General features: G+C 62.2%; 46 protein-coding genes (1 of these 46 only partly in view). 29 read left to right on the top strand and 17 right to left on the bottom strand.

Annotation, left to right across the window (positions count from 1 at the left end; genetic code table 11):
- The 7 genes from HMPREF0762_RS04980 to HMPREF0762_RS04950 form a co-directional block, all read left to right on the top strand.
- Nucleotides 1-757, top strand: the 3' end of a protein-coding gene (locus tag HMPREF0762_RS04980; protein ID WP_006362400.1) for a sensor histidine kinase. The gene continues 830 nt to the left of window position 1, outside the view; the window shows 757 of its 1,587 coding nt (coding positions 831-1,587); the start codon falls outside the window, past its left edge; its stop codon occupies nucleotides 755-757.
- A complete protein-coding gene (locus HMPREF0762_RS04975; protein WP_006362399.1) occupies nucleotides 754-1,626 on the top strand; it encodes a phosphoribosylaminoimidazolesuccinocarboxamide synthase in 873 nt (290 codons plus the stop codon). Before HMPREF0762_RS04980 ends, HMPREF0762_RS04975 begins: the two co-directional genes overlap by 4 nt.
- Nucleotides 1,627-1,746: 120 nt before the next feature.
- Nucleotides 1,747-2,328, top strand: a complete 582-nt coding sequence (locus HMPREF0762_RS04970) for a hypothetical protein (protein ID WP_009077099.1) — start codon at nucleotides 1,747-1,749, stop codon at nucleotides 2,326-2,328.
- A 128-nt stretch (nucleotides 2,329-2,456) separates the two neighbouring features.
- Nucleotides 2,457-3,842: a hypothetical protein gene (locus HMPREF0762_RS04965; protein WP_040619290.1), complete on the top strand. Its 1,386-nt coding sequence runs from the start codon at nucleotides 2,457-2,459 to the stop codon at nucleotides 3,840-3,842.
- 7 nt (nucleotides 3,843-3,849) lie between these two features.
- Complete coding sequence (locus HMPREF0762_RS04960) at nucleotides 3,850-4,743, top strand: sulfite exporter TauE/SafE family protein (RefSeq protein ID WP_006362396.1); 894 nt, start codon at nucleotides 3,850-3,852, stop codon at nucleotides 4,741-4,743.
- A gap of 10 nt (nucleotides 4,744-4,753) precedes the next feature.
- On the top strand, nucleotides 4,754-6,043 hold the full coding sequence (locus HMPREF0762_RS04955) for a histidine kinase (RefSeq protein ID WP_006362395.1): 1,290 nt from the start codon (nucleotides 4,754-4,756) through the stop codon (nucleotides 6,041-6,043).
- Nucleotides 6,044-6,223: 180 nt separating this feature from the next.
- Complete coding sequence (locus HMPREF0762_RS04950) at nucleotides 6,224-6,937, top strand: LytR/AlgR family response regulator transcription factor (protein WP_006362394.1); 714 nt, start codon at nucleotides 6,224-6,226, stop codon at nucleotides 6,935-6,937.
- 120 nt (nucleotides 6,938-7,057) lie between these two features.
- On the opposite strand, the gene HMPREF0762_RS04945 is transcribed toward HMPREF0762_RS04950, so the two are convergent.
- A complete protein-coding gene (locus HMPREF0762_RS04945) occupies nucleotides 7,058-7,633 on the bottom strand; it encodes a Fic family protein (RefSeq protein WP_245935506.1) in 576 nt (191 codons plus the stop codon).
- Nucleotides 7,634-7,943: 310 nt separating this feature from the next.
- Between HMPREF0762_RS04945 and HMPREF0762_RS04935 the strand changes: the two genes are divergently transcribed.
- From HMPREF0762_RS04935 to HMPREF0762_RS04920, 4 genes are all read left to right on the top strand, one after another.
- Nucleotides 7,944-8,546, top strand: a complete 603-nt coding sequence (locus HMPREF0762_RS04935) for a TetR/AcrR family transcriptional regulator (RefSeq protein WP_006362391.1) — start codon at nucleotides 7,944-7,946, stop codon at nucleotides 8,544-8,546.
- Between the two features lie 234 nt (nucleotides 8,547-8,780).
- Nucleotides 8,781-9,377: an MptD family putative ECF transporter S component gene (locus tag HMPREF0762_RS04930; RefSeq protein WP_006362390.1), complete on the top strand. Its 597-nt coding sequence runs from the start codon at nucleotides 8,781-8,783 to the stop codon at nucleotides 9,375-9,377.
- The gene (locus tag HMPREF0762_RS04925) at nucleotides 9,374-10,126 is read left to right on the top strand and encodes an energy-coupling factor transporter transmembrane component T (protein ID WP_115314221.1); all 753 of its coding nucleotides are present in this window, start codon (nucleotides 9,374-9,376) and stop codon (nucleotides 10,124-10,126) included. Before HMPREF0762_RS04930 ends, HMPREF0762_RS04925 begins: the two co-directional genes overlap by 4 nt.
- Before the next feature lie 5 nt (nucleotides 10,127-10,131).
- On the top strand, nucleotides 10,132-11,649 hold the full coding sequence (locus HMPREF0762_RS04920) for an ABC transporter ATP-binding protein (protein ID WP_006362388.1): 1,518 nt from the start codon (nucleotides 10,132-10,134) through the stop codon (nucleotides 11,647-11,649).
- Here HMPREF0762_RS04920 and HMPREF0762_RS04915 read toward each other — a convergent pair whose 3' ends face one another.
- The 5 genes from HMPREF0762_RS04915 to HMPREF0762_RS04895 form a co-directional block, all read right to left on the bottom strand.
- Nucleotides 11,650-13,371, bottom strand: a complete 1,722-nt coding sequence (locus tag HMPREF0762_RS04915; RefSeq protein WP_006362387.1) for an ABC transporter ATP-binding protein — start codon at nucleotides 13,369-13,371, stop codon at nucleotides 11,650-11,652.
- The gene (locus HMPREF0762_RS04910; protein WP_006362386.1) at nucleotides 13,361-15,136 is read right to left on the bottom strand and encodes an ABC transporter ATP-binding protein; all 1,776 of its coding nucleotides are present in this window, start codon (nucleotides 15,134-15,136) and stop codon (nucleotides 13,361-13,363) included. Before HMPREF0762_RS04910 ends, HMPREF0762_RS04915 begins: the two co-directional genes overlap by 11 nt.
- A gap of 11 nt (nucleotides 15,137-15,147) precedes the next feature.
- Nucleotides 15,148-16,644, bottom strand: coding sequence for an ABC transporter ATP-binding protein (locus HMPREF0762_RS04905; protein WP_006362385.1), 1,497 nt, complete (start codon nucleotides 16,642-16,644; stop codon nucleotides 15,148-15,150).
- The gene (locus HMPREF0762_RS04900; RefSeq protein WP_245935505.1) at nucleotides 16,641-17,333 is read right to left on the bottom strand and encodes an energy-coupling factor transporter transmembrane component T; all 693 of its coding nucleotides are present in this window, start codon (nucleotides 17,331-17,333) and stop codon (nucleotides 16,641-16,643) included. The genes HMPREF0762_RS04905 and HMPREF0762_RS04900 overlap by 4 nt, the downstream gene beginning before the upstream one ends.
- Nucleotides 17,334-17,406: 73 nt before the next feature.
- Nucleotides 17,407-18,024 carry an MptD family putative ECF transporter S component gene (locus HMPREF0762_RS04895; RefSeq protein WP_006362383.1) on the bottom strand — a complete coding sequence of 206 codons (618 nt, stop codon included), beginning with the start codon at nucleotides 18,022-18,024 and terminating at the stop codon, nucleotides 17,407-17,409.
- A 144-nt stretch (nucleotides 18,025-18,168) separates the two neighbouring features.
- Here HMPREF0762_RS04895 and HMPREF0762_RS04890 point away from each other — a divergent pair, with 144 nt between their 5' ends.
- A complete protein-coding gene (locus HMPREF0762_RS04890; RefSeq protein WP_006362382.1) occupies nucleotides 18,169-19,128 on the top strand; it encodes a helix-turn-helix transcriptional regulator in 960 nt (319 codons plus the stop codon).
- Between the two features lie 103 nt (nucleotides 19,129-19,231).
- On the opposite strand, the gene HMPREF0762_RS04885 is transcribed toward HMPREF0762_RS04890, so the two are convergent.
- The 9 genes from HMPREF0762_RS04885 to HMPREF0762_RS04845 all read right to left on the bottom strand — a co-directional run bounded on the left by HMPREF0762_RS04885 (nucleotide 19,232) and on the right by HMPREF0762_RS04845 (nucleotide 28,859).
- Complete coding sequence (locus HMPREF0762_RS04885) at nucleotides 19,232-19,723, bottom strand: hypothetical protein (RefSeq protein WP_006362381.1); 492 nt, start codon at nucleotides 19,721-19,723, stop codon at nucleotides 19,232-19,234.
- Nucleotides 19,724-19,839: 116 nt separating this feature from the next.
- Complete coding sequence (locus tag HMPREF0762_RS04880; RefSeq protein ID WP_006362380.1) at nucleotides 19,840-21,048, bottom strand: ATP-binding protein; 1,209 nt, start codon at nucleotides 21,046-21,048, stop codon at nucleotides 19,840-19,842.
- A gap of 161 nt (nucleotides 21,049-21,209) precedes the next feature.
- On the bottom strand, nucleotides 21,210-22,961 hold the full coding sequence (locus HMPREF0762_RS04875) for a glucose-6-phosphate isomerase (protein WP_006362379.1): 1,752 nt from the start codon (nucleotides 22,959-22,961) through the stop codon (nucleotides 21,210-21,212).
- Nucleotides 22,962-23,078: 117 nt separating this feature from the next.
- Nucleotides 23,079-24,104 carry a hydrogenase expression/formation protein HypE gene (gene hypE / locus HMPREF0762_RS04870; RefSeq protein ID WP_006362378.1) on the bottom strand — a complete coding sequence of 342 codons (1,026 nt, stop codon included), beginning with the start codon at nucleotides 24,102-24,104 and terminating at the stop codon, nucleotides 23,079-23,081.
- Nucleotides 24,105-24,142: 38 nt separating this feature from the next.
- Complete coding sequence (gene hypD, locus HMPREF0762_RS04865) at nucleotides 24,143-25,222, bottom strand: hydrogenase formation protein HypD (RefSeq protein WP_006362377.1); 1,080 nt, start codon at nucleotides 25,220-25,222, stop codon at nucleotides 24,143-24,145.
- A gap of 4 nt (nucleotides 25,223-25,226) precedes the next feature.
- A complete protein-coding gene (locus HMPREF0762_RS04860; RefSeq protein WP_006362376.1) occupies nucleotides 25,227-25,460 on the bottom strand; it encodes a HypC/HybG/HupF family hydrogenase formation chaperone in 234 nt (77 codons plus the stop codon).
- A 3-nt stretch (nucleotides 25,461-25,463) separates the two neighbouring features.
- On the bottom strand, nucleotides 25,464-27,926 hold the full coding sequence (gene hypF / locus HMPREF0762_RS04855) for a carbamoyltransferase HypF (protein ID WP_006362375.1): 2,463 nt from the start codon (nucleotides 27,924-27,926) through the stop codon (nucleotides 25,464-25,466).
- A gap of 40 nt (nucleotides 27,927-27,966) precedes the next feature.
- Complete coding sequence (nikR, locus tag HMPREF0762_RS04850) at nucleotides 27,967-28,587, bottom strand: nickel-responsive transcriptional regulator NikR (RefSeq protein ID WP_115314280.1); 621 nt, start codon at nucleotides 28,585-28,587, stop codon at nucleotides 27,967-27,969.
- Nucleotides 28,588-28,604: 17 nt separating this feature from the next.
- Nucleotides 28,605-28,859, bottom strand: a complete 255-nt coding sequence (locus HMPREF0762_RS04845; RefSeq protein WP_006362373.1) for a hypothetical protein — start codon at nucleotides 28,857-28,859, stop codon at nucleotides 28,605-28,607.
- 78 nt (nucleotides 28,860-28,937) lie between these two features.
- On the opposite strand from HMPREF0762_RS04845, the gene HMPREF0762_RS04840 reads away from it, so the two are divergent.
- From HMPREF0762_RS04840 to htpG, 4 genes are all read left to right on the top strand, one after another.
- Complete coding sequence (locus HMPREF0762_RS04840) at nucleotides 28,938-29,387, top strand: hypothetical protein (RefSeq protein WP_006362372.1); 450 nt, start codon at nucleotides 28,938-28,940, stop codon at nucleotides 29,385-29,387.
- Between the two features lie 151 nt (nucleotides 29,388-29,538).
- Nucleotides 29,539-29,727 carry a 4Fe-4S binding protein gene (locus HMPREF0762_RS04835; RefSeq protein ID WP_009077179.1) on the top strand — a complete coding sequence of 63 codons (189 nt, stop codon included), beginning with the start codon at nucleotides 29,539-29,541 and terminating at the stop codon, nucleotides 29,725-29,727.
- 18 nt (nucleotides 29,728-29,745) lie between these two features.
- Nucleotides 29,746-30,588 carry a nucleoside triphosphate pyrophosphohydrolase gene (gene mazG, locus HMPREF0762_RS04830; RefSeq protein WP_006362370.1) on the top strand — a complete coding sequence of 281 codons (843 nt, stop codon included), beginning with the start codon at nucleotides 29,746-29,748 and terminating at the stop codon, nucleotides 30,586-30,588.
- Nucleotides 30,589-30,880: 292 nt separating this feature from the next.
- Nucleotides 30,881-32,956, top strand: a complete 2,076-nt coding sequence (htpG, locus tag HMPREF0762_RS04825) for a molecular chaperone HtpG (protein WP_006362368.1) — start codon at nucleotides 30,881-30,883, stop codon at nucleotides 32,954-32,956.
- Nucleotides 32,957-33,030: 74 nt separating this feature from the next.
- Here the strand turns inward: htpG and HMPREF0762_RS04820 are convergent, their stop codons facing one another.
- Nucleotides 33,031-33,927 (bottom strand): acetamidase/formamidase family protein, encoded by an 897-nt coding sequence (locus HMPREF0762_RS04820; RefSeq protein ID WP_006362367.1) that lies wholly within the window; start codon nucleotides 33,925-33,927, stop codon nucleotides 33,031-33,033.
- Between the two features lie 342 nt (nucleotides 33,928-34,269).
- Here HMPREF0762_RS04820 and dnaK point away from each other — a divergent pair, with 342 nt between their 5' ends.
- From dnaK to clpB, 5 genes are all read left to right on the top strand, one after another.
- Complete coding sequence (gene dnaK, locus HMPREF0762_RS04815) at nucleotides 34,270-36,180, top strand: molecular chaperone DnaK (protein ID WP_009077434.1); 1,911 nt, start codon at nucleotides 34,270-34,272, stop codon at nucleotides 36,178-36,180.
- A 2-nt stretch (nucleotides 36,181-36,182) separates the two neighbouring features.
- Entirely contained in the window at nucleotides 36,183-36,890 is a 708-nt protein-coding gene (locus HMPREF0762_RS04810) for a nucleotide exchange factor GrpE (RefSeq protein WP_006362364.1), read from the top strand.
- 73 nt (nucleotides 36,891-36,963) lie between these two features.
- A complete protein-coding gene (locus tag HMPREF0762_RS04805; protein ID WP_006362363.1) occupies nucleotides 36,964-37,950 on the top strand; it encodes a DnaJ C-terminal domain-containing protein in 987 nt (328 codons plus the stop codon).
- A 13-nt stretch (nucleotides 37,951-37,963) separates the two neighbouring features.
- The gene (locus HMPREF0762_RS04800) at nucleotides 37,964-38,386 is read left to right on the top strand and encodes a heat shock protein transcriptional repressor HspR (protein WP_006362362.1); all 423 of its coding nucleotides are present in this window, start codon (nucleotides 37,964-37,966) and stop codon (nucleotides 38,384-38,386) included.
- A 157-nt stretch (nucleotides 38,387-38,543) separates the two neighbouring features.
- Nucleotides 38,544-41,219, top strand: a complete 2,676-nt coding sequence (gene clpB, locus HMPREF0762_RS04795) for an ATP-dependent chaperone ClpB (RefSeq protein ID WP_006362361.1) — start codon at nucleotides 38,544-38,546, stop codon at nucleotides 41,217-41,219.
- A 300-nt stretch (nucleotides 41,220-41,519) separates the two neighbouring features.
- Here the strand turns inward: clpB and HMPREF0762_RS04790 are convergent, their stop codons facing one another.
- Nucleotides 41,520-43,241, bottom strand: coding sequence for an FAD-binding protein (locus HMPREF0762_RS04790; RefSeq protein ID WP_040619046.1), 1,722 nt, complete (start codon nucleotides 43,239-43,241; stop codon nucleotides 41,520-41,522).
- Nucleotides 43,242-43,462: 221 nt separating this feature from the next.
- Here HMPREF0762_RS04790 and HMPREF0762_RS04785 point away from each other — a divergent pair, with 221 nt between their 5' ends.
- The 8 genes from HMPREF0762_RS04785 to HMPREF0762_RS04750 form a co-directional block, all read left to right on the top strand.
- The gene (locus tag HMPREF0762_RS04785; protein ID WP_040619044.1) at nucleotides 43,463-44,917 is read left to right on the top strand and encodes a response regulator transcription factor; all 1,455 of its coding nucleotides are present in this window, start codon (nucleotides 43,463-43,465) and stop codon (nucleotides 44,915-44,917) included.
- Nucleotides 44,918-45,970: 1,053 nt separating this feature from the next.
- On the top strand, nucleotides 45,971-47,767 hold the full coding sequence (locus HMPREF0762_RS04780) for a helix-turn-helix domain-containing protein (protein WP_006362356.1): 1,797 nt from the start codon (nucleotides 45,971-45,973) through the stop codon (nucleotides 47,765-47,767).
- Between the two features lie 177 nt (nucleotides 47,768-47,944).
- Nucleotides 47,945-48,628 (top strand): hypothetical protein, encoded by a 684-nt coding sequence (locus tag HMPREF0762_RS04775; protein WP_006362355.1) that lies wholly within the window; start codon nucleotides 47,945-47,947, stop codon nucleotides 48,626-48,628.
- The gene (gene lepB / locus HMPREF0762_RS04770; RefSeq protein ID WP_006362354.1) at nucleotides 48,615-49,181 is read left to right on the top strand and encodes a signal peptidase I; all 567 of its coding nucleotides are present in this window, start codon (nucleotides 48,615-48,617) and stop codon (nucleotides 49,179-49,181) included. Before HMPREF0762_RS04775 ends, lepB begins: the two co-directional genes overlap by 14 nt.
- Before the next feature lie 105 nt (nucleotides 49,182-49,286).
- A complete protein-coding gene (locus tag HMPREF0762_RS04765) occupies nucleotides 49,287-50,939 on the top strand; it encodes a SpaH/EbpB family LPXTG-anchored major pilin (RefSeq protein ID WP_006362352.1) in 1,653 nt (550 codons plus the stop codon).
- A gap of 111 nt (nucleotides 50,940-51,050) precedes the next feature.
- Complete coding sequence (locus HMPREF0762_RS04760; RefSeq protein WP_277071079.1) at nucleotides 51,051-51,914, top strand: class C sortase; 864 nt, start codon at nucleotides 51,051-51,053, stop codon at nucleotides 51,912-51,914.
- The gene (locus HMPREF0762_RS04755) at nucleotides 51,911-52,657 is read left to right on the top strand and encodes a class C sortase (RefSeq protein WP_006362350.1); all 747 of its coding nucleotides are present in this window, start codon (nucleotides 51,911-51,913) and stop codon (nucleotides 52,655-52,657) included. The genes HMPREF0762_RS04760 and HMPREF0762_RS04755 overlap by 4 nt, the downstream gene beginning before the upstream one ends.
- 153 nt (nucleotides 52,658-52,810) lie before the next feature.
- A partial coding sequence (locus HMPREF0762_RS04750; protein ID WP_040619042.1) for an ICP22 family protein occupies nucleotides 52,811-57,671 on the top strand: 4,861 nt, incomplete at its 3' end.

The following is a 57,671-nucleotide window of genomic DNA, read 5'->3' as shown; positions in this document are numbered from 1 at the left end:
CCTGACCACCGATGTCGCCCATGAGCTGCGCACGCCGCTCATGGCGATCCAATCTACCGTCGAGGCGATCGTCGACGGCGTGTTCGAGCCCGATGCCGAACGCCTCGGCACGATCGATGCCGAGGTCCAACGCCTCTCGCGCATGGTCGATGCCTTGCTGAAGCTTTCCCGTCTGGAGAACCGCACGACGCCCCTGAACGAAGAGGTCGTCAATGTCGGCGAGATGATCCGCCTGCTGGCGATGTCGCACGAGGCCTATATCAGCGAAGCCGGGCTGCAGCTGGTCTATGAAGCCGAAGACGACGTGGTCGTCTATGCCGATCGCGACCTCATCCGCCAGGCGACTGCGAACCTCATCTCCAATGCCGTGCGCTACACGCCTGCACCCGGCACCATCACGGTCAGCGTGAAGAAGAGCGACGACGAGGCCATGATCGCCGTGCAGGATACCGGCGTCGGCCTCACGCCCGAGGAGTGCACGATGGTCTTCGGGCGTTTCTGGCGCGCCGACAGCAGCCGCGAGCGCGCCAGCGGCGGGCTCGGCATCGGCCTGTCGGTGGTCAAGGAAATCGTCGATCGCCATCATGGCTGGGTGGACGTTCAGGGCGCGAAGGGCGAGGGCGCGTGCTTCACCCTGCATATCCCGCTCTATGATTACGAACGCATCAAATCGATGCGCGAGAAGGAATCCATCGGGGCCGAGACGCTGAAAGGCGCGTCCCGCTCCTCGGTCGAAAGGGAAGGACTGATCGGATGAATCCCATTACCATGGCGCCGACCGCACAGGGCAAGGTGCGCGACCTGTATGACCTGGGAGACAGGCTTCTGCTCGTGGCGACCGACCGCATTTCCGCGTTCGATTACGTCCTGAAAGACGAAATCCCCTACAAAGGCCAGGTCCTCACGCAGTTGAGCTGCTTTTGGTTCGAGCTGTTGGACGGCGTGGTGGAAAACCATCTCGTCTCATCCGACGTCGCCGACCTGCCCGAGGAATTCAAGCCCTGGTCGGAATACCTGCGCGGCCGTTTCATGCTGGTCAAGAAGGCGCAGATGTTCCCGATCGAGTGCATCGTGCGCGGATATCTGACGGGCAGCGGATTCAAGGATTATCTGAAGACCGGCACGGTCTGCGGCATCGAGCTTGCGGGCGGCCTGGAGAATTCCGCCAAGCTCCCGACGACGCTCTACACGCCTTCAACCAAGGCCGAGATCGGCGATCATGACGAGAACATCAGCTACGATCGCACGGTCGGCATCGTCGGCGAAGAGGCGGCCCAGACCCTGCGCGACCTTTCGCTGAAGGTGTACGAGACCGCCGCCGACCATGCCCGCGCATGCGGCATCATCATCGCCGACACGAAGTTCGAGTTCGGTACCGTCGATGGCACGGTCGTCCTGGGCGACGAGGTCCTGACGCCCGACAGTTCGCGCTTCTGGTCCGTCGACGACTACGAGGTCGGGCGCGAGCAGCCGAGCTTCGACAAGCAGTTCGTGCGCAACTGGCTGAACGCCAACTGGGACCGTACGGGCGAGCCTCCGCATCTTCCCCAGGACATCATCGAGAAGACGTCCGAGAAGTACATTCAGGCCTACGAGAAGCTGACGGGCCGCGCGTTCGAGCGGTAGGGCGCCGACGCGTTCGAGAAATAGCGGTTGCATGCGATATCCGCCTTTCGGGGCGGATATCCGCTATTATAGGCAGACGGCTTTCCGCCTTACGAACGCCAAGAGCGAAGGAAAACGATCGTGACGCAGCGCAATCCCATGAACGAGAGGTCCCAGTCCGAGATCAAGGGGCAGACGAAGAAATCCGCCGCCTCTTTGAAGCCTAAGACCAAGGCCGCCTCGAGCGTTCATGTCAAGTCGACGAAGAAGACGCCGAAGCAGAACCGCGAGAACCGCAAGGCCGAGCGTCAGCGCCAGGCCGAGCTCGAGCGTCTCTATTACAATCCTCCTACGAGGGAATACAAGCGCCTGCGCCGTATCTGGATCGCGCTCATCAGCGTCGGCCTGATCGCCACCGCCGTCGGCGGACTCCTGACGGCCAAGTTCGACAACGCGCAGCTTTCCTGGGCGTTCATCATTCCCGCATATGCGTGCATCATCGCTGCCGTCTGGCTCGATCTGGGCAAGATCCGCAAGCTGCGCCGCGCATACCAGGCGGACATGGTCCGCAAGCACGGCAAGAAGCCGGACGCCGCCATCGCGGCTGCCCAGGCTGCCGAGGCGCAAGCCAAGCAGGATAGGAAACCGCTGTTCGCCCGCCGCCGTGCGACGGAAGCCGACAAGCCGGATGCCGCTGCCGACGCGAAGGCGTCCGAGAAGTAACGCGGACGCTTGCCTCGCCGCCATGATGCGAGGGAAGGTCGCGGATGGTCGCGGCGTTTTCCTCGGCAAGAGGATTCCTGCGGCATGCCTGCGGGTTTTCCGCGTGTAGTAGATAAGGAGCCGTGTTCGTGAATCCGCTGGTCGTTATTCCGACATATATATCGGCCCGACGCGTCAAGGAGATGAGCACGGTCATCGCGACGTACGATCGCATGACGCCGCTCACCAAACAGGGAAGCCTTGCGCGCTGCCTCTCCTCGCTGCGCACCGTGCGCTCGCTCGGACGGGTGGCCGTGCTCGTGGTCGCCGAGGGCGCCGTGGAGAACCAGGCGTACGGCAAGGTCGCGCATATCCTCGAAGGATTTCCCGAGCTCGATATCGTCCTCGTGGGCGCTCCCGAGCTCGCCGCGCTGCGCCGCCGCATGGAGCAGCTCGGCATCGATGCCGCCCATGAAGTCGGGCTTTCGGGCTATTCGGCGATCCGCAACCTCGGGTTCGTGCTGGCGCATGCGCTCGGGCATGATGCCGTCGTCTTCATGGACGACAACGAGACCGCCGGCGGCGAGGAATTCCTCGAACGCGCCATGTACGGTCTCGGCAAGCTCACGCGCCGCCGCGTGCCCATTCTCGCGAAGTCGGGCTTCTACCTGAACGAAGAGGGAAGCTATCGCTCGTCGGCCTCCCGTCGCTGGTATAACGCGTTTTGGGATCAAGGCAACGCCTTCGATGCCTGGATCACCCAGGTCATGGCGGGGCCTCGCCTCACGCGGTCGAACCATGTCTGCGGCGGCTGCATGGCCGTTCATAAAGAGGCGTTCAAACGCGTGGCCTTCGACCCGTGGATCCCGCGCGGCGAAGACCTCGACTACATGCTGAGCCTGCGCATGTACGGCAGCGATATGTGGTTCGACAACACATGGAGCCTGACCCGGGAATCGACGCCCTCGAACGAAGAGGGACTGCGGTTCCGCCAGGACATCTATCGCTGGCTCTACGAATACCGCAAGGTGGAATACGCACGCACCCAGATCGACCTCATGCAGATCAAGCCTGCATCGCTCATGCCGTATCCGGGTTCGTTCCTCGAGCCCGGCATCACGAAGCGCGCGAAGCGCACCGCATGGCTGCGATCCATCGCGCGTCCTGATTCGAGCGGATATCGTCGGGCGGCGCGATCGGTTCCGATGGCATCGCGGTATGCCGAAGAGAACTGCATGAAGTACTTCGGATTCCAATACCGATGGCCTGCGCTCATCGCGCGCATGGAAAACGACGCCTACGTGCAGCGCATGTTCGCCTCCCAATCGGAGACCGCATCGTGGCGGCGTGGCGCCGACGCGGCTGCGTGCGAAGACGATGCGCATCGGGAAGGAAGCGCACGCGACCTCGCGCATCCGCGTTACGACGAGCCGCGCGACGACGGCGAAAGCCTTGAACGTCCGCACCTTTCGTCCACGAGCGTCGATCCGGGGCTGACAAGCGAGATTCGCTTGAACCTGCCGGAAGACGAGTAGGCGCGCCATGCTGTCGTTCGTGGCGGCCGCGATCGTCGGGGTTGCGATCGGCATCTTGTCGGGCATGCTCGGCATCGGCGGCGGCACGGTCATGGTGCCGCTGTTCAGATTGGCTTTCGGGCTGGACCCCCTCGCCGCCACGGCGACGTCCCTGTTCTCCATCATCCCGACGTCGCTCGCCGGTCTGTCGAAGCACCTGCGAAACGGGACGTGCATTCCTCGTATCGGTCTGATCTGCGGATGTGCGGGCGCCTGCGCATCGCCTCTCGGCGTGCTCGCGGCCACGCATTCCCCGAACTGGGCCGTCATGGGAGGCACGTCCCTCGTCATCGGGTATTCCTCCATCACCATGCTGCGTCGGGGCATCGCTGCCGTAAGGGCGGAGCGTGCAGCTGCGGCCGTATCTCCATCGAAGGCGGCCGGCGCGGGTGCGGACGCGACGGCATCGAAAGCGGTTGGCGCATGCGCAGGAGGCGTGAAGGACCCAGAAGGCGCATGTTCGTCGATAGAGGCCGCGCATGTCGCCATGACGACGCGCACCGTGGCGGCCATGATCGCGATCGGCCTGATCGCGGGCTTCATGGGCGGATACGTCGGCGTCGGAGGCGGCTTCATCATGGTGCCGCTGTTCATATCCGTGCTCGGCATCTCCATGCGCGAGGCGTCGGGCACGTCGCTCGTCGCCGTGTGCATCCTGGCCGTTCCGGGCGTCATCGAACAGGCGCTCCTCGGCAACGTGCATGTGTCCGTCGGCCTTGCGATCGCCGTCGGGTCCATGCCAGGGTCCATTCTGGGCGCAAGCCTCGTCAAACGCATCCCGGAAAGCGCCCTTCGCCTGCTTTTCGCATCGTTCTTGCTCGTCGTTGCCGTCATACTGGTGTTGAACGAAGTCGTCGGTTAGGGGTTTTCGCATGCCTCAGAAGGATACCTACGAGCGCGTGCTCGACGTCGTGCTGCTTGCGACGCTCCTGCTTTCAGGCGGAACGCTGGTCTATTCGATCTACAGTCCCGCGCAGGTCGGGTCGTTCACTCCCATCGCGGGCACTTCGTTCACGCTATGCCTGCTCATTCTCGTGTATATGCGCTCGAACCCCGACACTATCCGCGCGCAGCAGTCGGACACCATCCTGCGCATCGCGTCCCAGACGCTCGAGTGCCTGCAGAACGGCGTGACCATAGAATCGGCCCAAAGGATCTGCCGGTTGCTTTTGCCCGCCACCAGCGCGCGTGCCGTCGCCATCACCGATCGCGAGCACATCCTGGGATATTCGGGCGACCAGGAGATTTCCAATCCAGGCGGCAGCCCCATCAGGACCAAGGCGACGCATGCCACGCTCAAGGACGGTAAGACGCGGGTGCTTTCGACGCCCGAGGCCATCGGATTCCCGAGTTCCGTCAAGAACCTTCGCGCCGGCATCATCGTGCCGCTGCGCCGCGGCGAGGCGATCGTCGGCACCCTCAAGCTCTATTTCCGCCGCGCCCGCAACATCAACGAGACGCAGCTCGCGCTGGCCGAAGGCCTCGGAGAGCTTCTGTCCACGCAGATCGCGGCCGTGGAGCTGGATCAGCAGGTGAAGCTTGCGACCGCGATGGAGCTCCGTGCGCTCCAATCGCAGATCAATCCTCACTTCTTGTTCAACACCATCAATACCATCGCCTCGCTTACGCGCACCGATCCCGACCGCGCCCGCGTGCTTCTGCGCGAATTCGCCGTGTTCTATCGCCGTACGCTCGAAGATGCGCAGGACATGATCGAGCTCGACCGCGAGATGGACCAGACCCAGCGCTACTTCGCATTCGAGCTCGCCCGATTCGGAGGGGATCGTCTGAACCTCCAGGTCGAAGTCGAGCCGGGCCTGGAAGACTTCCTGGTGCCCGCATTCCTCATCCAGCCGCTCGTGGAGAACGCCGTGAAGCACGCGATGCCCGATCAAGGGATGCTGCATATCGTCGTGCGGGCGGAAAGCGACGGCGATGACGCGATCATCTCGGTGTCCGACGACGGCGTGGGCATGGAGCCCGAGCAGTCGCGCAAGCTCGAGCAGTCGCCGGAAAGCCGGGGCACGGGCATCGCCATGAAGAACATCACGGAGCGCCTGCGCGTCTTTTTCGGGACCGAATCGTACATGGAAGTCTCATCGCGCATCGGCGAAGGAACGGTCGTCCGCCTTGTGCTCAAAGGCATGCTGAACGACGGATAGCGGCCTTCGAGCGTTGATTGTACGCGCCTATGGGACGCGATTTTCTTCGAAGCGTGTGAGTTTGCGTGAATATCGGGCAGATTGGCTTCGACGACGGCTGAGCGAACTTTGAGACGTTTAGAATGTGCGCTATCATGAAGCCGCATATCCCCTTGGATTCAAACGAGTCAGGAGTCGACGTTGCTGAAGACCATAATCGTAGACGATGAGGCGCCAGCGCGTTCGGAGCTGCGCTTTTTACTCGATGAGATCGGCGATGTCGAAGTCGTGGCGGAAGCCGCCGGCGTGCGCGAAGCCATCGAGAAGATGCAATCCCACCCCGTCGACGTGCTTTTCCTCGACGTGAGCATGCCTGGCGTGACCGGCCTGCAGTTCGCCGAGGCCCTGCAGCGCCTGAAAAACCCGCCCGCGGTCGTGTTCGTGACCGCCTACGGCGAGCACGCGCTCGAGGGATTCAAGGTCAATGCTGTGGATTATCTGGTCAAACCCGTCGAGACCGATCGTCTGCGCCAAGCTGTCAAGCGCGCGACGGAATACGTCACGCTGCACGTGAAGGCGAGCCAGGCCGAGCGCATTCCGGTCGAAAAAGGCGGCAAGAAGATCCTCATCCCGATCGATACCATCCGCTTCGTCATGGCGCGCGACGACTACGCCTACCTGCAGACCGACGCCGACCGGTATTTCTCCACGGTCTCCCTCGCGCAGCTCGAGAAGCGCCTCGAGGGCCATGGGTTCTTCCGGGTGCATCGCGGCTACCTGGTCAATCTCGATATGGTCGAGGAAGTCGAGCCCGTGCAAGGCGGCACGCTCCTTTTGACGCTCAACGGCACCGAAGAGAAGATTCCCGTCTCCCGCCGCCGCGTCTCCGCGTTGAAGAAGGTTCTTGGGCTGTAGCTTCTCATCCAAGAGCGATCTCTACCAGACCGTCATGCAAGAATGCGCAAACCGCTACCTAGAGCGGATTTCGGGCTGCCCTCTGCCGGCGAGTGATGCATGATCTGGCGGAACGAGTCGTCAATTCTCGTGGACGATCCAAATTCCGGACCTGGCGCTTCCCCGCCTTGCCAGGGAGCCTTCTTCTTTCAATCCCGCGACTATGCGTTCGGCGCTTCGCTTCGAGCATCCGAGGTGTTCTGCGAGCCGGGAAATGCTTCCATCTCCGCGCTCTCTGAAGAAGTCGAGCGCCCTTGCTCGCGTCAGCTCTTTCTCGTTTGCAGGCTTGGAGAACGGCAGGATCGAATTCCTGATCACATCCAGCATGAACTCGACGAATCGTTCGCTCGATCCGATGGCGTCGGATTTCGCCAAAGCCTCGTAATAGCCCGCCTGTCGCTGCCTGATCGTGCTTTCTATGGGAAGCCATGCAAGCGCAGGTCTCCATTTCGATAGAAGCAGCGTGTGCCATAGCCTTCCTGTTCTTCCATTTCCGTCGGAGAAGGGGTGGCAGAATTCGAACTCGAAATGGAAGATGCAGGATGCGACCAGGGGATGCATGCTCGTCTTTTCCAGCCAGCCGAAGATATCGGCCATCACTTCGGGAACGTAGGCCGCAGGAGTGCCTGCGTGGATAAGAGCATCGCCGTCGAACACGCCGACATTGCCGCTGCGGAAACGGCCCGCGTCGGGGAGATCATGCCTACGAGCTCCGCGATCTCCATGCAGAGCGTATCTATTGCGTCATTGCGTTCGAATGGCGGTTCGTATGGCATGGCCTGTCCTTTCTTTACCGCCATTATTATACCGCCAATGGCGGTAATCAGGCGTTCGTCCGATCTTGCATCCATGCAGCATGCGCCGTCGTTGACAGCACTAGTTAGTCTAGGGTAATCTTAGACCGACGTTCGTTCTGTACTTTAATGCAAAGCTATCTGCATCGAGCGAAGAATCGGAAGGGTCGCACGTGAAGAGGAACAGCAAGAAACCGGCCGAACGGCGCAAGGAGCTTGTGGACGCGGCCGCGCATCTCTTCGCGGAGAAGGGTTATGAGAACACGTCGGTCCGCGACATCTTGGATGCCGTCGGGGGCGCTCCGGGCATGTTCTACTACTACTTCAAGTCGAAGCAGGATATCTACGTCGCCGTCATGGAAGATTTCATCTCCGAACGCATGAGCCGCAAGTGCGAGGTCATGGAGGATGACGAACGGTCGTTCGACGAGAGAATCTCCGCGCTGCGCAGCCTTGTCGAGGACGATGTCGACGAATATGTCAGGTCATTCAACCCTGAACCGGGGGAATCGGTTCCCGATGCCTCGTACAAGCTTTGGGACATGGTCCAAATGCTCGATCGCATGGCAGGCTCTTACGCCAAACTCATGCTCGAAGGCGTGCGAACCGAAAAGATAAAGAACCGTCTCGGCGTGAACGAGGATAGCGCCGAAGCGTGTGCGCTGTTCGTGCTCTATGGGCTTTGGGGCGTCATGTACAACGGGCGCTTCGCGCCGGAGTGCGGGCAGTATTCCCCCGAAGAGGCCTTCGGGATAGCGCAGGAGCTGTTTCATTGATGTAAGCGAGCAGAAAACAGACGTCGCGAGCGGCGAGAGAGACTGATCATTCCACGGCGGGAGCATTCGAGAGGATGCTCCCGCCGGCGCGTTTAACGGGAAATCGGAACGAATTCGTTCTGGATGGCAGGAAGGAGCTTACGAGCGACGCATATATGCGGTGCAGCGAGGGCGGATTCTACAGATCAACCGACTGCAACGTTCCAATTGACAGCCTAAAGAAAGGAAATCGACATGGATTCTCAGAAGAAGCGCAGCTCATCGAGGGGAGCTATATCGGCCGGCGTGTTCATTGCCCTCTACCTGGCGGTCTACGTCATCATCGGCGTCGCATGCATGCCGGTTCCGATCCTGTTCCTGCTCATGCCGGAGCTCGTCGCGCTGGTCGCGGCGCCCGTCTACCATACGATGCTCTCCAAGTCGCCTTCGGGCATGTCCATCTTCATCGCCGCCATCCTGCCGAGCCTCATCCTCATCGCCTCGGGCCACATCCCCATCGCACCCCTCGTCTCGGTTCCCGTCGGCATCGCGGCCGTGCTCATCGCCCGCAAGGGGCAATACAAGAGCTTCAAATGGAACGCTGCAAGCCATGCCGTCTTTTCGTGGAACCTGCTTGGCGGCTTCGTGCCCATCTGGTTCATGCGCGACTACTTCTTCCAGGATACGTTCGAGCGTGGCATGAGCGCCGATTTCTGCGATACCCTCTATGCGCTTACTCCCGATTGGGTGTTTCTTGCGATGATGCTCGCCATCGTCGGCTTCTCGCTGGCAGGGTCGCTGATCGCGCGCAAGCTGCTGGCGGGCAGGCTCGAGAGCGCCGGAATCCTGTGAGCGTTCTTGACAGGATGTACGGCGAGCGGCGCGAGCATCAAGGGCTCAGGTTCGACCCGCGAACGAAGCTGGCCCTGCTCGTGCTGCTCGATATAGCCGTGTTCCTCGGTCGATCGCTGCCGTACGAATGCGCGGTCTTTCTCATATGCGCCTTGCTCGTGGCCGTCGGCGGCATGGCCGGCGTCTCGCTTCGTTCCTGCGTGGCATTCGCCCTGCTCGTGGCCTTGCAACATGTGATAGGACCCGTAGTGGGCCAGAGCTTGGCGCTGTCCCTTGCGCAGTTTCTAGCGGTGGCGGTTCGCAAAGTCCTGCCGTGCGTCCTCGTTGCGTATTGGGTCATGGAGACGACCGGTGTCGGCGAGTTTTCAGCAGCGCTGTGGAAGAGCAAGGTGCCGCGGAACGCTATCGTCACGACATCGGTGATATTCCGTTGCTTTCCGACGATCGGCGAGGAGTGGCGTGCGATACGGTCGGCCATGAAGATGAGGGGTATCGGGACGGGGCCGTCCGCCTGGATCGTTCATCCCATCCGTACATTGGTTTGCCTCTACATGCCGCTCTTCGCCTCGGTGGCGACGATAAGCGACGAGCTTGCGGCCGCGGCCCTGTGTCGTGGCCTGGACGATCCGGGACCGCACACCAGCCTGTCCGAGATAGGCTTTCATGCCCAGGACCGGATCGTCCTTGCGCTCGTGGCCGCAGGCGTGCTGGTCGTGACGGCATTCGCCCTTGCCGGAAAGGGGTTTTGAGTCCGATGGAGAAGCCCGCGGTCTCGTTAGCCGATGTCACGTTCTCGTATAGAGGCGCCGGCGCTCCGAGCCTCTCGTCGCTGTCGCTCGATGTGGCGGCAGGCGAATGCGTTCTTCTGTGCGGCAAGAGCGGCTGCGGAAAATCCACTGTTCTTCGCCTGCTGAGCGGCATGATTCCCGAGTTCTACGATGGCGAGGCGAGCGGGAGGGTGGAAGTTGCCGGCATGGACCCCGCATCATGCCCGCAGTACGAGATCGCCCGCAGCGTGGGAACCGTTTTCCAGAACCCGCGCACGCAGTTCTATACCCTTAATACCACGAGCGAGGTGGCCTTCGGTTGCGAGAATCAAGGACTGAAGCGCGCAGAGATTGCCCGAAGAGTCGGCAACGCGGCAGAAGAGCTGGGAATAGAAAGCCTCATGAACCGCAGCATCTTTCAGCTCTCGGGCGGTGAGAAGCAGCGTCTTGCCGTCGCAAGCGTCTATGCCTCGGACCCTGAGGTGTTCCTTCTGGACGAGCCGTCGGCGAACCTCGATTTTCCTGCGATTCGTGAGTTGCAGCGCATTCTGAGCCTGTTGAAGGCGAAGGGCAAGACGATCCTTGTTGCCGAGCATCGCACCTGGTACCTCGAAGGTATCGCCGATCGCGCGGTCTACCTTGACGGCGGGAGGGTCGCCGGCATCTACGCCATGGAGGAACTTGCCGGCCTTACCCGCGAGCAGCGCCTTGAGACGGGCATACGGCCTGCGAGGCTGGATGCGTTCGACATCTCGAGGACAAGCGCGCCGACAGAGCTCTCTCGTTCTTGCGAGCTTCATCTTCGCGATATCGCGTTCTCGTATTCCCGGCGCTCCGAGCGCTCTCTTTTCGTCGGCGACGCGCGGTTCGGCGCGGGTCGCATCGAGATGATCGTGGGAGACAACGGGGCGGGAAAGTCGACTCTCGTCTCGGTGATATGCGGGCTTGCCAAGGAGAACCGCGGAACCATAGCGATTGACGGTGCATCGATCAAAGCGAGAAAGCGGCTGCCGATCAGCTACGAGGTGATGCAGGAAGTCAACCACCAGCTGTTCTGCGACAGCGTCGAGGACGAGGTCGTCCTCGGGGCGGCCCGGCTCGACGCTTCCGCTTTAGAGTCGGTGCTCGACCGGATGGATCTTCGGGACGTGAGGGACCGCCATCCTCTGACGTTGTCGGGCGGGCAGAAGCAGCGCTGCGCCATAGCAGCCGCCGTGTTCTGCGGAAAGAGGGTGATCGCGTTCGATGAGCCGACGAGCGGGCTTGATTACGCCCACATGGCGCAGACGGCGGAGTTGTTGAGGGAACTGGCCGGCACCGGGATATTCGTTCTCGTCGTGACGCACGACTACGAACTCGTGCGGATCGTCGGAGACCGGGTGACCGAGATGAGAGGGGGCGGGATGGCCGGCCAATACGATCTCGACGAGGAAGGTGTCTTGCGCCTGCGCACGTTCTTCGGGATCGGGTCGTCGTTTTCTTGCCGACGCGAGGGCGGCATCTAGCTACCCGTTGCTCGATGCCGCCCACATGCGGGCGTACTTGCCGCCGAGCGCCATCAGCTCGTCGTGGCATCCCAGTTCAGCGACTCGTCCGCCGTCGATGACGGCGATCTGGTCGGCCGTGCGCACAATGGGCAGCGTGTGAGCCACCATCACCACGGTCTTGCGGTGGGCGAGCAAGTTTGCGACGGCCTCGCGCACGGCGAGCTCGTTTTCTATGTCGAGGTTCGATGTGGCCTCGTCCAAAAGCACGATGGGCGCATCGCGCAGGATGGCGCGGGCAATCGAGAGCCGCTGGCGCTCGCCGCCGGAGAGCTTGCCGCCCCTCTCGCCGATCCGCGTGTTGTAGCCTTGCGGCAGCGCTTGCACGAACGCGTCGGCGTTTGCCAGGCGGCACGCCTCGCGCACGTCCTCGTCGCTTGCGGAGGGGCGGGCGTAGCGCACGTTGTCCATCACCGAATCGTCGAAGAGGAAGACGTCCTGGTCGACGAGCGCCACGTTGCGCAGCACGCTCTCGGGCGCAAAGCCGCTCGCATCCACGCCCCCGAAGCTCACTGTCCCGCTCTGGGGTCGGTACAGCTGGGCTACCAGGTTGAGTACCGTTGACTTGCCGCAGCCCGAATCGCCCACAAGCGCTGTCAGCCTTCCTTCGGGGATGGTCAGATCAAAATCCTCGAGCACGGCTGGTCCATCCCCATAGGAGAACCCCACGTGCGCAAGCTCGATGCCCGTACCTTGCATCGGCATATCGTCGAAACTGCCGGTCTCCTCAGGCTCTTCAAGCACGGACGCGATGTTGCGTTTGGCGATCTCGAGGTTGCGGTAGGCGGTCAGGTCGATGAACAGGGCGCTTCCGAGTTTGAGGGTGAACAGGGGCAACATGGCGATGAGCAAAAAGGACTCGACGGGCAACGCCCCTGCCGTCCATGCGCTATAGCACATCCACACGAGGAGGGGCTGGGCAAGGCCCGCAAAGATGGACCATACGGCCCCGACCGGGATAATCGCTCGTTCGTATACGTAGCTCACGTGCGAGAACGCACGCATGCTTTCCACGATGGAGCGGTTGTGCACGCCTGCGACCCCGTAGGCACGCAAGGTCTGCATGCCATCGACGTGTTCCATGATGGCGCTCGAACTGCTCGCGCGCACCTCGTCCTTGCGGGGTCCGAAGACCCTGACTTGGCGCCACGAGAGCGCGACAGCGGGGACGAGCGATAGGAACGAACATGCGATCACGATGCCGGCCGGCGCATAGAGCCAGAGTGTGAACGCGCAGACCGCCGTCGCCAGCACCGCTCCTCTCACGATGTCGCCCGTGCGGTGGGTGAGAATCTGCTCGTAATCGTTCACGTTGACTGTGAGCGCCTGCAGGTATTGCCCGCTCGAGCGCTTCGCGAAATGCGACAATGGGATGCGCTTGATGGCGTCGCCCAAGGCGATGCGCAGGTCGTGACTTACATGGGCGCCGCCCACCTGCCCGCGTACGTATCCGAAGCGGTAGATTGCAAGACGCGCGGCGAAGATGACGACGAGCATCCCGGTGATCTGCAGAAGGGCAGCGAGTTCGACGGCGCCTGCGAACACCTGGCGCATCACCATCCAGATGAGCACGAAGTTCGCACCGCCGAGCAGGCCCTCTGCGATTGTGCAGATGCACGAGAGGTAGAAATCCCGGTTCTTCGCGAATGGGTTGCGTGCAGCATCCCGAGCCTTATCGGACATGGCGCCCCTCCTTTTCGCCGATGCGGTAGCTCATGGAGCGCGAGCGCGTCCAAGCGGCCCATGCGCTGCGGTAATAGGAGCTTGTCTCGAGCACGGCGTCGTGCGGACCCATGCAGGCGATACGCCCGTCTTCCATCGCGGCGATGGCGTCGCAGCCGTCGACCGCGTCGAGTCGATGCGCCACGACGAGCACCGTTTTGCCTTCGCACAGGTTGTCGATCGCCCGGTCGATGAGCACCTGGTTTTCCGGGTCGGCGGCGCTCGTGGCCTCATCGAGGATCAGGATGGGGGCGTCTTTCAAGATGGCGCGGGCGATAGCGATGCGCTGGCGCTCTCCGCCGGAAAGGCGACCTCCCAACGTGCCCATGCGCGTGTCGTAGCCTTGCGGCAGCGCCTGGATGAAGTCGTCGGCCTGTGCGCGCCGCGCGGCCGCACGCACCTCGTCGAGCGAGGCGTCCGATCCCATGCGAATGTTTTCCAGGATGGTTCCGCTGGCAAGGAAGGTCTTCTGGAACACCGCCGACACGTGGGCCAGCAGGTCGTCGTAGTCGATGTGTCGCACGTCGATACCGCCGATGGAGACGCTGCCCGACGTCACGTCGTAGAAACGCCCTACCAGCTGGATGAGGGTCGACTTGCCCGAGCCGGACGCGCCCACGATGGCGATCCGCTTGCCCGCCGCCACGTCGAGCGAGACATCGTGCAGCACCTCGGGCGCGTCATCGGCATAGGAGAACGACACCCCGTCAAGGCGGATGGAGGCGTCGTCAGGAAACGGAACGCCTCCGCCGAACACGGGGATATCCAAAAGCTCCTGAACGCGCTCGGCGCTGGCGGAGACTTGGGAAAGTTTGTTGGCGAAGCTCTGCAGGAGCCTGATCTCGGTGAGGTAGAGCGACCCGACGAACGCGAACAGAAGATAGGTGGAGACATCGATGGCGCCGTTCGTCAACATGAGCGCCCCTGCCGGCACCATGATGAGCAGCCCGGCTTCGATGATGATGACGTAGGAGGCGAATCCCGGGCCGGTCTTACGCGATATCTCGCACCACACGGCGTTTTCCTCGTCCACCGCCTTCCTGAAACGCCCGAATGAACGCGTGCCCATATCGAGCGCCCTGACGGTGCGCATGCCGCTCACGTATTCCGCCATGACGGAGTTCATGTCCTCGAGCGACTTCGTCGCACGGCCCACGATCGAGCTCATGACCTTGAACAACGATACGAGCACCGCCAGCGCCGCGATGGCGGGGATGAGCGTGGCCAAGGCGAGCGGCACATTCGCGAAGAGCAGGAAGGCGAAGGTCGCGACGGGCCCTGCGCCGTACATCAAGGCCTCGGGCACGTTGTGCGCGAGCAGGAGCTCGAGGTTCTCCACGTCGTCGGAGAGCACCGTCTTGATCTTGCCCGTGCTGCGCTCGTCCATCTCGCCGAGCGGGGCCTTCGAGAGACGTTCGAGGATGCGGCAGCGCACGTCGAAGAGCGTCCCATAGGCGCCCTTGTGCGAGAGCGTGCCCGCGAAGGCGAAGAAGACGAAGCGCAGCACGATTCCCACGGCGAGGATGGCGACGTCTGCCGCTATCGTGTCGGCCGTGGCCGTGCCTCCGTAGACGGCGCTCATGACATCGAACACGGCGAAATAGGGCACTGCGACCAAGAGGCCCGACAGCGTGGCGCACACGACCGAGGCGACCAGGTACTTCCGATGCCGTCCCGCCCACGCGAACACGAGGGCGACGGGGTTTGCCCCCTTACTGATTTCCACGAAGATCCTCCTTACCGGGAAACGGCCGAATCCATCAGAGCTTTCACGGTATCGAACTGCTCAGCGGTCGCGAGAGGAGCGCGTAGCGCGCCGTCTTTCACGCACAGCACCCGGTCGCAGGCGCACGCGACGAGCTCCAGGTCGTGCGTTACCACCAGGAGCGCACGGCCCTGCTCCGCGAGCCGTCTGAGCAGCCGGGCTATACGTTGCATGCCGTCGAGGTCAAGGCCGCTCGTGGGCTCGTCGAACACGAGCACGCGCTTTTCTGCGGCGACGCATGCCGCGACGGCCAGACGCTGCTTCTGTCCGCCCGAGAGGGTAGCCGGATGCCGATCGCCCAAGGCCTCGAGGTCGAGTTCGGACAGGACACGCGCAACGTCTACGCTCTCGGCCTCGCGTCGAGGCAGGCCGAAGGTCACCTCTTCGGTCGCGCTTTCGGCGAACAGCTGGTAGTTGACGTCTTGAAACACCATCGACGAGACGCGCACGCGTTCCCTGCGCGTGGCGGTCGCGCTGTTGAGCAGGATCTTCCCCCGCGTCCGACGCTCGAACCCGCACAATGCCCGGCACAGCGTGGTCTTGCCCGCTCCGTTGCGGCCGACCAGCGCCGTGACTTCGCCCGCGTGCAGCTCAAGTGCCGCGCCACGCAGGACAGGGGCCGTGCCGAAGGAGACCGAGAGCGCCCGCGTCGCGAGCAGCGCGCCGCCCGCGCGAGGGGAATACGTGCTCACGGAAGGATTCGCGCGCGGGGCTATCTCGCCTATGCTGCGGGCGCGCAGTCCCATCCGTCCGACCTCCCAGGCGTCGAGCGATGCGAATTCCGCCGCCCCCATGACGCGCCCCACGCTCCCTTTCTCCAGGTACACGTATCTGTCGGCGATGCCGGCGAGCCAGGAGAGCCGGTGTTCGGCGACGAGAATCGCGCAGCCTCTTTCCTTGGCATGCCCCACGAATGCCGTCATGGCGTCTATCGAGGTCAGATCGAGGTTGCTCGTGGGCTCGTCCAAGAGCAGGTTCGCGGGATGTTGGGCCCAGATGCTCGCGAAGGCGATCTTCTGGCGTTCGCCGCCCGAAAGTTCGAAGATGCTGCGGTCTGCCAGCATGGAAAGGTCAAGCTCCTCGAAGGTCTCGCTCACGCGGGGGCGGATCTTCTCTTCAGGCCACCCCGCGCTCTCCAGTCCAAACGCGACTTCGCCCGTGGTCTCCACGTTGAAGAACTGGGTGCGCGGGTTCTGGAAGAGCGAGCCCGCTCGTTGCGCTATCTCCCAGGTGGCAAGGTCGTCCACGTCGGTGCCGTCGAGCATGACGTTGCCGGCCTTCTCTCCTGAAAAGAAGCGAGGGGCAAGGCCGTTTGCGAGTCTGAGCAGGGTCGACTTGCCGCAGCCCGACCGCCCGCAGAGCACGACGACCTCGCCGGGGGCAACGGACAGCGACACGTTCCTGACCCCCGCGTCATCGGCCGTGGGGGACGTGCCATAGGAGAAGGAGACATGCCTGAAGGAGATCATGCGACCACCCTGATCGCGAGCATGATCGCAATGACGGCGAGGGATGCCGCGAACGTCAGGAGATCCGCACGCCGTAGCTCTATATGCAGATAGCAGGTGCGCGCTACAGGGTTTTCGATGCCACGTGCCACGGCTGCCATGGAAAGCTCGTCGGCGGCGCGGCTTGCGCTCATGAGCAGAGGGACGTAGATGCAGTCGATGGTGCGCATCGGCGCCTGGATGAACCCCAGCGGGTTTGGCGATATGCCGCGCATGCGCATGGCGTCTTTGATGAACCCCCAGTCTTCGCGCACGGTCGGCGCGTAGCGAAGGGCGACGGCCAGAGGAATCGTCACCGCACGGGGCACTCTCATCCGCGTCAGCGCGCTCATGAATTCGTTTATGTGCGTGGTCTTCACCGTGGCGTACGCCATGAGCCCGCAGGCGAACACCTTGCGCATCAGGAGAAGAAACGAGGAGAACATGGTGCGCAGGCCTACGTCATCCAAGTATGGGACGAACTGCGCGAGCGTTATGAACAGCGCGTATAGAACGAGCATGGCCGCAGAGACTCGGAGCTGCCCCAGCATGCTTCCAAAGGCGAAGGCGACCCCCATGAGCGCGAAGTCGCACAGCATATTCGGTGCCAGCGCCACCGCGACGGCCATGGCGGCGATTGCCGCGAGCTTGGCGCGTGGATCGAGGCGCACGCCTCTCCCCGGCGTCCCATCTCTTTTCAGGGATGCTTCAGGAATCTTCTGCGTTTTGGGCATACGCGTGCGTCTAGGCCGTGATTCCGGCTTTTTCAAACTGGCGGTGCAGCAGGCGCATGCCCAGAAGCCCGCTTATGATGGCGCAGGCCACGGTGGCAAGCACCATCGCAGGCAGCATCCAGTCGGTCGCCGTGGACATCATCGTGTCCATATAGGCTTGCTCGGCTCCTTTGCCCACCAGGTATGAAGCATAGCCCGTCGGGTTGGCCCAGAGCATAAGATAGGATCCCATGGGGGAAAGCGAGTAGACGACGAACGCCGCGAAGTTGAGCGCCTTGCTCCTGAACCGGCCGATGCCGGCTATGATATCGGCGGCAATGCCCAAGACGACGCAGGCCACCGCCCAACCCCAGTACATGCCCGTCGCAAAAAGGAACAGCCCTTCGACGACGCCCACGACGATGAGCGGCCCGTGCTTGGGCACCTTGGCGATGAGCAGAAGGTAGATCGGTCCGGTGAGCAAGGCAACCGAAGCCGGCATCCAGAATGTGAGCACGGGGTTGGAGGCGAAGAACGCGCCGCCCACCATCATGAACACCAGGTAGAGCGCCGTGAATATGCCTACCGTGACAAGGTCCCGTGCCGCAAGCCTCCCTGTGCCCTTCCCCGCTGTTTCTTGCTGGTCCATCTCTGTCCTTTCAAAATATATTACCTTTGGCTATCTTTATCTTGCGAGTATATGTTTGAGCATGATCTATCGGGTATTTAGGCTGATTTTCTGTCTAATCGACGTGAAGTCCTGTCTCAACGCCACATGACGAAGGGACGAAAAATGGAGAAGACGTTCCAAGAGAAGATGTTGGGGGGCACCGATTTCTCGCCTGTGCCGTCGCCCGATGGTTTCGGAGAGCTGTGGAGATCGTACCGGTCTAGGCAGGGCGCATATTGGGGATGGTTTCATTTCCTGTCGCCTCAAGAAGCCGATTGGAGCATCAGCATCCACGACTTCGTCATGGACGACGATTTCGTCATGAGTTCCGAAACCTCTGACTATCTCACGGTCACATACTTCAAGTCGATTTCAGGGGAGGAGTTCAACCCCTACCGCAAGCTCAGGCCGAACAGCCTCTGGGGCCAGAGCTTCAAGGGAGAGCCATGGAAGGGCATTGCGCATGCCGGCATACCCGTTCAAAGCATCTCGATCGAGGTGTCGCATGAGTTTTCCAGGCGGTTTCTCGAAAAAGAGTATCCCGGCGGGTTCGCGAGCGTCGAGGAAGCGTTCGTCTCGCTCGGAAACGATGGGGAGCATCTGGAATTGAAGGCTCTCCTCGCCAAGCTCTGGCCTGTACCCGGTGGCCAAAGCCATAGCGCGCTGTACTACGAGGGCAAGGTCCTCGAGGCGATGGGGCTTATCGTGGAAGGCACGAGGCAGCCGCGCGCACGTACCTGCAAGCCTGTCAGCTCATCTGACTGGGCGAGGATCCAGGATGTCGTGCGCTATATCGACGACCACTGCTCGTCTGCCCTGCGTATTGCCGACCTGTCGGCCATAGCCTGCATGAGCCCTACCAAATTCAAGGAGACGTTCAAGAAGGCGAATGGCAAGACCGTGACGGGCTATGTCCAGGAACGGAGGATGTCGCAGGCCGAACTTCTGCTCAGACAGCCTGATCTCACCATCGAGCAGATCGCGCGCTCTGTGGGTTACACGTGCACAAGCCGTTTCTCGGAGCTGTTCAGGCGCGAGGTTGGCATGCTTCCCAGCGAGTATCGCAAAGCGCTCCGGCCCTGAGAGCCCACGTGATCATCGCTCGGCATAGTGCCGGGCGATATCGCCTGTATGTCTCGCCGTCTTCGTTTTACTGTCAATGGCGATAAAACCGAACTGCCTTCTGTTATTCAGACTTAGGAGGAATACTCAGATCAAGCTCTGTCTTCTGCTTTTGCTCCGTAAGAGTACCGTCCGACGCACTGTTGTAACCAATGGTCAAAGCAGCTTTCGGATCAGAAATTCCCTCAAGAGGTCCTGGAGTTTTTGAAACATTCGGTATGAATAGATAGAATTTCTCACCAGGCTCTAGGAACGCGTTGCCACTGGCATTCAGAGGACCGGTTATGTCGCCAAGCCAGAATTCCACATAGAGAGTATCAGAATGCTTATTGATGACCTCGAAAACATAACCCTCTTGAGAGCTTCCCGGAACCTGGGCGATAGCGTACAGATTCATGTACAGCTTCTCAGTATCGATAAGGGTCTTATCAACCTCTCGGGTTACTTCGAATTTCTTTTCTTTCAGGTCGTTGAAAGAAGAATCATGAGGAATCGTGCCTGTATTGGTCAGCTGGTTGAAAGGCTCGTAGGCAACGCTCGAGTCGAGCGAGAGCACGCATGAGAATGCTTAAGAAGCGGTTCAATTCGGTTTGACCGTTCCAAAGTCCGAACTCACCTAAAGCTCAGCACTGAGTCCCGCTTCAGGACGCAATAGCGAGAAATGAATAAGGATCAGATTTTCCAGATGGGGACTGCCTGGACGGTTCGCGTGATGAGATACGGATCCGGAGTCTGGCACACAACGTGTCCGAATCCTACCTCGTAGCCGGAAAGGTTTTCAAGGCAAGCGAAATTCTTCACGGCATCCCTTCTCACCGTGGCTGATGTTTTCACCTCGACGGGATGCAGGGTACGCCCATCTTGGATGATCAGGTCGATCTCCCTTTTCTTGGCGTCGCGGTAGAACCAGATGTCGTGCAAGCTTTTTCCTGAGTTCATGAAGCTCTTCAGGATCTCGGAAACGACGAACGTCTCGAATACGTGTCCCGCCGCTGCACCGTTTCGCAACTGGTCAGGCGTTGTCCACCTGGTTAGATGGCATACGAGACCGGTGTCCATAAAGAAGATCTTCGGAGTCTTCGTCAGGCGCTTGTCAATATTCGGCCAAAACGGCTCGATAACACGCACGATATTGGAAGCCTGAAGAACCGAGAGCCAGGCTTTGATCGTCTTATGGTCCACGTCGACGGTTTTTGCAATGTCGGAGGCATTCAGGAGCTGACCGGTCCTCGCCGCACATGCGATCATGAAGCTGTAGAACTTCGCCTCGTCCTTCACGTTGACGAGCGCGCGGACATCGCGCTCGAGGTAGGAAGCGACATAGTCGGCGTAGAAGAGATCCCAGTCAATGTCGGGGTCCTGCAGCTCCGGCATCGAGCCCCGATGGATTACATCCCAAACGTCTGCCGAGGATGGATTTGCAGAATCGTCCACCATCTTCGGAATGTAGGGATGGGGGTCGGAGGAATTGCTCGAGAGTTCCCTCAGGCTTAAACCGGGCATCTCCAGAATCCGTATTCTTCCCGCCAGAGACTCGCTCACGCCCTTCATGAGGTGGAATGTTTGCGAGCCGGTGAGGACGATGCGCCCCTTCTCCTCCGATTGATCAACAACCCATTTCACCGGAGAGAAGAGCTCTGGCACGCGCTGCACCTCATCGATGATAAGCGGGAGGGTTTTCGACTCGAAGAACAGGGCAGCATCCTCTTTGGCAAGGAGATAGTCCCTAGGGTTCTCCATCGAAACATAGCTGAAGGCGTCGTTGAGATGGTGCCTGAGCATGGTTGTCTTTCCGACCTGACGGGCGCCGGTCACAAGCACAACTTTTCCCTGCTTCAGCATTGCATCGATCGTTGATTCGATTTCGCGCTTTATGTACATAAGATGCCCTCCCGGCAACAGGAGGGCATTATCTCATCGATATCCAGTACCGTCAAATATGGGAATTAAATTCCCATATTTGACGGTACTCCCCGTTTGGTGACGGCAGGCGGTCTCGAACAGGCATGCGGAGAGTCGATGCCGTGGCCCACGGCGTCGACTCAGTCCTGCGAGGGTGCAGCCCGCTCGCGCAGAATGTCCTCGATGGCACCGCAGACGGCATCTTTGAGGGCGCGCAGCGATGTGCCCGAATTATTCGGGAGGTGCAGCAGCAGACATCGGCGTCCGCGCTGCGCGAGCACATCGAAATCGGCGTTGGCCTGAGCTTTCGCGAGCGTGCCGAGGGTGGGGGCCGGCAGGTTCTCGAGCGGGATGTCTCCCCATTCGTCGGATGACACGATGAGGAGCACGCCGTTGTTCGCGCCGCCCTTCTGCAGCTGTCCGGTCGAATGCAGGTAGCGCGGGCCGATTTCCAGGCACGAAGGCACGCAGAGCTTGTCGGCCACGTGGTGACGGATGCCCTCGAGCGCTTCGCGCCGCCCTTCTCCGTCGAAAGGCAGGAAGGCATCGATGGCGAAGTAGTCGCCGGGTCCTACGGAGGCGAAAAGCGTCCGCAGCGCGCATGCCAGGGTCTTCTCTTCCAGATCGAGCGCGTCGCTCGCGTTGATGAGCACCTTTCCCATATCGATGCGTTCGATATAGCGGTCCTCGAACGACGTCGACGACGCCGTCGTCCCCTCGCTTCCATCGAGCATCGCGAGCGTCGCGGTCTTGGCTGCCGCCACGTCGGGCTGGTCGAAGGGGCAGACCTTCATCAGGTAGCCGACCATGGCGATGGCATATTCCCACATCACAAAGTGTTCTGCTAGGTCGGAGACGTTTTCGATGCGATACGCCCGCGTCGGGATGGCTTCGTCGATGTAGGAGAGCGCCGTTGCGAAGTTCATGCGCTCGTCCCAGAGATCGGTTTTGGTGGTGTACGAGATGACGGTTCGGTCGTGATGGTCGTGGGCAAGCACGAGGGCATCGAGCTCGATATTGGGCAGGATGCCCACGCCGCGCTTCCCGAGGCTCTCGGCGACAAGCTGTTCGATCCAAAGGCCGAAGACGCGGCCGCGTTTAGGCGTGAGCAGGCTGAACTTGTCGCGTCCCTGCCGGTACCCGTCATAGAGGAACGCGGCAAGGGCGATAGCCGGGTTGGCGGGCCGGTTCATGCGGCAGACCCGCTCGGCTTCCTTCGCATGGCTCACGAAGGTCTCCAGATCGATGCCGACGAGCGCGGCGGGCACCAGGCCGAAGACCGACAGGGCGCTGAAACGTCCGCCCACGCTCGTCTCGCCGAGGAAGCATGCGCGCCAGGAATGCTCGTGCGCCATGCGCTCGAGCGGAGAGCCGGGGTCGGTGATGGCGACGAAATGGCTGCCCAGATTCTCTTCGGGGATATAGGTGCGGAACGCGTCGAGGACGACGTCGAGGTTGCTCAGCATCTCGATCGTGGTGCCGGATTTGCTGGATACCAGCACGAGCGTGCGTTCGATGTCGATCGCGGCCAACGTTGCGCGCACGCGCACCGGGGAGATGCTGTCGAGCACCTTGAAATCGAGCGCGTTGTAGTCGGGCTTGTTGTACTTGGTGATGGTCATCGGCGCCTGCGTCGAGCCGCCTTCGCCGATGAGGACGACGTGACGGAAACCGCCTGCAATCGCTTGATCGGCGAATTCCTGGATCTTGGCGATAGGAAACGGCGGACGGGTGCCGAGGTCGGTCCATCCCATGAAATGCCCGGCGCTCTCGCAGGCGTCCTCGTCGAAAGCGTACAGCGAGGCGTCTTTCGCGAAGAGCCGTCCTGCGACCTTGTTTCTGACGAGCGTTCGCGCCGAAGGGTAGGTCGTTTCATCCTGGCACGTGAGCATTCTTCCTCGATTCCGTCGCAGGCGCATGCGGGTCGCCTGGCCGCCCCTGCGACGAGGCGCCTGACGGTGCGCTTCGGGTCGCATGGCGTTAAGGGTAGCAGATGAGGGCGAACGCCTCTAGCAAATGCGCGGAAGCTGCTCTCCGACGAGCATATCAAGAATGCGTCGGCTGCCGAAGCCCGTTTCGAGGAGAACCTTATGCCCGCGTTCGGGACGGCTCTCCTCGATCGTGCCGATGACGGCGGCATCTTCGCCGTAACGGCCGGCGCGCATGGCGTCGATAACGGCCTGCGCCTGGTCGGCTGGCGCGACGCATACCATCTTGCCCTCGTTGGCGACCTGGAACGGGTCGTATCCGAGCATGTCGCAGGCACCGCGGACGGCATCCTTGATGGGTACGTCGTCTTCCGATATCACGATATCCACGCCGCTCTGCTCGGCGAACTCGTTCAACGTCGATGCAAGGCCGCCGCGGGTTGGATCGCGGAAGCAGCGTACGTCGGGCGCAGCATCCAGCACGCGTGCGATCAAGTGGTTCAGGGGTGCGGCATCGCTTTTGAGCGCAGTGGAGAACGAAAGGTCCTCGCGCTGGCTCATGATCGTGATGCCGTGGTCGCCGATGGTGCCCGACACGATGACCGCATCGCCCGGCTTGCACGAGGCGCCTGAGAGGTCGCGGCCTTCGGGAATGAGGCCGATGCCCGCGGTGTTGATGTAGATGCCGTCGCCGTGCCCGCGATTGACGACTTTCGTATCGCCCGTGACCACGTGTACGCCGGCTTCTTCGGCCGTGCGTGCGATGGTGGCGCAGATACGTTCCAGATCGGACATCGGAAAGCCCTCTTCGAGCACCATGCCGATCGAGAGATACTTAGGCACGGCGCCGCTCGTGGCCACGTCGTTGACAGTGCCGCAGACGGCAAGGCGCCCGATGTCGCCGCCGGGGAAGAAATGCGGCGTCACGACGAAGGTGTCGGTCGAGAACGCCAGGCGTTCTCCCGGCGCCGGCGCGGGAAGCGTCGCGGCGTCGTCGCCCTGGGCGAGTTCCTCGGACCCGTACGCCTTCGCGAAGACGTCGTCGATGATGCGTTTCATCATCGAACCGCCCGACCCGTGGCCGAGCAGGACCGTTTCGTCTTTCATCTTCCGTCCTTTCCGACTGCGCGCATGCGCAGGCAGGCTCAGTAATACCGATAGTAGGCCGCGCAGGACCCTTCGGAGCTGACCATGCAGGGACCGATCGGATTCTCGGGGCTGCAGGCCTTGCGGAACAGCGGGCATTCGGCGGGGGTCATGATGCCGCGCAGCACGTCGCCGCACCGGCAGCCCTTGTGCTCGCGCGTCTCTTCGACGGTGGGGGCGAAGCGGCGCATCGCGTCGTACGCGGCGAATTCCTCGCGGATGCGATAGCCGCTCCCCTCGATCGGACCCAATCCGCGCCACGAGACCGTGCAGGTCTCGAACACCTCATCGATCGCGGCGAGCGCGACTTCGTTGCCGTGCGGCATGACGCCGCGCGCATAGGCGTTCTCGATGTCCGCGCGGCCTTCGGACAGCTGGCGAAAGATCATGAGCAGCGCATCGAGGATGTCGAGCGGCTCGAAGCCGGCGATGACTCCGGGGATACGGTATTTCTCCGCGAGGAAGCGGTAGGGTTCCATGCCGATGATCGTGCTTACGTGCCCGGGCAGGATGAGCGCGTCGACCTTGAGCTCGGGATCGCCCATCAGGACATCGAGCGCGTTGGGCATGTTCTTGCACGCTGCGTAGACCGAGAAGTTGGCCAGCCCCTCGGCTTTCGCGCGCTTGATGGCGATCGCGACGAGCGGCGTGGTGGTTTCGAATCCGACGCCGAGGAAGATGACCTGGCGCTCGGGATTGGCCTTCGCGACGGCGAGCGCGTCGAGGGGCGAATAGACGACGCGGATGTCGCGGCCCTGGGCCTTTTCCTTATTGAGCGACGAGGTGCTGCCGGGCACGCGCGTCATGTCGCCGAACGTGGTGATGATGGCGTCGGGCGTGCGCGCGAGCGCGATGGCGACGTCGATGTCCTCGTTCGCGGTGACGCAGACCGGGCAGCCGGGGCCCGACGCCAGGCGCGTGCCTGCGGGCATGACGTTGCGGATGCCGAAACGCGCGATGGATACCGTATGGGTGCCGCAGACCTCCATGAGCGTGGCGTGCTCGGGCGCGACGGCCTCGATGGCGCCGATGAGCTTGCGCGCACGCTTCGGGTCCTTGAACGTGTTCAAGTCGAACATGGCGTCACTCCATGTCATCCACGAGTTCGGGAATCTGGTCGATCAGATCGAGCGTGGCCTGGGCATCCTCCTGGCTCACGACTTCGATCGCGAAGCCGGCATGCACGAGGACGTAGTCATCGAGCATGGCCTGGGGGGTCAGGTCGACGGAGATCTGACGGGTCACGCCGAGGATGTCGACCGTCGCGATATTGCCTTCTTTGAATTCGGTGATGCGTGCGGGAATCGCTAGGCACATGTCTTACTCGCTTCCTAGGCGTGCGGATGCGACCGCCGCCTGTCCGTAGGAGAGGCCTCCGTCGTTGGGAGGGAGCTCGCGATTGATCACGACGGTGAATCCTGCTTCCATCAGGGATTCGGTCGTGTGTTCGATGAGATATCGGTTCATGAAGACGCCGCCGGAGAGCACGATCGTCCGTATATCGTAGGCGGCCTGGGCGAGCAGGCACGTCTGGACGATCGCCTGGACGAAGGCGTTATGGGCCTTCGCAGCTATGACGTGTACGGGCGTGCCGGCCGTCAGGTCGTCGAGGACGCCGCGGAAGAGCGGCTCGGAGTCGAGCAGCACGACGCTCGTGTCGTGCGCGGTGCTTTCCGCGGTCGCGGCATTCTTGACGATGGCTATCTCGTAGGCGTCGCGCGTTTCGCATCCGTCGATGGCGGCTTCGAAGAGCACGGCGGCCTCGCCTTCGTACCGCGCGTGCGCGCAGATGCCGACGAGCGCCGAAAGCGCGTCGAAGATGCGCCCGACGCTCGAGGTCGAAGGCGCGTTCAAGCCGCGCTCCATCATGGACGCGCAGACGTTCGCCGCATCTCCGAGCCTGTCTTTCAGGGGGCGGGACCCAGGATGATCGATCAGGTCGAAGGCCCACAGGGCGCCGAACGCCATGCGTGCAGGGTGCTTCACTGCGGCCGCGCCGCCGGGCATCGGGATGTACGTGAGGTTCGCGAAGCGCTCGAAGTCGACGCGGTTCGCGATCAGGATTTCGCCGCCCCAGATGGCGCCGTCGAATCCGTATCCGGTCCCGTCGAACGCGACGCCGATGACCGCGTCGTCGATGTCGTGCTCCGCCATGGCGGACACGATGTGCGCATGGTGGTGCTGCACGTCCATGACGCGTATGCCGTGCGTGCGGCGCATCTCGTCCGCCCATTTGCTCGTCAGGTATTCGGGATGCATGTCGCGTGCGATGACGGTCGGCTTCGCGTCGAAGAGGCGCTCGAGGCGGTTCTTGGCCTCGAGCCAGGCATCGAAGGTCTCGGCGTTTTCCATGTCGCCGATATGCTGGCTTGCGAATGCATCGTCGCCGCGCAGGAGGCAGAGGACGTTCTTCTGCTCGGGCCCGACGGCGAGGATGGTCGGCGTATCGGCATGTTCCTGCCCTTGCCCTGTGCCGTTCGCGGGCCGCGCGAGCTTGATGGGCATCGGCGCGAAGCCGCGGGCGCGTCGTATGAGCTGCACGGCGGCATCGCCTCCCACGCGGATGATGCGTGCGACCGAGTCGTCGAAGCGGGTCTCGATGGCGCGGTCGTTGCCGACGAAGGCATCCGCGATGCCGGCAAGGGCCTTCCATGCGGCCTCGTCGTCGGTCTGGATGGGTTCGTCATGCACATTTCCCGAAGTCATTACCAGCATCGACCCGAATTCTGCAAGCATGAGGTGCTGCAGGGGCGTATAGGGGAGCATGACGCCGAGCTCGGAGAGATCGTCGGCGAGCCCCGCGGCGAAGACGGCGCCGGGCTTCTTCTTGAGCAGCACGATAGGATGCGCCGGGCTTACGAGCAGGCGTTCTTCTTCAGGGGACACGGCGCAGCATGCGCGGACGGCGTCCAACGAAGGCGCCATGACGGCGAAGGCCTTGCCTTCGCGGCGCTTGCGCGTCCGGAGCTCGGCAAGGGTTTCAGGATTTGCGGCATCGCAGACCAGGTGGAATCCGCCGAGCCCCTTGACGGCGAGGATACGCCCGTCGTGCAGCCAGGAGCAGGCTCGTTCGATGATGGCATCGCTTGCCGCCAGGTCGCTTCCCCATTCGAGTTCGGGATGCCGGTCGCGCAGCGTCCTGGTTCGTGCGTCCGTATCCGCGTTTTCATGCGCGTCTGCATCCGCGGGCGTCGCGGCGTCGGCCGCTTCTTTCCAATATATATGGGGACCGCAGTCGAAGCAGGCGTCGGGTTGGGCGTGAAAGCGCCGGTCGGCGGGATCGGCGTATTCGTGCGCGCAGGCCGGGCACATGGGGAACGCCGCCATGGACGTGGATGGACGGTCGTAGGGCAGCGCATCGATGATCGTGTAGCGAGGCCCGCAGTTCGTGCAGTTGATGAACGGGTAGCGATAGCGCCGGTCGTCAGGGTCGAAGAGCTCGCGGATGCAGTCGTCGCAGGTGGCAAGGTCGGGAGAGATGAGCGTCGTCGCATCGGAGGACGTTTCGTCCGAATGGCGGATCTCGAAGGAATCGAAGCCCTCGAGCGGGACTTCGTCGAGCAGGATCTCTTCGACGCGCGATGCGGCGGGAGCGTGCTCCGAAAGCTCCAGGACGAAATCGTCCAGATCGGAAGCTTCTCCTTCGGCGTGGATGCGCACGCCATCGATGCCGTTCAAGACCCATCCGTCGATAAGGTTATGCTTTGCGGCCCGATAGACGAACGGACGGAATCCGACGCCTTGGACGATGCCGTGGACGCGTATGTCAAGCGCCTCTCTCATAATCCCCCTTTGAAGGCCCGGTCGTGGCCCTCTCCATGCGTTACTTGCGTGCGGACCCGTGCACGCGGACGCGCGGGTGCGGGCGTTGCAGGTTCCCCGCGAATTCCTGTTCGGATGCGATTGCTCCGTAGCCTGCGGCATTGAAGTTCCCGCGCTCGAACCCGCGCGCGGGGAAGGCGTCTTCGTCGTGGTCGGCTGCATCGTCGTGCGCATGGACGTGATCGCGCCCATGCGTCGCGTCGCTGTCGAGGCCGAGGAGATTCCGGCCCGTGGCGGTGATGGCCAGGTTGCCGTGCAGGACGCCCTTCGTGCCGAGGATCAGGTTGGATATGGCCTGGATCACATCGGTTTCGCCGCGCAGGATCACGACCTCCATGCAGAGCTCATGGTCGATATGCACATGCACGCTCGTGATGATCTGGTCGAGGCAGTCGTGCTGGATGGAATCGAGCTTCTCGCGCACGTCGCTCGCGTGATGGTTGAAGACGATCGTCAGCGTGCCCATGACCTCTTCGCCGGGCTCGCCGCTCGCCTGGCCGGCAAGGGCTTCGCGCACGAGGTCGCGCACCACTTCGCTGCGGTTCTTCGCGAGCCCGCGCGTGGCGACGAGCTTATCGAATTCGACCAGAAGGTCCTCGGGCATCGCGACCGAGAACCTCATCAAGTCGCGCCCCATGCCTACACCAGTTCGACGGTCACGCCGGTTGCGGTGCTCGCGTCGTCTTCGAGGGCATCCTTCGCTTCGTCGAGGAGCGCGCGCACGTCGTCGATCATGGACATGGCTTCATGCAGCTTTTCGGATACGGTCGCAAAGCCGGCGTCGCCGGCGGTGTGGCCGAGGTTATGGGTCCAGCGGCGCTCAAGCTTCAGATGGTCGTCGATCTGCTCGATCATCTGCTCGAACTGGCCGGTGTTGACTCCGTTGGTGCACATGGCTGCCTCCTTTGGTTGTCGGATGGTGCTATTGTGCTCCTTGAACTAGCAGATGAACGTGATAAAAGGAAAAACGGAGTGAAAAAACCTCTCAAAAGTAATACGTTTTCCCGTGCGCGTGATCGCGACCTGGCGCCCTACGCGGCGGCCATCGAGGGCGACCCGGACGCCTACCTGTGTGCGCTTTCATGGGAAACGCCTTCCGATGCCGCGAAATCAGCGATCCGTGCGTCCGCTCCGCGGATCGGATACGACGCCGCATCGTTCGTTTCCGTAGGCGGATTTTCCGCGGCGGAGGCGTTCAGGCTCGTGGAAGCGCTCGATCCGGTGGCTCTCGTCGTGCTCGACGAGCAGGCGGCGCGCCTTTTGGAAGAGGCCTACCGCAGCCAGGTCAGGCTCGATGCGGAAGGATCGCTGCTCGGTCGGCCCGTCGCGGCCTTCGCTTCGTTTTCCGACGATCTGGCCTCGGATCGGCTGAAGCAGCGCGACTGGGCGCTGCTCAAGCGGCTCAGGTCGAGGCTCGGTTGACGGCCTTCTGACGCACGCATGCCGTTCGGGGTCAATTTCGCAACAGAGGTTGCAAATGCCGTGCCCCATGGTATCTTGCACTTGCCGTTTCGCCCCTTGCGTATCTGGGTGCGCGGCCTGCATGTTCTACCAAGGGGGTAAGGAGCTCATCATGTCTCATCCTGTATTTGAAATCGATGAATGCATCGGTTGCGGCATCTGCGTGGACGAATGCCCGCAGGACGTCCTCGCCATCGAAGGCGGCGTCGTCACGATCGAGAACGAAGAGGCGTGCATCGCGTGCGGCGACTGCGTCGAGGAATGCCCGATGGGCGTCATCACGGAGATCGTCGAGGACTGACGTTCGCCGAGGACTCCCATGACCGAATCTCATCCACACGCTTCGATCCATCCCGCGTTCGACACGCTCGTTGAAACCATCGCCGCGCTTCGCGATCCTGAAACGGGGTGCCCTTGGGACAGCGCGCAGACGCACGAGAGCATCGCGGCGAACATGGTCGAGGAAGCGTACGAGGCCGTCGACGCGATCGAAGCGGGCGACGTCGACCACATGCGCGAAGAGCTCGGCGACGTGCTGATGCAGATTCTCCTGCAGAGCCGCATGGCCGAGGAAGAGGGCTCCTTTTCCATCGATGACGTATGCAAAGACCTTGACGACAAGCTCGTTCGCCGCCATCCGCACGTATTCGGCGGCGCGCATGCCGGGACGGCGGCCGATGTCGAGGCGATCTGGGCGCAGGTGAAGCTTTCCGAACGTGCGGCCGCGCGGGCGTCCGACGGGCTGCTGGACGCGGTGCCCAAGAACCTTCCGGCGCTGCTGCAGACGCAGAAGATTTCGCGCAAGGCGGCGGCCGTCGGGTTCGAATGGTCCAATGAGCAGGGTGTATGGGATAAAGTCGCCGAAGAGGTCGCGGAATTCAAGGCGGCGGCGACTCCCGAGGAGGCCGCGCTCGAGTTCGGCGACATCCTGTTCGCGCTCGTGAACGTCGCGCGGTGGCGCGGCATCGATGCCGAAAGCGCGCTGCGCGCGTCGAACGCGAAGTTCCGCGCGCGATGGGCTCATATGGAAGCGGAAGCCGGCGGCTCCGATGCGCTGGAAGGGCGCGATGCCGCCGAGCTCGAAGAGCTGTGGCGATCGGCGAAGGCCGATGAATCGAAGGCCGGGAAGCCACGGACCGACGCGCAGGAGTCGGACGCGTAGAGAGATCCGGCGTCGCGCCCCTTGATTCGGAATGCAAGAATTGGGGGGGGTTGGAGGAATTGCCGGAAAGCTCCTTCAGGTTCAAACCAGGCATCTCCAGAACCGAAGCGCCGCGTCGCCTTCTGCCATGTCCTGCGGCATCCCTCTGCCGACTGGCGCCCGTTCCTTCCGATGCGGCAAGGTTGCGATTCGGCGACGTTTCTTGACGCGGGGAATCGCGGGGCTACAATCTGATTTGGCACTCAAGGGGTAAGAGTGCCAAACGGTATGTCACGCGAAAGGTCGTTTCTCCATGCGCAAATTCAAGACAGAGAGCAAGAAGCTCCTCGATCTGATGATCAACTCGATCTATACGAACCGCGAGATCTTCTTGCGCGAGCTCATCTCCAACGCCTCCGACGCGGTCGATAAGCTCTACTTCAGGAGCCTGACCGATTCCGATATTCAGTTGGCGGCCGATGAACTGGGCATTCTCGTGTCCTTCGACAAGGATGCCCGCACGATCACCGTCTCCGACTCGGGCATCGGCATGACGTCCGAAGAGCTCGATCGCAACCTGGGCACCATCGCGCATTCCGGGAGCCTTGAATTCAAGACCGAGAATCCCAAGTCGAAGGGCACAGGCGACGCTGCGGACGGCGCCGGAACCGCCGCTGACGACGAAACCGCCGCTGACGACGAAACCGTCGCCGACGGAGCCTCCGCGCCCGAGGCGTCTGAAGGCGCGACGGCGGAAGCTTCCGCGCCGGCCGACGCGATCGATATCATCGGGCAGTTCGGCGTCGGGTTCTACTCGGCCTTCATGGTGGCCGACCACGTGCGCGTCGTGTCGAAGGCGTACGGATCCGACGAGGCCTTCGCCTGGGAATCCAACGGCGTCGAGGGCTATACGGTATCCCCTGCCGAGCGCGCAGGCCATGGCACCGACGTCATCCTGACGCTCAAGCCCTCCACCGACGAGGCCGATTACGATTCCTTCCTAAGCCAGTACGCGCTCAAGGACCTCATCAAGAAATACAGCAACTACGTGCGCTATCCCATCCGCATGGAAGTCTCCAAGTCGCGCCCGCTGCCGAAGCCCGAAGATGCCGGCGACGACTACAAGACGGAATACGAGCAGTACACGGAGCTCGAGACCATGAATTCCATGGTGCCGATCTGGAAGCGCAAGCGCTCCGACGTGACCGACGAGGAATACGCCGAATTCTACAAGGCGGACTTCCACGACTTCGCCGATCCGCTGCGCACGGTTTCCCTGCATGCGGAAGGCGCGCTGACCTACGATGCGCTGCTGTTCGTTCCGAGCCGTCCGCCCTACGACCTCTATGCGCGCGATTTCAAGAAAGGCCTTGCGCTCTATAGTTCGAATGTCCTGATCATGGACAAGTGCGAAGAGCTTCTGCCCGATTATTTCGGCTTCGTGCGCGGCGTCGTGGCAAGCGACGACCTGACGCTCAACATCTCGCGCGAAACGCTGCAGCACGATCGCCAGCTCCATGCCATCGCCAAGCGCGTGGAGAAGAAGATCAAATCCGAGCTCGCCGGCATGCGCGATACGGATCGCGAAACCTACGAGGCGTTCTTCGCCGATTTCGGCCGCAGCATCAAGCTGGGAATCTACACCTCGTACGGCATGGCGAAGGGCCAGCTCGCCGATCTGCTCCTGTTCTATTCGGCCCGTCAGCAGAAAATGGTCACGCTGGATGAATACGTCGAGGGCATGCGTGCCGACCAGGGATCGATCTACTATGCCGCCGGCGACTCGATCGATCGCGTGGTCAAGACCCCGGTCGTGAAGTCGGTGCTTGCGAAAGGGTTCGATGTTCTGGTCTGCACCGACGAGGTCGACGAGTTCTGCATCCAAGCCATGCAGGACTATGCCGAGAAGCCGTTCGCGAACGTGGCGGGCGGGAATCTCGATCTGGCGAGCGACGAGCAGAAGGAAGCGGCCGAGCAGTCCGCGAAGGACAACGCCGGCCTCCTGTCCGCGATGAAAGACGCGCTCGGCGACGCCGTGTCGAAGGTGGTCGTTTCGTCGCGCCTGACCGATGCGCCCGCCTGCGTGACCGCCGAGGGCCCGATATCGCTCGAGATGGAGAAAGTGTTCGCGCAGAACCGGATGCCGGGCGAAGAGCCGATAAAGGCTTCGCGCGTGCTGGAGCTCAACGCCGATCACGCAGTGTTCGCGACGCTTGCGGCCGCCCAGGCAGCGGGCGATGCGGAAAAGGTGCGTCTGTATGCGAACGTGCTCTATGGCCAGGCGCTGCTGGTCGAGGGGCTGCCGATCGAAGATCCGGCGGCCTATGCGGAGGATGTCTGCGCATTGATGGTCGCCGACGCGGAACCGCCTGCGAAGGAAGCCGAATAACGCGATGCAGAACGGCCCGCCTCCCTTGCCGGGAGGCGGGCCGTTTCGATTCCGGCGGACGGGCGCCAGAGCTTCTAGAACGAGAATCCGATCTGGTCGAGCACGCTCTTGGGCACCATGAAGCGGATGGTCTTCTCGGGATCGACGAACTGGCAGACCTGCACGTCGGCGACAAGCGAGAACAGCATGACCAGGTCTGATTTCGACATGTCGGTACGCTCGGCGACGATTTCCACCATGTCGTGCACGGCGATTTCCGCGGCTTCGTCCATCGTGGCGGCCGAGGCGATGGTGCCGAAGTGCGTCGCGTTTTCGATCACCGGATTCTTCAGGGAAAGCTCGGGAAGGGCGGTCAGCGTGACGGTGGCGAAGCCGGCCACTTCCGCGCCCGATACGCTCACCTCGCCGTCGCCCATGGCCGCGTGCATGTCTCCGCATCCGAACAACGCGCCTTCGCAGGCGACGGGGAAATAGAGCGTCGCGCCCGTCGTGATGGCGGTGTTGTCCATGTTGCCGCCGTGGCTGCCGGGCGTGCCGCAGTTGACGGGAGCGCCCGCGGGTGCCACGCCGATGACGCCGATCATCGGATTGAGCGGGAAGGAGACCGCATCGTTCCAGACGAGCGAATCGCCGTCCACCTTGCAGAAATGCGTGCTCCAAGCATCGAACAGGTCGCCGCAGGCGCCCTCGCCCTTTCCCGTGCAGGAAGCGGTCTGCGCATCGAGCTCGATGTTCTCTATCGAGACCTTCAACGCGCCGCCCGCCTTGGCGCCCTTCACGAAGACGGGTCCGGTCGCGGGATTGATGGCATCCCAATCGATGGAGTCGAGCGTGTCGGCTTCGCTTCGAACCTGGTTGCCGAAGCAGTCCTTCGTGCGGATGCGGACGGTTTCGCCCGATTCGACGGTCAGGGCCGGGGCGAGTTCGGAAGAGAACGCGTAGAGGACCTTCTTGTCATCGAGTTCGATCATGGCAGCTCCTTTCGAGCAAGGGGAAGAGGCGCGCCTCATGTGCGTTTCAGGGTATCATGCCCGGCTCAGGTGCGCATTCCCGATAATCCCTTCTTCCGCATCCATGCTGCATACGCTCAGGAAATCATCTTTTCTGACAGTTAAGTAACATGTCAGATTACTTGTGAGAAAACTTGACAGTGACACACTTAGATAATATATTTGCATCGCGCCAAAGGGTTGGCCGACGGAATCCGTTCAGGCCGGCAGCCATGGCGTTTTATTTAGGTCAGAAACAGTCGGCGGACCGGAACCCCGCCAGCGTCCCGAATGCGGGATGCGGATATGAGAGGACTGATACGTATGGGAAAGATCCTGGGCATCGACCTTGGCACCACGAACTCCGCCATGGCCGTCATGGAAGGCAATGAGCCGACCATTCTCGTGAACGCCGAGGGCGACCGCACCACGCCGTCTGTCGAAGGCTTCCGCAAGGACGGCGAACGCGTCGTCGGCAAGGCCGCCAAGAACCAGGCGGTCACCAACCCCGAGAACACCGTCTCTTCGGTCAAGCGCTTCATCGGTCGCAGCTTCTCCGAAACCTCCGAAGAGCAGAAGACCGTCGCGTACAAGGTGGTGCGCGGCAAGGACGGCCGTGCGGTCATCGACATCGACGGCAAGACCTACACGCCCGAGGAAGTTTCCGCGATGGTGCTCCAGAAGCTGAAGGCCGACGCGGAAAAGCAGGTCGGCGGCACCATCACCGAAGCCGTCATCACCGTCCCTGCGTACTTCAACGACGCGCAGCGCCAGGCCACGAAGGACGCCGGCAAGATCGCCGGCCTCGATGTCAAGCGCATCATCAACGAGCCCACGGCCGCGGCTCTGGCCTACGGCCTCGACAAGGTGGATAAGGATCAGAAGATCCTGGTCTTCGACCTGGGCGGCGGCACGTTCGATGTGTCCGTGCTCGAGCTGGGCGACGGCGTCTTCGAGGTTCTCTCCACCGCGGGCGACAACCACCTGGGCGGCGACGACTGGGACCAGTGCGTCATCGACTGGCTGGCAACCAAGTTCAAGGCCGACCAGGGCGTCGATCTGCGTGCCGACAAGATGGCCCTCCAGCGTCTGAAGGAAGCGGCCGAGAAGGCCAAGATGGAGCTTTCCAACACCACCCAGGCCAATATCAACCTGCCGTTCATCACCGCCGTCGACGGCCAGCCGGTCCATCTGGACTACACGCTGACCCGCGCCGAATTCGAGCGCATCACGCGCAACCTGCTCGAGCGCTGCAAGGCGCCCGTCTCCCGCGCGCTGACCGACGCGGGCCTCGGTGCCGGTGAAGTCGACGAGGTCATCCTCGTCGGCGGTTCGACCCGTATGCCTGCCGTCCAGGAGCTGGTCAAGAACATGACCGGCAAGCAGCCGAACATGTCCGTCAACCCCGACGAGGTCGTCGCCATCGGCGCGGCCGTCCAGGGCGGCGTCCTGTCCGGCGATGTCGAAGGCATCCTGCTGCTCGACGTTACGCCGCTGTCCCTCGGCGTCGAGACGCTCGGCGGCGTCATGACCAAGATGATCGACCGCAACACCACGATTCCGACCCGCAAGACCGAGGTCTATTCCACGGCCGCCGACAACCAGACGTCCGTCGAGATCCACGTCCTGCAGGGCGAGCGCCAGATGGCCAACGACAACAAGACGCTCGGCCGCTTCCAGCTCACCGGCATCCCCGCGGCCCGTCGCGGCGTGCCGCAGATCGAAGTCACGTTCGACATCGACGCCAACGGCATCGTGAACGTCTCCGCCAAGGACCTGGGCACCGGCAAGCAGCAGCAGATCACGATCAGCGGCTCCACCGCGCTGTCCGATGACGAAGTCGACCGCATGGTCAAGGACGCCGAGGCCCATGCCGACGAAGACGCCAAGCGCAAGGAAGAGATCGAAGTCCGCAATAATACGGACTCCCTGGTCAACGCCACGCAGCAGACGCTCGACGAGCTGGGCGACAAGGTTTCCGCCGACAAGAAGTCGGAGGCGGAGTCTGCCATCGAAGACGCCAAGAGCGCGCTTTCCGGCTCCGACATCGAGGCCATCAAGGCCGCAAGCGAACGTTTGCAGCAGGTCGGATACTCGCTGGCCGAGGTCGTCTACTCCGCGCAGCAGGCCGAGGCCGGCGCTCCGGGCGCCGCAGGCGCGGCCCCTGCCCAGGACGACGGTCCGATCGAAGCCGATTACGAAGTCGTGGACGATAAGACCGACGAAGGGAAATAGCCATGACCGAAGACGGCAAGAGCTCCGATCCGCGCAAGATTCCCATCGACGGCACCGATGAACCCGTAGACGAGGCGGCCGAACAGGCCGCCCCTTCCGGGGACGAGGCTTCTCCCGCCGCCGAGCCGTCCTTCGCCGACGAGGTCGAAGCCTGGGTTCAGGATGGCGCCGAGGTCGAAGGCGACGAACCTGCCGAGGCGCCGGCTTCCGCGACGAGCGATCAGGAGGTTGCGCAGGCGCGCGCGGAGGCCTCGGCCATGCGCGACAAGTACCTGAGGCTTCAGGCCGACTGGGACAACTTCCGCAAACGCACCGCCGAAGAGAACGACCAGATTCGCAAGCGCGCGACCGAGCGCCTGATGGAAGACGTGCTTCCCGTTCTCGACGATTTCGAGCGCGCCGTCTCCCATGCCGAGCAGAACGGCGAGGCCGGCCTGCTCGACGGCGTGAAGGCCATCGGCGCCAAGCTTGCCGGCGTTCTGGAGAAGCACGGCCTCAAGGCGGTCGATCCTGTCGGAGAACCGTTCGACGCGCTTGCTCATCAGGCGGTCGCCACCGTGCCCGACCCGTCGGTTCCCGACGAGACCGTGGCGCAGGTGTATCAGAAGGGCTATCGCATGGGATCGAAGGTCATTCGTTCGGCGATGGTCGCCATCTCGAGCGGCGGACCGAAGAGAGAGTCCGAGCCGGACGCATCGGAGCACAAGTAGACGAAGGGGAAGCGGGCTGTTCGGGCCCGCTTTTCAATACATGTCCGAACACTGAGAAGGAGGTGGCGTTGTCATGGCTCAGACGCCTGATTACTACAAGACGCTCGGCGTTGCGCGCAGCGCCACGCAAGACGAGATCAAAAAGGCGTTTCGCAAGCTCGCACGCACGCATCATCCGGATGCGGGCGGCGATGAGACGCGGTTCAAGCAGATCAACGAAGCTTACGAGGTCCTGAGCGACGAGAAGAAGCGCAAGGTCTACGACCGCTACGGCACGGCCGATGCGCAGCGCATCCCCCACGGCGCAGGCGGGCAGAATCCGTTCGCCGGCATGGGCGGATGGGAAGACATCCTTGAAAGTATGCGCCGCGGCGAGGGGGCGTTCGGGACCGACTGGAACCTGGACGATATCTTCGGCGGGTTCGGCGGACGCGGGCGCTCGCCGTACGGCGGCGCGGGCTTCGGCGGCTTCGGGCAACCGGGAGCCGCGCGCCCGATACGCGGACGCGACATGAACCTCACGCTCAACGTGACGTTCGACGAGGCCTTTTCCGGCTGCATGAAGAAGGTGAGCGTAAAGGCTCCCGACGGTTCGTCCGAGACGCTCGACGTGCGCGTTCCTGCAGGAGCCGTGGACGGTGGCCGCATCCGCCTGCACGGCAAGGGCGCAGCGGGAAAAGCCGGCGGTGCCGCAGGGGATCTGCTGATTACCACGAAGATAGGCTCGCACCCGCTGTACGCGCGCGATGGCGCCGACGTGACGATGGACGTTCCTGTCACGGTCTCGGAAGCCGCGCTGGGCGCTTCGGTGGTCGTGCCTGCGCCCGACGGCACGAAGGTCCGCATCAAGGTTCCCGCCGGAACGCAGGATGGAGCCCAGCTCAAGTTGAGCGGCAAGGGCGCCCCGAACGTCAAGGGCGGTGCCCGCGGGTCTCTGCGCTGCACGATTCGCGTGACGGTTCCCCGCACGCTTTCCGCGGCCGAGCGCACGGCCTTCGAAGCATTGAAAGAAGCCGAGCAGGCATCGGGCGTTCAGGTCCGTGCCGCGTTCGGTGCCTAGACGGGAGACGGATATGGAAGATAGGAACAGGCCGCTGTACATGATCGGCGTGGCCGCCCAGCTTGCCGGGGTCCATCCCCAGACGCTGCGTATCTACGAACAGAAAGGGCTGGTCACACCCCAGCGTACGAGCGGGAACACCCGTATGTACTCGCAGGCCGACATCGATCGGCTCGAGCTCATCAACGAGCTGACGAGCGAGGGTATCAACCTCGCGGGCGTCATCCGCATCCTCGATCTGAAGGGGCGCCTCGACGAGCGCGACGACGAGATCGACGATCTGCATAAGAAGGTCCGTCGTCTCGCCGACCGCGTGCACGAGCTCGAGACGCGCGCCGACGTGACCGCGCTCATGCTGCCGCAGGCGCAGCTTCCCCAGACTGCATCTCCCGTGCGGCGGCTCGGAAGCGGTCGCATGGGCGGGTTGGATTATTGAACCCCATGGCCGCGCTTATGCGAAACGCCCAGGTTGCGCGGCGGGGCGATGACGATGCGGCCTGGTTGCGGACGTGGCCGTTCGCATATGCCGCATGGTCTGAGCATGCGCGGCATCGTTGCAGGTTAGAAGATATGTCAAAAGGAGGCGTTCGATCATGAGATTGGACAAGCTCGCTATTACCGCCCAGGAGGCGTTCCAGAGCGCGATGGGCATCGCAGGCGATGCCGATACGCAACAGGTCGATTCCATCCACCTGCTGAAGGCCCTGCTCGATTCCGGAGAAAACAACCTTTCCGCCATCGTCAAGCGCGTGGGGGCCGACCCTGAGCAGCTGAAGATCAACGTCAACACGGCGATCGAGAACGGCCCGAAAGTCACGGGCGGCGCCATGGGGATGCCCATACCCACCCAGAACCTCCTGAAGGTGCTGGACAATGCCGTGAAGATCGCGGAGAAGATGGGAGACAGCTACGCGACGAGCGAGCACCTGCTCATCGCGCTGGCCGACGACAAGGGCCAGGCCGGCAAGATCCTCAACATGGCGGGCATCACGCATAAGAGCGTGGAAGAGGCCTACGACGATCTGCGCGGCGACGCGCGCGTGACGGACCAGTCAAGCAAGCTCGAGCTCGATGCGCTCAACACCTACGGCCAGAACCTGACGCAGATGGCGCGCGAGGGCAAGCTCGACCCGGTCATCGGGCGCTCGGACGAGATCCGCCGCACGATCCAGGTGCTTTCCCGCCGCACCAAGAACAACCCCGTGCTCATCGGCGAGCCGGGCGTCGGCAAGACGGCCATCGTCGAAGGCCTTGCCCAGCGCATCGTCGCGGGCGACGTGCCCACGAGCTTGAAGGATCGCGACCTCATCGCGCTTGATCTTGGGCAGATGGTGGCGGGCGCGAAGTATCGCGGCGAGTTCGAAGACCGCTTGAAGGCCGTGCTCTCCGAGGTCAAGCAGTCGGCGGGGCGCATCATCCTGTTCATCGACGAGCTGCACACCATCGTCGGTGCGGGTTCCACGGGCGACAGCTCGATGGACGCGGGCAATATGCTCAAGCCGGCCCTCGCGCGCGGCGAGCTCCATGCCATCGGCGCCACGACGCTCGATGAGTACCGGAAGTACATCGAAAAGGACGCGGCCCTCGAGCGCCGCTTCCAGCAGGTGTTCATTGGCGAGCCGACGGTGGAGGACACTATCGCCATCCTGCGCGGGCTCAAAGAGAAGTACGAGATCCACCATGGCGTGCGCATCACCGACTCGGCGATCGTCGCGGCGGCCGAGCTTTCGAACCGCTATATCTCCGACAGATTCCTTCCCGACAAGGCGATCGATCTGATGGACGAGGCGGCAAGCCGTCTGCGTATCGAGATCGATTCCATGCCGCAGGAAATCGATCAGGCCGAGCGCAAGTACACGCAGATGCAGATCGAAGAGCAGGCCCTCATGAAGGAAGAGGACGCGGCATCTCAGGAGCGTCTGGAGGAGCTGCGCCGCCAGATGGCCACGTCGAAGGAGTGGCTGGATGCGCGCAAGGCCGAATGGCGCAACGAGAAGGATGTGATCGAAAGCGTCCAGCGCCTGAAGACCGAGATCGACCAGGCGCATACCGAAGAGGAGCAGGCGACGCGCGAGGGCGATCTGTCCAGGGCGTCCGAGATCCGCTATGCGCGCATTCCCGACCTGCAGCGCCGGCTCGCCGAGGCCGAAACCGCGGTGGCGGCGAAGCAGGGCGACGGCGCGATTCTTAAGGAAGAGGTCTCCGAAGAGGAGATCGCCGAGGTCGTGAGCGCATGGACCGGCATCCCCGTCACGAAGATGATGCAGGGCGAGATAGCCAAGTTGATTGATCTCGAAGACCGTCTGCATGAGCGCGTCATCGGCCAGGACGAGGCCGTGCACGCGGTCGCGGGCGCCATTCGCCGCAACCGTGCCGGGCTTTCCGATCCGAATCGCCCCATCGGCAGCTTCCTGTTCCTTGGCCCGACCGGCGTCGGCAAGACCGAGCTTGCCAAGGCGCTTGCGGAATACCTGTTCGATACCGAGAAGGCCATGGTGCGCATCGACATGTCCGAGTACATGGAGAAGTTCAGCGTCCAGCGCCTGATCGGGGCGCCTCCGGGATACGTGGGCTACGACGAGGGCGGGCAGCTGACCGAGGCGGTGCGCCGCAGGCCGTACACCGTGGTGCTGCTCGACGAGATCGAGAAGGCCCACCAGGATGTGTTCAACGTGCTGCTGCAGGTTCTGGACGACGGCCGGCTGACCGACGGCCAGGGCCGCGAGGTCAGCTTCAAGAACGCGATCATCATCATGACGTCGAACGTGGGCAGCCAATCGATCCGCGAGTACAGCGCGCGCGAGGCCGAGGAGTCCATGGGCAAGATGGTCGAAGACATGATGCAGGCCGACATGAGCACCGCCGCCCAGCGGCTGGCCGAGCTTCATCGCAAGATCAGCGAGTCGCTGAGCCAGACCTTCAGGCCCGAGTTCCTGAACCGTATCGACGACGTGATCACGTTCAACGGGCTGTCGTCGCAGGAAATGGAGCCTATCGTCAGGCTTCAGCTCAAGGCCGTGCGCGAGCGTCTTGAGGATCGCCGCATCACGCTCGACGTGACGCCTGCCGCCATCGAGCAGCTCGCGATCGATGGGTTCGATCCGGTGTACGGCGCCCGTCCGCTCAAGCGTTTGATCCAGCGCGAGGTGGTCGACCGCATCGCGAACATGATCATCGCAGGCGACGTGCTCGAGGGCGCGAAGGTGATCATAGACGCGGATATCGCCGAGGGCTACGTCTGCGAAGTAGAACCGCCTGCGGCGGATTAGAGGGCGCGGCGTTTCGCTCGGGAACCTTCGACCGGCATCGTTGGCGGTTGATGCCGTCGGAGGCTGATGTCGTCGTCCTTCGGATGCTTACAGCAGGAAACGGGCTGCGGCTTGAGCCGCAGCCCGTTTCTCACATAAGGTTCGATCTGTATGACGAGGGCGACATAAGGGACCCGGCCGCATCCCGTTTCGTCGAAGGGCTTGATCTGCGATCGAGGAAGGTTCCGAGAGGGTTCGAACGGCGCGGCCGCGCATGGGAGGGGTCGGCGCGGCCGCGCGCTCGAGATGCGTGGTCGATCGCTATGCGATATCGCCGGCGATATGGCGGACGGCGTGGCGCGCGAAGGTGAGCGTACGTCCGCATGCGCTGCCGACGATGTATTCGGGGTAGTTGTTGGCCCACATGCTGCCGGAGCAATCGCCTGCGGCATAGAGACCCTCGATCGGCTTCGCTTTGGCATCGAGCACCTGCATGTCCTCGTTGATGCGCAGGCCGTCGCCGGTGGTCAGCAACGCACCGCCGAACCAGGTGCCGTAGAAGGGAGCCGTGCGCAGCTCGGAGAGGCGGTAGGCTTCCTTGCCGAAGTCGCTGTCCTTCTGCGCATCGTAGAAACCGTTGTATGTATCGACCTCGGCCAGGAAGGCTTCCTTCGCCTCACCTGTGAAACCCAGCTTGTCGGCAAGCTCGTCGATCGTGTCGGCCTTGACCATCGTGCCCTTCTCGAGCTGGTCGGCGTAGATCTCGTCGAGCGGCTTGTCTTCGTTGGAGGCGAGCAGTATCTGGGTTTGACGCGAGCAGCCGATCGTGGAGAAGCGCTTGACGTCTTCCTTCAGATTGGAGTCGAAGATCTGGCAGAAGACGCCGCCCTCATGTTCGGCTGCCGCGAAGCAGCAGGAGTCGTACGGGGTGGATTCGTTGCAGAAGCGCCTGCCGTCGCGCGCGACCTTCATGAGCGGTTGGCTTCCGAGGTTGAACTGCTTGTCGGTGCCGATGAACTCGGCGCTCGCACCCGCTTCCGAGACGATGCCCGCATCCTGGCCGGGCAATACCGCGCCGCGGTCGAAGATCATCGGGACGCCGATCGTGTCTTTCTGGCCGCCGATCCACATGCCGGCCTTGATGCCGTCTCCGACATCGTTCGGGGAGCCGACCTGCAGGGTGACGCAGCGGTCGACCATCGGGTTGCAGGCGCGCAGCATCTCGGCATTGCCGGCGTAGCCGCCGGTGGCGAGCAAGACGCCCTTCTTCGCGTTCACCTGCACGTAGGTGCTGCCGGTTTTGAAGATCGCACCGGTCACGCGGCCGCTCTCGTTCTGGATGAGCTTGACGAGGCTGTGCTCGTAGGTGACGTCGTAGCCCTTCTCGTTGATATAGGCGAGCAGGACCTTATTGCGCTCGAGCCTATCGCCGTTGGCGTCCTTGCCGGCATAGTAGTGCTGCATCGGCGCGACATAGTAGCCGGTGCCGCCGGTCTCATGATCTATATCGGCATCGAATTCGCAGGTCATGCCAGCTGCGGTTAGGATAGGGTCGATCCATTCGACCATATCGGAGCTTTCTCTGATCCAAACGCGGATGACGCGCTGGTCGCACTGGCCGGAAGCGTAGCGGGCCCACTCGTTGAGCAGGCGCCCTTCGTCCACCTCGAGACCGGCATCCTTCGTGTAGCGGGTGTTGATGGCGCCGAACCAATGGCGCGTACGCTGAATACTCTTCATCTTTTCGCAGATCATGAATTCCATGCCGAGATCGGCCGCTACGGCGGCGGCCGCCAAGCCTGCATTGCCTGCGCCGACGATCAGGAGGTCGGTTTCCTTGGTTCCGCTGATGTCGCTCTCGGCGATTTCGGGGGCTGTTCCCAGCCAGTCGTCCGAAGCGTTCATCGCATCGGACGACGCTTCCTCGTTCGTGGCCGGGGCGGCCTTCGTCGCGCATCCGGCAAGGCCTATGGCTCCCACGGCTCCGATACCTGCCATGGCTCCGAGGAAGCCCCTGCGCGAGATGCCTTCGATTTCTTTCATGATTCCCTCCTTGAATCTATCGGCGAGCCGTTTTCTCATGGCTGTCGCCAATGCTTCCCTGCGATTCGAATCATGCGGCTTGGCGCCCGCTTCGTACTCACCCTATGAATGCCATTTCCTCCTTCATCGGCTCTCACCCCAGCGGTACTAGGATGCGTTTCTCCTTGTCGCACGGTCATCTCTGCGATACTCTCGTCATGTTCGACGGAGGAGGGGAACGCATGAAGGAAAAGCCGACCGTCAGATCGGTCGTCGGCGACAAGCCGGCTATCTGGCTGCGCTGCACGTTCGCGATGATGGTCGAGTTCTTCGGCGTGTGGCTTGTGAATGCCGTTCTGCTCCCCCATTATGCGGCCATACTTCCGATTGCACGTGAGGCGGCGTCCGTGGCGGGCGTGGCGACGCTCGCGCTCATAGCGTTCACGGCGTCGCGTCGGCCGATTCTCTTGGACGAGCAACGGATCTCAGTGGCATCGCTCGCGTCCTATTCCCTTGCCTTTGCGCTCATCGTGTTGGGCATTTTGAGATCAGATCCGCTTCTGCTGCTCATCGGCGCGATTCTGCGGGTCGTTTCTACGAGATGGGTGACGGTGCTTGCGGGCATATCGCTTTGCTGCCTGCGGGCGCGGGCGTGCATGCTCTCCATCGCGACCGCGTACTGCGCGAGCTATGCGTTGCGCATCCTGTTTTCCCATGCATCCTTTTCGGCATGCATGGTTGCGTTGCTCTTTCTGCCGTATCTTACGTATGCGGCTTGTCGGCCTGCGGCTCTCGAAATTCTCGGCGCCATGAGGGTGAGCGACCCCCAAGCGGTATCGCACATCACCGAGCCTTCGTCCTTTCTCCCGCTCACGCATGGTCTGTTCATCGCCATTCTGGTGTTCAGATTCGCCTATGGGTTCGCGCTGGCGTTCGGCGCGTCTGACGGGGTTCCCGTCCAGACGATGTTCTCCCTTGTTCCTCTTGCCATTGTCCTGGTGCTCGTCTTTCTTCCCGCTATGCCTAAGGCTGATGTCTTATACCAGGTTGCCGCGCTGTTCGTAGTAACGGGTTTCGCCATGGCGCTCATGCTGGCGCAAGGCGGGATTCCGTCTGGATCGGCCGTTCTCGCCGCCGGTCCCCTGTATGCGGGAAGCGAATGCTTCGAAGTGCTCATGTGGTACGTGCTCGCATCTCTCGGGGCTCGCAATCGTGTAGGCGCGGTCGAGCTTGTGGCCAGGGGGCGTGCCGTCGCATCGGCGGGATTGATCGTCGGCGCGCTCGCGGGCCACGCCATGAATACCGAGACGGAGCCGCTCTGGCTGTCATGCGGCATGGTTGCGGTGCTGGTGGCGTTCGTCGCCGTGAATCTGATCGTGCTGAAGGAGTTCAGCTTCCAAAAGACGATCGACGGCGTACGGCCCCTGAAGGAGCTGTCGACCCTTCCCGAAGGCGCGACCTTCGATATGGCGGGTTCGTGCGCCGCCCTTGCGTCGGATTGCGGACTCACGCCGCGCGAGCACGAGATCATGGGATACCTCGCGCGTGGGCGCAACGCGGCGTATGTCCAGGAGAAGCTGGTCTTGTCGCGCAATACGGTGAAGACCCATGTGGCGAACATCTATGCGAAGCTCGGCGTCCATTCCCAACAGGAGCTCATTGACATGGTCGAGAATGCGGCGCCCTTGAACGGATAGCGGGTCGTAACAGGTCGCTGCGAGCCTTAGTAACGAGCCATGGCGAGCTGCAGTGCGCAACGGGTCGCGGCGAGTTGCAGCAGGCTGTCGTACGAGCCATGGCGATCCGCAACGGGTTGTCGCGAATTGTGCGGCGAGCTGCCTCAACGAGCTGCTGCGACGAGTCGTCCTAACGAGCCGCTGCGACGAGCGCCTTGCTCTAGCGAGCCGCCGTAACGAGTCGCAGCGAGCGGATGACATCCCGCATCTGGCGGGCTGCCTTCGGCATCAGGCGCTATAACGACTTGCCGTAACGAGCCGCTGCATTGACAGGGCATACCGAGCATGAAGATTCGTATGCCGCAAGGACACTGACAATCGGAATCGCTCGTTGGCGTCTTGGCTATGCCGTGCCGACAAGGTAATCGAGTCGGTGCGGTAATCCTCTAAAAGCTTCGAAAGGAGAGGGGGTATAGCCCCTTTTCGACCATCGAATTCGACGCCGATGACAAAAAATCGCTGTTTAGAGAATCTCGGGCACTAATTTTGTTGTATTCACAACGAAAATGCTCCTAATGGGATGAAATTAAGTTGTTATTACAACATATATGCTGAAAATATACCCCTATAGGGTATACCAAGCTTTGATATTTTGGCAGTAGAGAGGGTTTTCACTTTTCACCCCCCACCCATCGTCCCTATCGTTGACGCCCGTTCGCTCTTCGCCGCCATCTGGCCCACTGCCGCTTATCGTCGCCGATCGCCGTTACCTGTCATCTACCGTCGACAGGTGCTTCTTTTCATATCCTTGGCGCTCAGCTTACGTGCGGTCCTCATAGAGCAGTGTGATAGGATGGGCCGCGGAGCGTAGGTATGTTGTGGTTCTGAACTGGGGCAATCAAGGTAACATACGGCTTCGATCGCTCCTGGCGGACACCGTGCGCCTCGATTCCCTGGATACGGGCGATCTATCGCATCGCCATGTGGGCGGGAAACGTTTCGGCACCGACGAGTGGGAAAGTCATCTCAACCGTTGTTTCGCGCGGGCAGGGAAACGATGAAGGGGCGCTGGGTATGGGCTTCGCTGAGGAATTCGGCAGGTGCATCGATGAACTGGGCTGCTGCGCGGTCGATCTCTCAGATCTGACGGGGCTTTCAAGGTCCACGATCAGCCGGTATAGAAACGGCAGCAGGCTGCCTTCCGAGGAAAGCATCCCTCAGCTTGCGGAAGCTCTCGTCCGCGCATCCGCGGTTTCTGCCGGCATTTCCCTCGCCGACACTTCCGCCCCACCAGGTCTCGACGTGGCCCTCATCGAGGAAATCTCCCGTCGACTTTCCCAAAGCTTTCGGTCGGACCAGCCCGAATACGACTACGAGCTCTTCAGGGAGCGCATGAACGCTCTCATCGACGCGCTGGGCATCACGCTTTCCGACCTCTCGAACGCCCTCAATCACGATCCCTCCCATCTCTCGCGGATACGGACAGGACGCAGGCGTCCCGGGGATCCTCGGGTGCTTGCCGCAGGGCTGGCTGGCTACATTTCCCGCACCTATACCTCCGAAGCCGACCTGCGCACGATTGAGCAGGCGATATCTTTCCGGTCGGTTCCCGCGTCGTGCGCGCCTGATTTTCCCGGGGCGGGCCTTGAAATCGCTCTTCTCGATTGGCTCATGGAAGGACAGCGGGAGGCGTCCCGCGACATCGTTTCCTTCGCGCGAACCTTGGACGAGTTCAGCCCGGCAGACTACACGTGGCGAAGGATCCTGAGCAGCATCGCTCTGCCCGCTGCTCCTTTCCGTATCCCCCCTCAGCGCGACTACCTGGGAGAAAGAGAGCTGCGGGAAGGCGAGCTCGATTTCCTCATGGCCACCCTGATGGCGCGCAACGCCCGCGAAATGCTGATCTACAGCGACTTTCCCATCGAAACCTCGCTTGCCGACAAGTCCTTCATGAAACGCTGGGTCTCAGGTGTGGCGCTCCTGCTCAAGCGCGGCGTCCATCTCGATATGGTCCATTGCCTCGATCGCCCTCTGGGCGAGTTGATCGCGGGTCTCGAGGCTTGGGTTCCCTTCTATATGACCGGGCAGATATCCGGGCACTACCTTCCCGAAGTCGCCGGTCAGCCCTTTCATCATCTTCTCATGGCGTCGAAGGCGGCGGTTCTCACGGGAAGCTGCGTGCGCGGCAGGCACGAGTTCGCGAAGGCCCGTCTGGTGCGGCGAAAGAAGGATGTCGCACGAGAGGGAGAGAGCGCCGCAGCCATGCTTGAGCTTGCGAAGCCTCTGGTCAAAGCATTTGACGAGAGCCATAATCGGGATTTTCTCAAAGCCATCGAAGAAGATCTTCCCCGCGCTTCGGAACTGCTTATCCTCGTGACTTCGCCCCCTGTGTTCGTCATGAGCGACGAGTTGCTCGAACGCATCTTGGCGAATTCCGGCGTCGGCGAACGGGAGGGGCGTCTCGTCTTGGCCGATGTCCGTCGGGAACGCGCCCTGATAGAGTCTTTCCTTGCGCATGGTTCCGTCAGGGTCAATATGGCGACTCTCTCCCGCACCGCCTTCGAGGAGCGCCCTGTGACCTTGGTCTCTCCCAGCATTCGATGCAAAAAGCCTCTTTCCTACGCCTATTCCGACTATACCAGGCACATTGCGGAGCTTTGCGCCTGCCAGGAGCGGTTCGATTCCCTTTCCGTAGCCTCCGTCTCGCACGCCCCGTATCGGAACCTGCACGTCGTCGTATGCGACGACGCTTGGGCGGCTTTCATCAAAGGACGGTCTCCGGTCACCCACTTCCTCCTATGCCACCCTCATCTCGTCCAAGCGACCCGCGCCCTTTTCGAAGGGTCGTGCTCAAGCCTGCCGCGGAGTTGACGGACGAGGCAACGAAATAAACGCATGCGGTTGCCAGACGAGGTCATCGGCATGCTTCCTGACGGTCGATAGAATCTATGAGGGGATGCATAAGGCGTGCTGAACGCCGTGACGTCTCGTCTGCTCTGTTCCGCAGGGAGCGTTGACGACCGAACAGGATAAAGGAGGAGCCGCCTGATGCCGTTGCCTGAATCCGTGGCTGCATACGTCAGCACCATCACGTTCAAGAAAAAGGCTCTCGGGGGCATCGACGAGGTCGACGCCCTGGAGAAGATCGCGGATATCTGCAGGCTCTACGAGGCGGAATTCGGCGAGGCGGCGCACGCGGATGCAACGCATGCGGGCACAGCGCATGCGGACGCCGGCGATGCGCAGGTCTCGGAAGGTGCGCAGGCTTCGGAACCGTCCGAGGAAGCGCGCAATGGGCGCATCGCCGAGCTGGAAGCGGAGAAAGCCGCCATCATGGCTGCGTCGAACGAACTTGCCGCCCAGGTCACCTCTCTTCAGCAGGAGGTCGAAAACCTCAGGGCCGAACGGGGCGATCTGGATGAGATACGCCAGGAATACGAGCGCAGATACGACGAGATCAAAGAACTTTCCCAATTTCTTCCCCGCATCAAGGAAGACCAGGAGGCCCGCGCCCGCCGAGAGGCGGACGTTTTGATTTCGGATGCCCGGAACAAGGCCCAGGAGATACAGGTTTCCGCCTTGGCCGAGAGGGACCGCATCGACGAGGACATTTCCCGGTTGGAAGCCGCTCGCAACGAGCTGCTGGTTTCCACCCAGAAGACGCTCCTCGTGCACGAACGGGCCCTCGCGCGGTTCAAGGAGAAAATAGGCCCCCTCGATGCCGGGGAGTAACGGAAGCTCCCTCGGCGTTTCGGCCGGCTCTCTCGACCCGGTGCTTCGAAAGCGCATCGGGAAGGCGGCCCGGCGACGGGCGGCGAGGAGGTTCCTGGTCGCTCTCGGGGCCACCGCCTTGGCGACGTATCTGCTCTTCGGGGTGCTCTTCGGGGCGGCGCTGGTAGAGGGTTCCAGCATGGAGCCCGCGTACCAGGATGGCGATCTGGTCCTGTTCAGTCGCATGGACAGGACCTATGCGGCAGGGGATGTCGTGTTGGTCGGGAACGGGTTTCGCACCGATCTCATCAAACGCGTCATCGCGACGCCGGGCCAGGACGTGGATCTCGAAGGAGGTTCCGTTTTGGTGGACGGAATGCCGTTGGTCGAGCCCTACGCGGTGGGCGCGACGGAGGCGAAGCAAGCCGTTTCGCTGCCTCTCTCGCTGGCCGAAGACGAGTACTTCGTTCTCGGCGACAGCAGGGATCGCAGCCGCGACAGCAGGAGCTTCGGTCCCGTTGAACGTTCCCGCATAGACGGGAGGGTCATTGCGGTTCTTCGGCTGGGAGGCTAAGGCCCTCTGGCCATGACCATAGGACAGGGCCGGATTCGGCGAGATAGGCCATGAGGCGCATCTCGCCGAATCCGGTGGGAGACGAAGAAGGAAAGGACAGGAACGATGACCTCTATCATCAAGAAAGGGGCGGCGGCTCTCCTGTTGGCCGTGGCGCTGGCGGTGGGGATGGTTCCCCTCTCGGCGTGGGCGGTCGACTCGCTGCCTCCCGACCAGGGCACCATGACCATCCATAAATGGCTGATGTCCGACACGAGCAAGGCCCTCGATCCCAACGACGGCAGCGCCCTTACCCCCGCCCAGATCCAGCAGCTGATCGACGCGGGAGCCAAGCCGCTTGATAACATCAAGTTCGATGTGTACAAGATCTCCGCCGTCAACAACCAGACCCTGGGATTCAACGGCGCGCTGCCCGGCGCCGCCCCGTACACGCTGATCAACGGCAACACCCAGATGAAGGATGCCGACGGCAATACCTACGACGTCACGTTCGTGAAGACCCTTACCACCGGTTCCGACGGCACCACGCCCAAGACCACCTTCGACAAGGGCTACTACCTGGTGGTCGAACAGGGCGGCGATCCCCGTGTGACCAGCCCTGCCGCGCCCTTCGTGTGCCCCGTGCCCATGACCAGCGCCGATGGCAAGTCCTGGATCACCGACGTCCATGCCTATCCCAAGAACGAATCCTCCAGCGCCGATAAGGCCGAGTCCAAGGTCACCACCACCAAGAACGCCGAGACCGGCAAAGCCGTCAGCGTGGGCGACACGGTGACCTATACCATCACGCCTTCCGTGCCAAGCGACATCTGGTCCGATGTCCCCACCGAGAACGCGGTCATCGCCTACAGCGTCAACGACGTGATGGATCCTGCCCTTGACTTCGTCGACGGCTCCGTGAAGGTGGAAGGCTCCGCCACCAAGGTCGCCGCCGGCTCGGGCACCACAATTCCCGCGGCGGGCAACTACACCGTGACCTACAACGCGGGCACTCGTACGCTGACCGTCGAATTCACCGCCGACGGCCGTAAGCTGCTGTTCGACAACGGCTACAAGTTCGTCAACATCACCTTCGACGCGACGGTCAACGACAAGCTGGCCTCCAGCGCCACGCTCACCGCCGACAACGAGGCGACGGTCAAGTTCATCAACCGCTTCGGCGAAGAGAAGACCACCAACACCCCGAAGACCACCATTCATTCGGGTAAGATCAAGATCGACAAGGCCGACGCCAAGAATAAGAACACCAAGCTGGCAGGCGCCAAGTTCAAGCTTGCCACCTCCGAGGCCAACGCCAAAGCGGGCCGTTTCCTGCGCAAGGCCGCCGATGGCAAGATCCTCGACTACGGTGCCGCCGGCTATGACGCCGCCACCGATTGGGAAGAGACCACCGACAGCGCCGGTTCCGCGGCCTTTGCGGGCGTCGCCGACTATACGTCTTCCATAACCTGGAATCCAGCAACCGCCTCATACGAAGAGGGCGCCAAGACCTATCTGAGCTATTGGCTGGTCGAGACCCAGGCTCCCAATAACTACAATCTGCTGTCCGATCCTGTGAAGGTGTCCTTCACGGAAGACAATTCCACCGTGGCGACCACCTACACCGTGACCCAGAGCATATTCAACACCACCGATTTCACCCTGCCTAAGACCGGCGGTATCGGAACGATCCTGTTCACGGTCGGCGGCATCGTCCTCGTCGGCGCAGCTGTCGCCATCATTCTGACGTCCCGCAAGAAGAAGGTCGTCAAGAAGTAACCGATCCCGCTCTGCGACCTGCAACGCAGAGCTCCGCAAGCCCGCCGGGGACGGTTTTCCGTCCCCGGCTGGTGCTCGTTTCGGAAGAAGGCAATGAGAAGGATCCTCTCGGTGATAGCGCTCGCTCTGGCTGGGTTAGGCCTGTTGGCCTACCCCTCCGTAGCGATGTATCTCTCGGATGTGAACGGATCGTATGCATCGGAGAGCTACAACGAGTTCGTCGAGGAGGTCGATCAGGAGACGCTCGATGCCGAGTGGCAGGAGGCCGTTCAGTACAACGAGAGCCTGTCGGGCAATCCCGTGCACGACCCTTTCATAGAGGGAACGGGCATGGCTATGCAGGACAACTACTATGACGTCCTCGATCTGGGCAACGCCATGGGAACCGTGGAGATACCCAAGATATCGGTGAGCCTGCCCATCTATCACGGGACGGCCGAGGACACGTTGCAGCAGGGCATCGGGCACCTCGAAGGCTCGTCGATGCCCATCGGCGGCGAGGGAACCCACGCGGTGCTCACCGGGCATACGGGCCTGGCCCATGCGCGGATGTTCACCGACCTGACCGAGCTCGAGGAAGGCGACCTGTTCTACGTGCACGTTCTGGATCGCACCTTGGCGTACCGCGTGGATCAGATTCTCGTCGTCGAGCCCGAGGATTCCGAAGCGCTGCGGCGCGTGGACGGCAAGGACTACTGCACGCTGCTCACCTGCACGCCTTACGGGATAAATTCCCATCGCCTGCTGGTGCGCGGCGAGCGCACGGACTACATCCCCGAAGAGAAGGAGGACATCGAGGCGGTAACGGGATCAAGCGCTCCCTTCGCCATCGCCCTCACCGCGGCCGTCACCACCGTCGCGGTCGTCATCGTCGTGACGGCGATAACCGTCAGGAGCCGCAGGAACGAGCGGCGCCGGCAGGCTGTCATCGACCTGATCCTGGGGGGCGGCTCGCAGGAAGGCGGATCGTCATGAGCCGGCGGGCGGCCTGCATAACGGCCGCGATCTTGGCGGTCGGTGGGATCGTCCTGCTGCTTCTGCCCCATGCGGCCCAGTGGATGTATGCGGACGAAGCGAACCGCGCGGCCCGGGATTTCGATATCCGCATGGAACGGGCCGACGTGTTTTCGATGGGCCAGGATGCCGAAGGGCTTTCGACGAACCGAAACGTTTCGGAAGAGGGCTTTCTCGATCTGGACGGGTTATACGCGGATATGGTCGCCTATAACCGGCGCATCGCGGATGACGGCCAATCCGGCCTGGTGGACGCATGGAGCTACCAGCGAAGCGAGATAGACCTGCGCGCCTACGGCTTTCCCGATCAAATGATCGGCTACGTCGAGGTGCCGGCCATCGGGCAGACGCTGCCCCTGTACCTGGGCGCCACCAGCGACCAGATGAGCTTGGGAGCCGTGCAGCTCACCCAGACCTCCATGCCTATCGGCGGCGCTGACACGAACTGCGTCATCGCAGCCCACCGGGGTGCCTGGTCGGCTGCCATGTTCCGCGATATCGAGGATCTGGAGCCGGGTGACGAGGTGCGCGTGACCAACCCCTGGGGCACCCTCACCTACCGCGTGCGGGAGACGAAGGTCATCGCTCCGAACGATATACGGCAGATCCTCATACGGAAAGGAGAGGACATGGTCACGCTCATCACCTGCCATCCCTATGGGAGCAGCGAGAAGCGCTACGTGGTCTATTGCGACAGGACATGACGGCAGGCGGGCACCGTGAAGCTTTCCGCGAACCAGGCGGCTGTCTGGCTCGCGGAAAGGATTCATGGTTTTCAGGGATGCTTCGCGCGGCGATCCGCGCAGGAGCCCGACGGGTTGAAACGGCCGATCGAGCCGGTAGAAGGGATGAATGATATGGACGCACGTCGAGAAGCGAGGAACATCAAAGACGTCGCCGGATTCGTCGCTGTCATGGCGGCGGGCGTTTTGGCGGCAGCGATCATGGTCGTCTCGCTGGCGGTCATCGCTTTGGCCGACGTCGACGCGGTGCCCCGGATAGCATCTTTCGAAGCGAAGGATCCCGTGGCGGCGCTTTCCGTGAAAAACGGCACGCCTTTGGACAAGGCGGGGCTGCCCGATGAGCTTGTCGCCGTGGTGAAGCTCGACAAGGACGAGGATGCGGATTCCTTCGTCCAGGCGACGCCTGCGTCCAAGGATGCCGATCAGCGGCATTATGCCGCTCCTGCAGGCGCCGACGCCCTCTACGCCGCCGGCGATAGGGTGGTGTATTCCTGCGACAACGACTCGGACGAGGCCACTGATCCCGTCTACCGCGTATACGGCAGCCTAGGGGAAGGCGAGGCGTCGTGGTTCGCTTCCGACAAGCAGGGCGCCATCCAAGGCCGCATGGTCGATATCCCCGTGACGTGGGCAGGGGATTATGACGCGAACCAGGCGGGCACCTACGTGATGACCGCGTCTTTCTCAGGCTATGCCTATGCGGAGGCTCGCCCGCATGCCACCGTTGACGTGGCCGCCGCCGAGACCGGCGGCGAAGGGGCCGATAACGCCAAGCCCGCGCCTGACGAACCTGAAAGCAAAGAAGCCGATTCCGAGAAGGAAAAGGACGGCAAGGGCGGCGAAGATAAGGCCGCTGCCGATACGAAGGACGGAACTGCCGAGGAAAAGGACGATGCCAAGGCCAAGGATAAGGCCGAGGACGCTTCTCCCGTCCAGACGGAACCTGCCACCCTTACCGCGGATGCCGGCGATGGCATGAAAGTCACCGTCGAGGCGCCGGCGGGGACGCTGCCCTGCCCTGCGGACGAATTGACGCTCAGCGTCGCTCCCGTGGATGATCCCAAGGCGCAGGAGCTGGTCGAATCGCAGGCGGACGATCCTGCGGACGGCGCCCGCCGCGAGACAAGGCTCTACGACGTCAAACTCACGCGCGATGGGCAGGAGGTCCAGCCTGCCGGCGATGTCAAGATGACGTTCGAGGGCGTCGACGCTCCCAAGGGCGATGCAGAGCTCTACAGCTTGGACGAAAGTGCCGAGACGGTCGAGAGGCTCGACGCCGCCGAGAGCGGCGACACCTCTATGTCCGCCGTGACGCAAGGCTTCCCGACCTGCGCGGTGACCTGGACGGTGGACTTCCGTTTCGACGGAGGGACGTTCTCCATCGCCGGCGAGTCCTCGGTCCTGCTCTCCGAGGTCTTCTCCCGCCTGTCGGTGGGCCGCGAGGCCTCCGACGTCGTCTCCTGCGAGTTCAGCGACCCGGCCCTCCTTTCCGTGGAGCGGGAGGGGGACGACTGGAGGCTGGCGTCGCTCGCGCCCTTCTCCACCGAGGAGAGGCTCTCCTGCGCGTTCCCGAACGGCGATGTGGTCGAGATCGGGGTGACCGACGCGCCCGCCGGCGGCGTCGCCGAGGACTACGTGCCGGGCACGGGCGAGGTCTCGGGCCTGAACGTGTCCAAGGCCACCGGCACCGCGCCCTTCGACGCCGACGACTCGGCGGGCAACGACTCCTCGGCGTCAAACGACGTCGTGCGCTCCTTCGACACGGTCTTCTACAGCGTCGGCTACACGCTGAACCTGGCGGACAAATACCAAGGCCTGTTCAGCGGATATAAGAAAGCGAACCTCTATGTGGAGGCGACGTTACCCTTGCCGAAAGAGCAGGCGGCCTTCGACCTCGGCGCCATGTCCTGGCTCACGGATGCCCAGGTGACGGATAACGGCGCAAGCCAGACCTTGACGGGCTATTACGCGTTGGACACGGGCGGCAAGGCATATGCCGTTCCCTCGACGGGAACCATGAAACTCGCCGTGGCCGTAAAGAACATGGCCAACGGGACAAACGTCAATCTGACGGAGATCAAGTGCTGGCTGGATGCCGGAAAGGAGAAGACGGTCACGCCTACGGACACCGCCGTGAGCAGCAAGGCCAATTACAACGTCGGGATTAAAGATTTCACATGGGAGGTAGGTACCGCCGATTACGCGGCAGGGACCATCGCCATGAATTCCGAAAGCACCCCATACCATGGCTCGATCGAGTCCTACGGGGTGTACGTTTCCGTGGTGAAAGATGCGAAAAAGGGCGACAGGGGGTTGTTCGTCGAAGACGAGATAAACTGCGAGTTCGACCTGAAGGCATACGAGTATTATTTCGACGGCAGCAGCTACGTCCCTTTGGCGAACACAGTGCTGTGGGATTGCAGCCTTTACACGGAGGAAGCTCAAGGCACGCAGAACCGTGAAATGCTCTATATGAAAATGGGCAATGGCAACAATAAGTACAGATTGCCATATTCGCGGAAAGATATTGGAGATAGGTCGAACTCCGCGTTCGATTCGGGAACGATCTCGGTCGAGCCAAGAGGCGGCAATACTTACCACGTCAAATTTTCTGGGATAAAGACGGACGGGATCTTCCCGACGAACGCCGCAAACGACGACGTGCTCGATGGTGGGCAGAACATGATTGCCACCGGCGTGGTGGAGGTATACCAGCCGTTCCATTGGAACGGGGCGACACCGGCAGGCGGCCCGGGTGTAAAGAGATATACCGATGTCTGCACCGACGGCACGTTCAAGATCAACAGGCAGACCCACGACGATCCAAACGCCGTATTTCAACCGGAAACGGTCTCAGACAACAGGAATTTCTTGCCTATAAATTATGGGGGCACCGGCGACGCCAGCTTATACGTAAGCCTGAGAGACAATGCCACGATCCATGTCGGCGATACATACAGCGTGTCCGTACACGGAAATGCGTTTCCGACGGCAACCTATGGGTTCGTTCACGAGGATATCTTCGTCAAATTCGACGGCAGGGTCTTCGACGTGGACGAGGGGAGCATCCAAGCAAATGTGGGCCTATCGGATGGCGTTCCTCTCACGAACCCCTATTTCGATATCTCGGTGTATTACGTAGGACACGATCAGGCTGGGGTGCAGTGGGATGGGCTCGATAGGATGAGGTATTACAACCCGTCGAACTATGCAGCCGGTGGATTCCAGCTGTTTTCCTCCATGGACGAGCTCCATGCCACCTTGGGGCAGGATGCGTTGTGCTGCGGCCTGTATTTCAAGATCAGGAACATCGATATCGCAGCGCTTCAAAGGGATGACCTTAAGTACGGTTATTACAATGACTACGAAACGGTCGGCGCTGTGTTTGACTTGGTCGCGAAATCCAATGAGGGGTTCGACGGACCGGTCACGCACATCCTCGCCTCCAGTGTGAAATACCGTGCCGACGGAAGCATGGTGGAAACAGACTATGACAGGTCGTGGCCTAACTATGACGTACCGACCGGCGCGACATGGGTAATGGGTTCCTACTATTACCCCGCGGCTTACGACGGCAACGGGAACTGCATCAGGAATGCCAGATACGACATCACCGCTGACTCTGATTCTACGAACTGGCGGTCAGGAAAGACGGTCTACATCCTCGGAGAGGAATGCCGGACGGAGCAGCGGATCGCGAACGAGCAGAACGGAAAGAGCAAGCAGACCTACTTCGTCCCGAGCGGCGAGCGCTACGCGGACTATGCGCTGCGGTCGAAGGTCCTGTTCGGCGGCAACTACACGAAGACGAGCGATGTCACGGTGACGGCGACGCTGGACAAGGGGCTGTCCTATATTCCGGATACCGCCTATCTGGGAGGGACGTACGTCCAGCCGACGGATTCCAAGCACAGCGGCAGCGTGACGGGCGGGGTGAAGCTCCGGGACAACGGCACGGTCGCCGGCGCTCCGACGTCTGCGACGACCATCGGAAGCGTCGACATGGCGATTGAAGAACATGCGGACGGGACTACCACGCTCACTTGGAAGTTGACGAACGTCGAGTTGGGCAAAGAGATACCTGAGATTCATTACAGCACCAAGATCGGCGACGAGGCGAACCTGGAGAACGACGTCCACGACGGGGAGACGCTGAAAAGCGTAGCGGCGACCTATACCACCGATTCCGGCGTGAAGGACGAGGCCTCCTCCACAACCTCTCTCAAAATCATCGCCTTGGAATCCGCAACCATCGTCGACGGCGTTATGAAAGACGGGGTGCTGCACGGAGACGAAGCGGAGTTCGACGTCGACGAGGATATCGCCTTCACCATCGATTACACCAACGACAGCGCGCAGACCTTGGATAACATGGAGATCCTCGACGTGCTGCCCTACGACGGAGACCTGCGCGGCAGCTCCTTCCATGGGGACTACGAGGTGGCCTCCGTGACCGTCGAGCGGCTCAACGACGCAGCGGGAAATTACGCTCTGGACTACACCGAGGACGCCTCGGTTCGGGACCATGAGGGCGACCCGTTCGGCATCTCGCCGGCCTATACGTCGGCATCCGCGACCGTCGCGGGCAGGATTACGACGCTGGAGCTGCCGGCGGGCGCGGCGCCGACGATGTTCCGTTTCATCGGAACAGGCATCGGCCCGTATGCGCAGGCAAGGATTACGGTCACGCTTCATCCGACAGGGAACAAGGACCAGGACGTCTACGAGAACGACGCCGGGTACAGCACGGCGACCATACCGAAGGAGGTGTACGCCGTTCCGGTGAAGGCGACGGTCAGAGCCTCCCAGGCCCCCTTCTCCTTCGTGAAGGTCGACAGGGACGGCGCGCCGCTGGCCGGCGCCGCCTTCGAGCTCTACGCCTGCCCGGCGGGCTGCGACCACTCCCTGTGGCCGCTGGCCTCGGCCGCCTCGGAGGCCGCGGGCTGCTGGGTGGTCTCGTCGCCCTTCAGGCGCG

Origin of the sequence: Slackia exigua ATCC 700122 (genome assembly GCF_000162875.1) — a bacterium.
GTDB lineage: Bacteria > Actinomycetota > Coriobacteriia > Coriobacteriales > Eggerthellaceae > Slackia > Slackia exigua.
The sequence above is the reverse complement of the archived record's forward strand: the minus strand, read 5'-3'. Positions and strand labels throughout refer to the sequence as shown.

What these genes read in the sequence shown, in the direction of transcription:
- HMPREF0762_RS04905 (WP_006362385.1), bottom strand. Translation starts at nt 16,644, where the DNA reads ATGATCTCCTTCAGGCATGTCTCCTTCTCCTATGGCACGTCCCCCACG.
- mazG (WP_006362370.1), top strand. Translation starts at nt 29,746, where the DNA reads ATGACCGAATCTCATCCACACGCTTCGATCCATCCCGCGTTCGACACG.
- HMPREF0762_RS04820 (WP_006362367.1), bottom strand. Translation starts at nt 33,927, where the DNA reads ATGATCGAACTCGATGACAAGAAGGTCCTCTACGCGTTCTCTTCCGAA.
- HMPREF0762_RS04975 (WP_006362399.1), top strand. Translation starts at nt 754, where the DNA reads ATGAATCCCATTACCATGGCGCCGACCGCACAGGGCAAGGTGCGCGAC.
- HMPREF0762_RS04785 (WP_040619044.1), top strand. Translation starts at nt 43,463, where the DNA reads ATGAAGGAAAAGCCGACCGTCAGATCGGTCGTCGGCGACAAGCCGGCT.
- HMPREF0762_RS04790 (WP_040619046.1), bottom strand. Translation starts at nt 43,241, where the DNA reads ATGAAAGAAATCGAAGGCATCTCGCGCAGGGGCTTCCTCGGAGCCATG.
- nikR (WP_115314280.1), bottom strand. Translation starts at nt 28,587, where the DNA reads ATGAGGTTCTCGGTCGCGATGCCCGAGGACCTTCTGGTCGAATTCGAT.
- HMPREF0762_RS04895 (WP_006362383.1), bottom strand. Translation starts at nt 18,024, where the DNA reads ATGGACCAGCAAGAAACAGCGGGGAAGGGCACAGGGAGGCTTGCGGCA.
- HMPREF0762_RS04775 (WP_006362355.1), top strand. Translation starts at nt 47,945, where the DNA reads ATGCCGTTGCCTGAATCCGTGGCTGCATACGTCAGCACCATCACGTTC.
- hypE (WP_006362378.1), bottom strand. Translation starts at nt 24,104, where the DNA reads ATGAAAGACGAAACGGTCCTGCTCGGCCACGGGTCGGGCGGTTCGATG.
- hypF (WP_006362375.1), bottom strand. Translation starts at nt 27,926, where the DNA reads ATGAGAGAGGCGCTTGACATACGCGTCCACGGCATCGTCCAAGGCGTC.
- HMPREF0762_RS04890 (WP_006362382.1), top strand. Translation starts at nt 18,169, where the DNA reads ATGGAGAAGACGTTCCAAGAGAAGATGTTGGGGGGCACCGATTTCTCG.
- HMPREF0762_RS04960 (WP_006362396.1), top strand. Translation starts at nt 3,850, where the DNA reads ATGCTGTCGTTCGTGGCGGCCGCGATCGTCGGGGTTGCGATCGGCATC.
- HMPREF0762_RS04930 (WP_006362390.1), top strand. Translation starts at nt 8,781, where the DNA reads ATGGATTCTCAGAAGAAGCGCAGCTCATCGAGGGGAGCTATATCGGCC.
- HMPREF0762_RS04765 (WP_006362352.1), top strand. Translation starts at nt 49,287, where the DNA reads ATGACCTCTATCATCAAGAAAGGGGCGGCGGCTCTCCTGTTGGCCGTG.
- htpG (WP_006362368.1), top strand. Translation starts at nt 30,881, where the DNA reads ATGCGCAAATTCAAGACAGAGAGCAAGAAGCTCCTCGATCTGATGATC.
- HMPREF0762_RS04875 (WP_006362379.1), bottom strand. Translation starts at nt 22,961, where the DNA reads ATGCTCACGTGCCAGGATGAAACGACCTACCCTTCGGCGCGAACGCTC.
- dnaK (WP_009077434.1), top strand. Translation starts at nt 34,270, where the DNA reads ATGGGAAAGATCCTGGGCATCGACCTTGGCACCACGAACTCCGCCATG.
- HMPREF0762_RS04920 (WP_006362388.1), top strand. Translation starts at nt 10,132, where the DNA reads ATGGAGAAGCCCGCGGTCTCGTTAGCCGATGTCACGTTCTCGTATAGA.
- hypD (WP_006362377.1), bottom strand. Translation starts at nt 25,222, where the DNA reads ATGTTCGACTTGAACACGTTCAAGGACCCGAAGCGTGCGCGCAAGCTC.
- HMPREF0762_RS04780 (WP_006362356.1), top strand. Translation starts at nt 45,971, where the DNA reads ATGGGCTTCGCTGAGGAATTCGGCAGGTGCATCGATGAACTGGGCTGC.
- HMPREF0762_RS04845 (WP_006362373.1), bottom strand. Translation starts at nt 28,859, where the DNA reads ATGTGCACCAACGGAGTCAACACCGGCCAGTTCGAGCAGATGATCGAG.
- HMPREF0762_RS04755 (WP_006362350.1), top strand. Translation starts at nt 51,911, where the DNA reads ATGAGCCGGCGGGCGGCCTGCATAACGGCCGCGATCTTGGCGGTCGGT.
- HMPREF0762_RS04880 (WP_006362380.1), bottom strand. Translation starts at nt 21,048, where the DNA reads ATGTACATAAAGCGCGAAATCGAATCAACGATCGATGCAATGCTGAAG.
- clpB (WP_006362361.1), top strand. Translation starts at nt 38,544, where the DNA reads ATGAGATTGGACAAGCTCGCTATTACCGCCCAGGAGGCGTTCCAGAGC.
- HMPREF0762_RS04860 (WP_006362376.1), bottom strand. Translation starts at nt 25,460, where the DNA reads ATGTGCCTAGCGATTCCCGCACGCATCACCGAATTCAAAGAAGGCAAT.
- HMPREF0762_RS04810 (WP_006362364.1), top strand. Translation starts at nt 36,183, where the DNA reads ATGACCGAAGACGGCAAGAGCTCCGATCCGCGCAAGATTCCCATCGAC.
- HMPREF0762_RS04800 (WP_006362362.1), top strand. Translation starts at nt 37,964, where the DNA reads ATGGAAGATAGGAACAGGCCGCTGTACATGATCGGCGTGGCCGCCCAG.
- HMPREF0762_RS04955 (WP_006362395.1), top strand. Translation starts at nt 4,754, where the DNA reads ATGCCTCAGAAGGATACCTACGAGCGCGTGCTCGACGTCGTGCTGCTT.
- HMPREF0762_RS04805 (WP_006362363.1), top strand. Translation starts at nt 36,964, where the DNA reads ATGGCTCAGACGCCTGATTACTACAAGACGCTCGGCGTTGCGCGCAGC.
- lepB (WP_006362354.1), top strand. Translation starts at nt 48,615, where the DNA reads ATGCCGGGGAGTAACGGAAGCTCCCTCGGCGTTTCGGCCGGCTCTCTC.
- HMPREF0762_RS04915 (WP_006362387.1), bottom strand. Translation starts at nt 13,371, where the DNA reads ATGTCCGATAAGGCTCGGGATGCTGCACGCAACCCATTCGCGAAGAAC.
- HMPREF0762_RS04835 (WP_009077179.1), top strand. Translation starts at nt 29,539, where the DNA reads ATGTCTCATCCTGTATTTGAAATCGATGAATGCATCGGTTGCGGCATC.